This window comes from Pseudomonas sp. A-R-19, from assembly GCF_019956575.1.
GTDB lineage: Bacteria > Pseudomonadota > Gammaproteobacteria > Pseudomonadales > Pseudomonadaceae > Aquipseudomonas.
Window position 1 is genome coordinate 1 of record NZ_JAHBDR010000076.1, and the last position, 47,632, is coordinate 47,632.

33 protein-coding genes and 1 pseudogene are annotated in these 47,632 nt (G+C 62.3%); 19 read left to right on the forward strand and 15 right to left on the reverse strand.

All coding sequences use genetic code 11. The annotated features are described in order from the left end of the window. Positions 1-957 precede the first annotated feature (957 nt). From KGA88_RS21940 to KGA88_RS21950, 3 genes are read right to left on the reverse strand one after another with little or no spacing between them, the layout of a single operon-like run. Positions 958-2,466 carry a tripartite tricarboxylate transporter permease gene (locus tag KGA88_RS21940; RefSeq protein WP_223594234.1) on the reverse strand — a complete coding sequence of 503 codons (1,509 nt, stop codon included), beginning with the start codon at positions 2,464-2,466 and terminating at the stop codon, positions 958-960. 15 nt (positions 2,467-2,481) lie between these two features. After that, positions 2,482-2,967, reverse strand: a complete 486-nt coding sequence (locus KGA88_RS21945) for a tripartite tricarboxylate transporter TctB family protein (RefSeq protein WP_110662468.1) — start codon at positions 2,965-2,967, stop codon at positions 2,482-2,484. 1 nt (position 2,968) lies between these two features. Next, positions 2,969-3,934: a Bug family tripartite tricarboxylate transporter substrate binding protein gene (locus tag KGA88_RS21950; protein ID WP_110662469.1), complete on the reverse strand. Its 966-nt coding sequence runs from the start codon at positions 3,932-3,934 to the stop codon at positions 2,969-2,971. Between the two features lie 357 nt (positions 3,935-4,291). On the opposite strand from KGA88_RS21950, the gene KGA88_RS21955 reads away from it, so the two are divergent. From KGA88_RS21955 to KGA88_RS21970, 4 genes are all read left to right on the forward strand, one after another. Continuing rightward, entirely contained in the window at positions 4,292-4,549 is a 258-nt protein-coding gene (locus KGA88_RS21955; RefSeq protein WP_110663028.1) for a DUF2790 domain-containing protein, read from the forward strand. An 84-nt stretch (positions 4,550-4,633) separates the two neighbouring features. Beyond that, on the forward strand, positions 4,634-5,305 hold the full coding sequence (locus tag KGA88_RS21960; protein ID WP_046040381.1) for a heavy metal response regulator transcription factor: 672 nt from the start codon (positions 4,634-4,636) through the stop codon (positions 5,303-5,305). A gap of 8 nt (positions 5,306-5,313) precedes the next feature. Next, positions 5,314-6,744, forward strand: coding sequence for a heavy metal sensor histidine kinase (locus KGA88_RS21965; protein WP_223594236.1), 1,431 nt, complete (start codon positions 5,314-5,316; stop codon positions 6,742-6,744). Positions 6,745-6,852: 108 nt separating this feature from the next. Beyond that, entirely contained in the window at positions 6,853-9,240 is a 2,388-nt protein-coding gene (locus KGA88_RS21970) for a DUF3772 domain-containing protein (protein ID WP_223594238.1), read from the forward strand. Positions 9,241-10,160: 920 nt separating this feature from the next. Here the strand turns inward: KGA88_RS21970 and KGA88_RS21975 are convergent. Then, positions 10,161-11,651: an aldehyde dehydrogenase family protein gene (locus KGA88_RS21975; protein ID WP_223594240.1), complete on the reverse strand. Its 1,491-nt coding sequence runs from the start codon at positions 11,649-11,651 to the stop codon at positions 10,161-10,163. Between the two features lie 136 nt (positions 11,652-11,787). After that, a complete protein-coding gene (locus KGA88_RS21980) occupies positions 11,788-12,177 on the reverse strand; it encodes a c-type cytochrome (RefSeq protein WP_103395741.1) in 390 nt (129 codons plus the stop codon). A 282-nt stretch (positions 12,178-12,459) separates the two neighbouring features. Here KGA88_RS21980 and KGA88_RS21985 point away from each other — a divergent pair, with 282 nt between their 5' ends. The 6 genes and pseudogenes from KGA88_RS21985 (at position 12,460) to KGA88_RS22005 (ending at position 20,084) form a co-directional block, all read left to right on the forward strand. Then, positions 12,460-13,782, forward strand: coding sequence for an alginate export family protein (locus KGA88_RS21985; protein ID WP_223594242.1), 1,323 nt, complete (start codon positions 12,460-12,462; stop codon positions 13,780-13,782). A gap of 273 nt (positions 13,783-14,055) precedes the next feature. Then, a pseudogene (locus KGA88_RS31820) lies at positions 14,056-14,565 on the forward strand (cache domain-containing protein); the annotation flags it as partial. A 144-nt stretch (positions 14,566-14,709) separates the two neighbouring features. Further along, positions 14,710-15,963 carry a methyl-accepting chemotaxis protein gene (locus KGA88_RS31825; protein ID WP_411740863.1) on the forward strand — a complete coding sequence of 418 codons (1,254 nt, stop codon included), beginning with the start codon at positions 14,710-14,712 and terminating at the stop codon, positions 15,961-15,963. Between the two features lie 492 nt (positions 15,964-16,455). Continuing rightward, positions 16,456-17,769 carry an amino acid permease gene (locus tag KGA88_RS21995; RefSeq protein ID WP_223594249.1) on the forward strand — a complete coding sequence of 438 codons (1,314 nt, stop codon included), beginning with the start codon at positions 16,456-16,458 and terminating at the stop codon, positions 17,767-17,769. Next, entirely contained in the window at positions 17,762-19,042 is a 1,281-nt protein-coding gene (locus KGA88_RS22000) for an aspartate aminotransferase family protein (protein ID WP_223594250.1), read from the forward strand. The genes KGA88_RS21995 and KGA88_RS22000 overlap by 8 nt, the downstream gene beginning before the upstream one ends. Positions 19,043-19,052: 10 nt before the next feature. Beyond that, the gene (locus tag KGA88_RS22005; RefSeq protein WP_223594252.1) at positions 19,053-20,084 is read left to right on the forward strand and encodes a phosphotransferase enzyme family protein; all 1,032 of its coding nucleotides are present in this window, start codon (positions 19,053-19,055) and stop codon (positions 20,082-20,084) included. 192 nt (positions 20,085-20,276) lie between these two features. On the opposite strand, the gene KGA88_RS22010 is transcribed toward KGA88_RS22005, so the two are convergent. Further along, on the reverse strand, positions 20,277-20,573 hold the full coding sequence (locus KGA88_RS22010) for a DUF6124 family protein (RefSeq protein ID WP_110661798.1): 297 nt from the start codon (positions 20,571-20,573) through the stop codon (positions 20,277-20,279). Positions 20,574-20,919: 346 nt separating this feature from the next. Continuing rightward, positions 20,920-22,002: a sigma-54 interaction domain-containing protein gene (locus KGA88_RS22015; RefSeq protein WP_223594255.1), complete on the reverse strand. Its 1,083-nt coding sequence runs from the start codon at positions 22,000-22,002 to the stop codon at positions 20,920-20,922. 428 nt (positions 22,003-22,430) lie between these two features. Between KGA88_RS22015 and KGA88_RS22020 the strand changes: the two genes are divergently transcribed. The 6 genes from KGA88_RS22020 to KGA88_RS22045 all read left to right on the forward strand — a co-directional run bounded on the left by KGA88_RS22020 (position 22,431) and on the right by KGA88_RS22045 (position 31,412). Beyond that, positions 22,431-23,504, forward strand: a complete 1,074-nt coding sequence (locus KGA88_RS22020; protein ID WP_223594257.1) for an ABC transporter substrate-binding protein — start codon at positions 22,431-22,433, stop codon at positions 23,502-23,504. A 14-nt stretch (positions 23,505-23,518) separates the two neighbouring features. Beyond that, the gene (locus tag KGA88_RS22025) at positions 23,519-24,742 is read left to right on the forward strand and encodes a lipase family protein (RefSeq protein WP_110661801.1); all 1,224 of its coding nucleotides are present in this window, start codon (positions 23,519-23,521) and stop codon (positions 24,740-24,742) included. A 15-nt stretch (positions 24,743-24,757) separates the two neighbouring features. Then, positions 24,758-25,966 (forward strand): LLM class flavin-dependent oxidoreductase, encoded by a 1,209-nt coding sequence (locus KGA88_RS22030; protein ID WP_223594260.1) that lies wholly within the window; start codon positions 24,758-24,760, stop codon positions 25,964-25,966. 4 nt (positions 25,967-25,970) lie between these two features. Continuing rightward, entirely contained in the window at positions 25,971-27,557 is a 1,587-nt protein-coding gene (locus KGA88_RS22035; RefSeq protein ID WP_223594262.1) for an ABC transporter substrate-binding protein, read from the forward strand. A gap of 146 nt (positions 27,558-27,703) precedes the next feature. Next, on the forward strand, positions 27,704-30,286 hold the full coding sequence (locus KGA88_RS22040) for a TonB-dependent receptor plug domain-containing protein (protein ID WP_223594263.1): 2,583 nt from the start codon (positions 27,704-27,706) through the stop codon (positions 30,284-30,286). A 40-nt stretch (positions 30,287-30,326) separates the two neighbouring features. Next, positions 30,327-31,412 (forward strand): LLM class flavin-dependent oxidoreductase, encoded by a 1,086-nt coding sequence (locus tag KGA88_RS22045; RefSeq protein ID WP_223594264.1) that lies wholly within the window; start codon positions 30,327-30,329, stop codon positions 31,410-31,412. Between the two features lie 133 nt (positions 31,413-31,545). On the opposite strand, the gene KGA88_RS22050 is transcribed toward KGA88_RS22045, so the two are convergent. The 8 genes from KGA88_RS22050 to KGA88_RS22085 all read right to left on the reverse strand — a co-directional run bounded on the left by KGA88_RS22050 (position 31,546) and on the right by KGA88_RS22085 (position 41,932). Continuing rightward, positions 31,546-32,004 carry an REP-associated tyrosine transposase gene (locus KGA88_RS22050; protein WP_223594265.1) on the reverse strand — a complete coding sequence of 153 codons (459 nt, stop codon included), beginning with the start codon at positions 32,002-32,004 and terminating at the stop codon, positions 31,546-31,548. 229 nt (positions 32,005-32,233) lie between these two features. After that, complete coding sequence (locus KGA88_RS22055; RefSeq protein WP_223594267.1) at positions 32,234-34,048, reverse strand: dipeptide ABC transporter ATP-binding protein; 1,815 nt, start codon at positions 34,046-34,048, stop codon at positions 32,234-32,236. Further along, positions 34,045-34,890 carry an ABC transporter permease gene (locus KGA88_RS22060; protein WP_223594269.1) on the reverse strand — a complete coding sequence of 282 codons (846 nt, stop codon included), beginning with the start codon at positions 34,888-34,890 and terminating at the stop codon, positions 34,045-34,047. The genes KGA88_RS22055 and KGA88_RS22060 overlap by 4 nt, the downstream gene beginning before the upstream one ends. 10 nt (positions 34,891-34,900) lie before the next feature. Continuing rightward, on the reverse strand, positions 34,901-35,962 hold the full coding sequence (locus KGA88_RS22065; protein WP_223594272.1) for an ABC transporter permease: 1,062 nt from the start codon (positions 35,960-35,962) through the stop codon (positions 34,901-34,903). After that, the gene (locus KGA88_RS22070; protein WP_223594280.1) at positions 35,955-37,526 is read right to left on the reverse strand and encodes an ABC transporter substrate-binding protein; all 1,572 of its coding nucleotides are present in this window, start codon (positions 37,524-37,526) and stop codon (positions 35,955-35,957) included. The genes KGA88_RS22065 and KGA88_RS22070 overlap by 8 nt, the downstream gene beginning before the upstream one ends. Positions 37,527-37,536: 10 nt before the next feature. Continuing rightward, positions 37,537-38,736 carry an LLM class flavin-dependent oxidoreductase gene (locus KGA88_RS22075; RefSeq protein ID WP_223594284.1) on the reverse strand — a complete coding sequence of 400 codons (1,200 nt, stop codon included), beginning with the start codon at positions 38,734-38,736 and terminating at the stop codon, positions 37,537-37,539. A gap of 1,378 nt (positions 38,737-40,114) precedes the next feature. Then, entirely contained in the window at positions 40,115-40,861 is a 747-nt protein-coding gene (locus tag KGA88_RS22080; RefSeq protein ID WP_223594286.1) for a class II aldolase/adducin family protein, read from the reverse strand. Between the two features lie 15 nt (positions 40,862-40,876). Next, positions 40,877-41,932 carry an ABC transporter substrate-binding protein gene (locus KGA88_RS22085; RefSeq protein WP_223594288.1) on the reverse strand — a complete coding sequence of 352 codons (1,056 nt, stop codon included), beginning with the start codon at positions 41,930-41,932 and terminating at the stop codon, positions 40,877-40,879. 431 nt (positions 41,933-42,363) lie between these two features. Between KGA88_RS22085 and KGA88_RS22090 the strand changes: the two genes are divergently transcribed. From KGA88_RS22090 to KGA88_RS22100, 3 genes are all read left to right on the forward strand, one after another. Continuing rightward, on the forward strand, positions 42,364-43,629 hold the full coding sequence (locus tag KGA88_RS22090) for an acyl-CoA dehydrogenase family protein (RefSeq protein WP_110662095.1): 1,266 nt from the start codon (positions 42,364-42,366) through the stop codon (positions 43,627-43,629). Between the two features lie 152 nt (positions 43,630-43,781). Continuing rightward, positions 43,782-45,563, forward strand: a complete 1,782-nt coding sequence (locus KGA88_RS22095; protein WP_223594290.1) for an ABC transporter ATP-binding protein — start codon at positions 43,782-43,784, stop codon at positions 45,561-45,563. Continuing rightward, positions 45,556-47,424 carry an ABC transporter ATP-binding protein gene (locus KGA88_RS22100; protein WP_223594292.1) on the forward strand — a complete coding sequence of 623 codons (1,869 nt, stop codon included), beginning with the start codon at positions 45,556-45,558 and terminating at the stop codon, positions 47,422-47,424. The genes KGA88_RS22095 and KGA88_RS22100 overlap by 8 nt, the downstream gene beginning before the upstream one ends. The last annotated feature ends 208 nt before the right edge of the window (positions 47,425-47,632 follow it).

Here is a 47,632-nt window from a genome sequence, read left to right on the forward strand (position 1 = left end):
GCAAGCCCGCTCCCACAGGATTTGTGGGCATACGAAAATTCCGTGAACAACCGCAATTACGGTAGGAGCTGGCTTGCCAGCGATGAGGCCCTCACATTCAAAACCAATGTCGCCTGACACACCGCCTTCGCGAGCAAGCCCGCTCCCACAGGATTTGTGGGCATACGAAAATTCCGTGAACAACCGCAATTACGGTAGGAGCTGGCTTGCCAGCGATGAGGCCCTCACATTCAAAACCAATGTCGCCTGACACACCGCCTTCGCGAGCAAGCCCGCTCCCACAGGATTTGTGGGCATACGAAAATTCCGTGAACAACCGCAATTACGGTAGGAGCTGGCTTGCCAGCGATGAGGCCCTCACATTCAAAACCAATGTCGCCTGACACACCGCCTTCGCGAGCAAGCCCGCTCCCACAGGATTTGTGGGCATACGAAAATTCCGTGAACAACCGCAATTACGGTAGGAGCTGGCTTGCCAGCGATGAGGCCCTCACATTCAAAACCAATGTCGCCTGACACACCGCCTTCGCGAGCAAGCCCGCTCCCACAGGATTTGTGGGCATACGAAAATTCCGTGAACAACCGCAATTACGGTAGGAGCTGGCTTGCCAGCGATGAGGCCCTCACATTCAAAACCAATGTCGCCTGACACACCGCCTTCGCGAGCAAGCCCGCTCCCACAGGATTTGTGGGTATACGAAAATTCCGTGAACAACCGCAATTACTGTGGGAGCTGGCTTGCCAGCGATGAGGCCCTCACATTCAAAACCAATGTCGCCTGACACACCGCCTTCGCGAGCAAGCCCGCTCCCACAGGATTTGTGGGCATACGAAAATTCCGTGAACAACCGCAATTACTGTGGGAGCGGGCTTGCTCGCGAAGAGGCCCTCACATTCAACATCAATGTCGACCGACACACCGCCTTCGCGAGCAAGCCCGCTCCCACAGGGGGGGGCTCAATCATCCTCATGCAACTTGATGCCGCGTTTATGCAGCACGTGGGGCACCACCAGCACCAGCAGCGTGAGGGCGAGGAAGAACGCCGAGATCGGTTGCGTGAGGAACACTGTCCAGTCGCCCTCGCCGATGGACAAGGCGTTACGCAATTGTTTCTCCGCCATCGGTCCCAGCAGCATGCCGACGATCACCGGGGCGACGGGAAAGTCGAACCGCCGCATCAGCACCCCGCCCCAGCCAATGGCCAACATCAGGATCAGGTCGAAGGATGAGTGGCGCATGCCGTAAACGCCGATGGTGGCGAATACCAGGATGCCGGCATTCAGGTACGGCCGGGGGATTTGCAGCAGTTTGACCCACAGGCCCACCAGCGGCAGGTTCAACACCAGCAGAATCACGTTGCCGATGTACAGCGAAGCCACCAGCGTCCAGACCAGGTCGGCAGAGGTTTCGAACAGCATCGGCCCGGGTTGCAGGTTGTAGTTCTGGAACGCCGCCAGCAGGATCGCGGCGGTGGCGGACGTCGGGATGCCCAGGGTCAGCAACGGCACCAGCGAGCCGGTCGCGCTGGCATTGTTGGCCGCTTCCGGGCCGGCAACGCCTTCGATGGCGCCCTCGCCCTTGTTGGCGGAAAACTCCTTGGGGTACTTGCTCAGCTTGCGTTCGGTGGAATAGGACAGAAAGGTCGGAATCTCGGCGCCACCGGCCGGAATCGAACCAAACGGAAAACCGATCAGCGTGCCGCGAAGCCACGCCGGCACCGAGCGTTTCCAGTCGGCGCGGGTCATCCACAACGAGGTCAGGCGATGCCGTCCTTCGTTGGCTTCGGTTTGATAGAGCAAGCTGTACAAGGCCTCGCCCACCGCGAACAGACCGACCGCCACCAGCACCACCTCGATCCCGTCCACCAGTTCAGGCACGCCGAGGGTGTAGCGGGCAATGCCCGAGGTCGAATCCAGGCCGATCAAGCCGATGGTCAAGCCGACGCCCAGCGAGGCAAACCCGCGCAGCATGGAAGCGCCGAGCACCGCCGACACGGTGGTGAACGACAGCACCAGGATCGCGAAGTATTCGGTCGGGCCGAAATTCAGCGCCAGCCTGGCCACGATGGGCGCAAACAGCGTCAGCAAAATCGTGGCGATGGTGCCGGCGACGAATGAGCCGATCGCCGCCGTTGCCAGCGCAGGTCCGGCGCGGCCGTTGCGCGCCATCAGGTTGCCTTCCAGGGCCGTGACCATCGACGACGATTCGCCGGGGGTATTGAGCAGGATCGAGGTAGTGGAGCCACCGAACTGCGCGCCGTAGTAGATACCGGCGAACATGATCAAGGCCCCGGTGGGATCGACCTTGGCGGTGATCGGCAGCAGCAGCGCCACCGTCAGTGCCGGACCGATCCCGGGCAACACGCCGATGGCAGTGCCGAGCAGGCAGCCGATGAACCCCCACATCAGATTGATCGGCGTCAGCGCCGAGGAAAATCCCATCGCCAGGCTTGAAAGAATGTCCACGGCGTCGCTCTCCTTTCAAAGCCAGATGTTGATCAGCGACGGCAGGGAAACCCCGAGCCCGGCGTTGAACAGCCAGTAGATCGGCAGGGTCAAGGCAATGCCGATGGCCAGGTCCCGCACCGGATGACGGCTGCCGAACCCCCGCGCCGAACAGGCAAACAGCAACCCGGCGGCCAGCACGAAACCGATCAGGTTGATCAGCACCGCCACCCCGACAAGCCCCCCGGTCACCCAGGCCGCACCGGCTTTTCCACCGGGCACCGTGCCCGTGTCGTCGTTATCCAGTTCGCGAAAACCACCGCTGAACGCCTGATAACTCAGCAACAGGCCCACGCCGCCGATAAACGCCGCCACCACATAGGGGTAAACGTAGGCCGGGAGGATGACGAAACCCATTTCAGGCGGAAAACGGTAGGCACCCATCGCCAATATGACGCTGATGGCGATCAGGCCGATGCCGACCGCCAATTGCGTCGGCACCACGGCGCGCTGTGTGGCCATCTCAAAGCAGCCCGACCTTGACCAGCATGGCGCGCAACCGCACGTGTTCTTCCTCGACGAATTTGCCGAACTCATCGCCGGTCAGCACGCTGGGCGTCCAGGCGTTGGCCTGGATATTGTCCTGCCAGACCTTGCTGTTGGTGGCGGCCACGACGGCGTCGGTCACCTCTTTACGCTGCTCCGGGGTGAGGCCCGCCGCACCATAAACGCCGCGCCAGTTGCCGATGATCACGTCGTAGCCGCTTTCCTTGAGAGTTGGCGCATCAATGCCGGGAACACGCTCCGGCGCACCGATGGCAAGGACACGGAACTGACCGTTCTTGATGTACTGGCCAAGCTCCGCGTAACCGCCGGTGATCACCTTGAGCTGGCCGCCCAGCGCCTGGGCAACCACCTCACCGCCGCCACCAAAGGCCACGTAGTTGACCTTGTTGACCGGAACATCCAGTTTGCCGGCAAGCTCGGCGATACCGATGTGGTCGACCGAGCCCTTGGAGCCGCCGCCCCAGGTAATGCTGGTCGGTTTGTCCTTGAACGCCTTGATCAGGTCATCGAGGGTCTTGAATTCAGATTCCTTACGCACGGCGATCACGTTGTACTCGGTGAACAGCCGGGCAATGGGCGTCACATCCTTCAGGCTGATCTGCGGCTTGTTCTGCTCGATGCCCGCGACCATGATCGCGCCGACCACCAGCAAGGCGTTCGGATCACCCTTGGTGCTGTTGGCAAATTGCGCCAGCCCCAGGGTCCCGCCCGCTCCGCCCTTGTTCTCGAAGGTTACCGCCTTGGCCGTATTGGCTTCGACCATGGCCTTGCCCAGGACCCGGGCGGTCTGGTCGTAACCACCGCCCACCGAGCCCGGGGCCATGAACTTGACGGTATCGAGCGCGAAGGCGGGTGCGACAAGCACGGCAGCAGTCAAACCTGCGGCCATGCAGCGACTGAAACGACGGATCAAGGCGGACATGGGCATCTCCTGATTGCATTGTTTTTATAGGTGCCGTTTGCCCATCGAGGTGCTCGATGAACATGGGCCTGCGAACAAGCTTAGGCCATGGATCCGGGGGTTGATCAGTTTTCACCCTGTAGGAGCGAGCTTGCTCGCGATGGTCGCTAACGATTACGCGTGCTGCCTGAATGAACGCGGTGCATTTGCGTCCATCGCGAGCAGGCTCGCTCCTACAGGGGGCGGTGTTCCAACCTACGTTTCATTACAACTTTGTAATCGAGTTGTTGGTCGGCTGTCCGGATCGCCTCGTTAACCTGAGCTCACTGCCAGGCCAACCTTCGGCAGCCACCCAGCCCTTGCAGAGAGAGATTCGTCATGAAAATGTTGATTGCTGGTTTTGTCGCCCTGCTCGCCACCGGTTCGGCGTTTGCCGCTACCCAGTCCACCTCGCCGGTCATCCATGACAAAGACGGCTTCTATGTCCCGGTGGATGTGGCCACAGTGCTGTCCATGACCGACCTCAACGGCAAGTGCGGCATCGTTCCGGCGCAGTTCAACTACCTCGACCACCAGGGTCGCGAACACCAGCTGGACTATCAAGTCCAGGGCGTTGGCTGCATTGGCGAGAACTGATCGAATGCCTGTATTGACGACTGGCCGGGCTACACTTGCGCCATTGATACCCCCCCGTAGCCCGACCGAAACAGGCCGCTCCCGATGAACATCCTCGTAGTCGAAGACGAACCCAAGGCCGGCAATTACCTGCTCAACGGCCTGCAGGAACTCGGATACACCGTGAGCCTGGCGCGCGATGGCGTCGATGGCTTGCACCTGGCCCTGGAGCACGATTTCGATGTGATCGTGCTGGACGTGATGATGCCGAAGATGGATGGCTGGGAAGTCCTGCGCCGCCTGCGCAAGGAAGCCGACACGCCAGTGCTGTTCCTCACCGCCCGGGATGACATCGCCGACCGCATCAAAGGCCTCGAACTGGGCGCCGACGATTACCTGATCAAGCCGTTTTCCTTCGCCGAACTGGTGGCACGCCTGCGCACCCTGACCCGCCGTGGCCCTACCCGGGAAGAAGAACACCTGCACGTCGACGACCTGCAGATCGACGTGCTCAAGCGCCGCGTCAGCCGCGCCGGCAACCGCATCACCCTGACCAACAAGGAATTCGCCCTGTTGCACCTGTTCGCCACCCATCAGGGCGAGGTGCTGTCACGCTCGATGATCGCCTCGCGGGTCTGGGACATGAATTTCGACAGCGACACCAATGTCGTCGATGTCGCGGTGCGCCGCCTGCGCCTGAAAATCGATGATCCGTTCCCGCTCAAGCTGATCCACAGCGTACGCGGCATCGGCTACCGCTTCGACACTCAACCCTGAACGCCCCCATGAATGCCATGACACCGCTGCGATCCGCCTCCCGCCTCAGCCATTCCCTGACCCTGCGTCTGGCGCTGGTGTTTGCCCTGTTGGCGTTTGTCTCGCTGGCGCTGCTCGGCGTCGCGCTGTACCGCGACCTGGAGCGCGAGTTGATCCATCGCGACGACATTGCCCTGATCACCCGCATCGACCAGTTGCGCACTTTCCTCAACGACAGCAACACCCTCGACCTGATCAAGGCCAAGCCGGCGCTGTTCCAGAACATGATGGGCAACCGTGAGGCCCTGCTGACCATCGGCACCCCTGGCCAGCCACCGTTGCTGGTGGTCAACCCGGGCGACCTGAACATGCCGGTGCTGACCCCGGTGGCGATGGATCATCGGCTGACCCTGGACGACGTGCAGCATTTGCCCAACGTCAATGGCGTGCCGTTTTCCGCCCTGGCGGCGACCATCGACTCCGGTGACCTGGGCAGCCTGCAAGTGGTGACCGGGCGCCTGATGACCGAGCGCACCGCCGTGCTCGCCGAATACCGCTTCAATGTGTACCTGTTCGCCAGCGTCGCGGCGATTCTGCTGGCGCTGTCCGGTTATCTGCTGGTGCATCGTGGTCTGTTGCCCCTGCGGCGCCTGGCCCGCCACACCCAGAGCATCGACGTCGGCAACCTCAACGAACGCCTCGACAGCCAGGGCGCGCCGCTGGAGCTGCTGCCGATGATCGACGCCTTCAACGCCATGCTCGACCGCCTGGACAAAGGCTTCATCCAACTGGGCCAGGTATCGACCGACATGGCCCACGAACTACGCACGCCGATCAACAACCTGCTCGGCGAAACCCAGGTGGCCCTGCAGCAGAACCGCAGCACCGACGCCTATCAGCAGCTATTGGCTTCGAATGTCGAAGAACTCGAACGCCTGGCGCGCATGCTCGACAACATGCTGTTCCTGGCCCGCACCGACCCGCGCAGTGCCTTGCGCCAACGTCAGGAGCTGGATGCCGCTGACGAAATGCAACGCATGGCCGACTACTTCGAAGGCCCGGCGACCGACGTTGGCATCTGCATCAATGCCCGGGGCAGCGGTCTGATCTGGGCCGAGCCGATGTTGCTGCGTCGTGCATTGGCCAACCTGTGCGCCAACGCCATCAAGTACGGCGCCCCGCAGTCCGAGCTGTACATCCACGCCCAGCCGACCGCCGACGGCATCCAGGTCCACGTGCGCAACCACGGCCCGACCATCCCGGCCCAGCATCTGCCACGGCTGTTCGAACGTTTCTACCGGGTCGATGAGTCCCGCGAACGCTCGGCCCAATCCAACGGCCTGGGCCTGTCGATCGTGGCGACGATCATGCAACTGCACAACGGTGCCTGCCATGTCAGCAGCGTCGACGGCATCACCTGCTTCGAACTGTTTTTCCCGGCGCGGCAACAGCATGAGTAGCCCCCGGGCGAAAACCGCCCGGGGCACTTCCGACAAAACATCGCTCTAGGGTGCGTGTCATGGCCTAACCTCATTGGCTATGTGATTAACAATCCGTCGAGCTCGCCGATGCGCAATGTATGGAAGTCAATGATCTGCCTCGCTTTCGCGCTGCTGGCGGCAAGCCCGGGATGGCTGTTGGCGGCGCCCACGGCCGACACCCTGGCTCCCAATCCCACGACCCCGGTCATCAGCATCGCCGACGACGAACTGCTGGGGTTGCAAAACCAACTCAACAGCCTCAAGCAGCAGGTGTCCCAGGCGAGCAACTACACCCAGCTGGAAAGCTCACAGGACCTGGTGCAGGTACTGATTCAGGACATTGAACGCCTGTCCACATCGCTGCTGCCTGGACAGACGCAGTTGCAGGCACAACTCAACGTGCTGGGACCCGTGCCGCTCGCCGAGAACGCCCAGATAACGTCTGCCATTACCACCCAGCGAGACACCCTCAGCGAGCAAAAAAGCAAGATCGATGGCCAACTCAAAACCCTGGCCGCGCTGAAAATAAGTGCCGCCGAGCTGATCACCCAGATTGGCAGTATTCGGCGAAGCCTGATCGAAGCGGAAGTGACCCAGCAAACCAGCAGTATCTTGAACCCGGGCTTCTGGTCGCCATTGTTCGATCTTCCGTACGATGACCGCCAACGTTTCAATACGCTAATCGGGCAACTCGACGCCACGCACCGGGCCGCCTGGCAACCCGGACAACGCGGGATCACCGCCGCCCTGCTCCTGCTCGCCCTGGTCATCTGGACCGTGGGGCGAAAGCTCGCCGGCCGGTTTCTGGCATGGTTGTGCATCCATCGAATGCCTGAAGGGCGGTTGCGGCGCAGCTCCCTTGCGCTGGCTTCGGTAGTGGCGACGGTGCTGAGCGCCGGCATCGCCCTGCAACTGCTGCACTTTGCCGGGACCCGCCAACTGCCCTACTCGCCGCTGCTGGCCGACCTCGCGCAGTACCTGGAAAAGCTGGCCTATACCTGCGTGCTGATCACCGGATTGAGCCGCGCACTGTTGTCGACCAAACACCCCTCCTGGCGCCTGCCCGACATTGCCGATGAGGTGGCACTGGCGATGGAGCCTTATCCGCGGTTGCTGGCAAGCCTGTTGCTGGTACTGGTGACCCTGGTGCAGATGAGCAATGTCACCGGCATGAGCGCCGAAGTGGTGTTGTTCGGCCGGGGCATCGTCGCGTTGGTCGCGGCGCTGGTGATCGGCGCCCTGCTGTTGCGCGTCAGCAAGACTCGCCGGGAGCTGATAGTCGCCGGCGAAGCCCCCGAAGGCGTGACGACTTCCGCCGGGCTGATTTATGCGCTTACCGGCGCAGCCGTGGTGGTGTCCCTGCTCGCCCTGGTGAGCGGCTACGTGACGATGGCCCGTTTCATCACCTATGAAATGGTCTGGGTCTTCATCATCTTCTCCGGTTTCTATCTGCTCACCCAGGTTTACCAGGACACCTGCGACTACCTTTTCTCGCCCCGACAAGCTGCCGGCAAGGCGATCAAACAGCTGCTGGGCATCGGCAACCCGCGACTGGAGCAGATCTGCACGGTGTTCTCCGGAGCAGGCCGCGCCATCCTCATGCTGATCGGCGTCATCGCCCTGTTTGTCGGCGGTGTGGGGACGACGCTCGGACAACTGGTCACCGGCACCGTAGCCATCCTCGGCGGTGAAGGGCTGCGCAAGCTGAACATTGTCCCGGACAACCTGCTGCGTGCCTTCCTGACGCTGATGATCGGCGTCTACCTGATTCGCACGCTACGCCGTTGGCTGGACAAGGAGTTCCTGCCGAAAACCGAGATGGACCCGGGCATGTGCGCCTCGCTGAGCACGCTGTTCGCCAACATCGGCTACGCCTCGGTGGTGCTCCTCACACTGTCGTCGCTTGGGATCAAGTGGACCAACCTGGCCTGGATCGTCAGCGCCTTGTCGGTGGGTATCGGCTTTGGTCTTCAAGAGATCGTGAAGAACTTCATCTCCGGCCTGATCCTGCTGACCGAGCGCCCGGTGAAGGTCGGCGACCTGATCAGCATCAGTGGCGTGGAAGGCGATATTCGACGGATCAACGTGCGGGCCACGGAAATACAGCTAGCCGACCGCTCGATCATGATCGTACCCAACTCGCACCTGATTTCGCAGAACCTGCGCAACGTCACCCTCGGCGGCAGCGCCCAGGGCGTGGTGATTCTCGAACTGATGTTCCCGCTGGATATCGATCCGGAGCTGGTGCAAAACCTGCTGATGGACAGCTACACCGAGCATGAATCCATTCTGGATAAACCGGCGCCGTTCCTGCGCTTCAGTCAGCTCAAACCGGAAGGCATCACCCTGACAATCACCGGTTATGTCGGCAGCCCACGCACGGTCGGCGCGATCAAGAGCGAGCTGCTCTTCGAGATTCTCAAACGGCTGGGCGCCGCCGGGATTGAACTGGCGAAACCGCCACCGGCAGCGTGATTGAGGGAGCGAGATGCGGCGATCCGACGTAAATCAAACGGTAGGAGCTGGCTTGCCAGCGATGGTCGTTAACGATGACGCATGTGAGCAGGATAAACGCGGCGCTGTAGGAGCTGGCTTGCCAGCGATGATCGTTAACGATAACGCGTGTGACCTGGATAAACGCGGCGCACTTGCGTCCATCGCCAGCAAGCCGGCTCCTACAGTTTGGTGTTCACATCATTTCGACCAGGACGCGGTCCCTTGTAGGAGCTGGCTTGCCGGCGATGGTCGTTAACGATAACGCGTACGAACTGGATAAACGCGGCGCACTCGAGTCCATCGCCAGCAAGCCGGCTCCTACAGTTTGGCGTTCACATCATTTCGACTCGGACGCGGTCTCTTGTAGGGGCTGGCTTGCCGGCGATGGTCGTTAACGATAACGCGTGTGAACCGGATAAACGCGGCGCACTCGAGTCCATCGCCAGCAAGCCGGCTCCTACAGTTTGGCGTTCACATCTCGGACGCGGTCCCTTGTAGGAGCTGGCTTGCCAGCGACGGTCGTTAACGATAACGCGCATGAACCGGATAAACGCGGCGCACATGAGTCCATCGCCAGCAAGCCGGCTCCTACAGTTTGGCGTTCACATCATTTCGACCAGGACACGGTCCCTTGTAGGGGCTGGCTTGCCGGCGATGGTCGTTAACGATAACGCGTGTGAACCGGATAAACGCGGCGCACTTGAGTCCATCGCCAGCAAGCCGGCTCCTACAGTTTGGCGTTCACATCTCGGACGCGGTCCCTTGTAGGAGCTGGCTTGCCAGCGATGGTCGTTAACGATAACGCATGAGAGCGGGATAAACGCGGCGAACTGGAGCCCATCGCCAGCAAGCCGGCTCCTACAAGACCGCATTAACCTGACGTCGCTCCCACAGGTTTATCAATGCGCGATACACACCGATTTAAGCTCGGTGTAAGCCTCGATCACCGCACGCCCAAACTCACGCCCCATGCCCGATTGCTTGACGCCCCCGAACGGCATCGCCGGGTCGAGCAGCACGTGGGCGTTGACCCACACCGTACCGGCTTCGATGCGCGGCACCAGGTTCATCGCCTTGCCCAGGTCATTGGTCCACAGGCTCGCGGCCAGGCCGTAGCGGTTGTCGTTGGCCAGTTCGATCACGGCGTCTTCGTCGTCGAACGGCATCACGCCCAGCACCGGGCCGAACACTTCTTCACGGGCCACGGCCATGCTGTGGTCGATGTCCGCCAGAATGGTCGGCTGCACGAAGAAACCGTCGCCTTCGAGCAGCTCACCACCCGTCACTACGCGCGCACCTTGCTGGCGGGCCAATTCGATGTGCTTGAGCACGCTTTGTTGTTGCTTGCGCGACACCAGCGGGTTGATCGCCGCGTCACAGTTCATGCCGGCGCCGATCGGCATCGCCGAGACGGCGGCGGCCAGGGCTTCGACGAATTGGTCGTGGATCGAGCGGTGTACGTAGAAGCGCGACGCAGCGGCGCAGACCTGGCCGTTGTTCAGCAAGCCACCGAGGATCGCGCCTTGCACGGCTTTTTCGATGTCGGCATCGGCGAGCACGATCATCGGGTTCTTGCCGCCCAGTTCCAGGGAGAAGCGCGTCATGTTTTCCATGCACGCCACACCGACACTCTTGCCCACGGCGGTGGAACCGGTGAACGACACCTTGCTCACCAGAGGGTGCGAAGTCAGCACACCGCCTACCGAGGCCCCACCACCGGTAACCACGTTGAACACGCCGGCCGGGATGCCCGCTTGCAGCGCCAGCTCAGCCAGGCGCATGGCGGTCAGCGGGGTTTCCATCGCTGGCTTGATGATCACCGTGCAACCGGTGGCCAGGGCCGGCATCAGCTTCCAGGTCGCGATCAGCAGCGGGAAGTTCCACGGCACGATGCCGACCACCACACCGACCGGCTCACGCTTGGTGAACGCGGTGAACTTCGCGCCCGGTGGCAGCGGGATCGACACGTCGAAGGTCTGGCCTTCGATCTTGGTCGCCCAGCCGGACATGTAGCGCATGAATTCCACGGTGGCGTTCAAGTCCAGCGCGCGGGCCATGTTGATCGATTTGCCCTGGCTCAGGGTTTCCAGCTGGGCCAGCTCTTCGGCGTGTTCTTCGACCAGGCGAGTAAAGTTCAGCAGGATGCGTTCACGGTCGGCCGGGCGCAGGTTCGACCACACGCCGGACTTGAACGCCTTGTGCGACGACTGCACGGCGCGCTCTACGATCTCCAGCGGCGCATCCAGGGTTTCGCACAGGGTTTGCCCGGTGGCCGGGTTGACCACGGCGATGCTGTCGCCCTCGGCAAACACCCACTGGCCGTCAATGAAGCAGCCGTGACGACGCTCGAGGAATGCAGCAACCTGGGGCAGGATTTCAACGTTGCTCATAAATCACCTTTCATTCAGATGCAGGAGCCGGCTTGCTGGCGATAGCGTCTTGACGGGCAGTGCAGGACTCAAGGCCGTCTCGCTGGCAAGCCAGCTCCTACAGGGGTGGTTGGTTGTCAGGCGGTAATCCGTCTGATCAGTGTTGTTCTTTGAGGAAGCACGCGACCGCCTGGCGGTCGTCGGCGGACGCCAGGCCCATGTACGGCATGTAGGTGCCCGGCACGAAGGCCTGGGGCTGGGTGATCAATTGCGTGATGTTCTCGGCCTGCCAGTCGACGTCTTTGTCGCGCATGGCCTGGGAGTAGCTGAAACCCGCCAGCGAGCCGGACTTGCGCCCGTACACGCCGAACAGGTTCGGCCCCATCATGCCGGTCGTGCCCTTGGTCACCGCATGGCAGACACTGCACTCGGTGGCAAACACTTCGGCACCACGACGGGTATCCGTGGCGCACTCGGCGGCAGACACCGCCTGAACCAGGGTGAACGACAGCAAGCCGATGAGGGGCAAACGCAGCGAAGTGAACATAGGAAAACGACCTTGAAAATCCACGCGTTCGTCAGCAGACGAACACCAACACTAAAAATGCCGAGGCAACGGTGCTTCGGCAGGTTGGTAGGGATTGTCGGTGGTCGCCGGCACGCAGGTTTTGCCCTGCGTGCCAGTTGTGTTGGCCGGGCTGCCAAACCGGCCAATCTGGCATGCACAACCAACTAATTGGCAAACAGGGAAAAGGGCAATCGAAAGCCGCGCCTTAGTATCCGGGCAGACCGCAAACCTGCGCTCAAGAACAAGAACGGATGCCACACCATGCTCAAGTCCCCCTTGCTTCGTCTCACGACGCTCGCGCTGATGATCAGTGCCGGCAATGCCGGTGCCTATGAACTCTACGCCGATGACGACAGCCACCTGAACGCTACCCTCGAAGCCGTGTTCGGCATTTTCCATAGCCAGGAAAACTACGCCCTGTCCGGCCGCCTCAGTGAAGGCAGCTCGTCGTGGCGCGAGGGCTACATCAAATACGGCTTGAGCTTCGATCAAGGCCTGGGCGGTGTGGGCACCGCGTACGGCGCGGGCAACATGCTCAGCTCCGGCACTTGGGGTGACGGCGATGCCGCCGGTTTCAGCGATGGCTCCGAACGCACCACCAAGTTCGAAGATGCCTACCTCGGCTGGCGCTCGGCCGACCTGTTCAGTGCACTGGGCAAGGACGGCGTCGACCTGTCCTTCGGCCGTCAGAACATCGTGGTCGGTGATGGTTTCCTGATCGACGGCGACGCGCTGAACATGGGCAAAGGCCTGGCCGACGGCGAGTTCAACCGTGGCGGCGCCTACTACCTGGCGGCGCGCAAAGCCTTCGACGAAACCGCCGTATTGCGTCTGGGCGGCAAGGAAGGCTGGCGCAGCGACCTGATGTGGCTAAAATCCGACAACCGCGCCCAGGCCAAGACCGAAATGTACGTCGGCACCCTGGAGCACGTGGCCGAGGCCGGCACAGTCGGCCTGACGGTCATCAAGACCACCGATATCGACGAACAGTACGCCTCGCCGATCCAGCTCGAACGCGACGGCATGAAGACCTACAGCCTGCGTGCGGCGGGCAACGCCGGGGTGAAAGACCTGTTCCTGTCCGGTGAGTACGCCAAGCAGGACAAACCCAACACCTCCAGCGAAGACGCCTGGTACCTGGAAGCCGGCTGGACCTTCTCCGACGCGGTCTGGACGCCGAGCGCCAGCTACCGCTACAGCCGTTTTTCGGAAAACTACGACACCCTGTTCTACGGTTTCAGCCGTGGCTATGGCACCTGGTTCCAGGGCGAGGTCGCGGGCAACTACGCCGGGCCGTTCAACAGCAACTCGCGCATCCAGAACGTCACGCTGAAAGTCTCGCCGCTGGGAAACCTCAACGTCGGCGCGATGTACTTCAACTACGACACCATCGACCGCAACCTGGGCAACACCGATGGCCACGAAGTCGACCTGTACGCCGAATGGCACGTCAACGACCACCTGACCGTGATGCCACTGGTGGGCATCTACCAGCCGGACAAGAGCGCCGAAAACGGTGGTACCCAACTGGGTAACAACGACAGGAACGTCTACGCCCAGGTGGTGTTCGCCACCGGTTTCTAATCTCGGCCGCGGGCAGTGGCCACGCCATTGCCCGCGTGGAAAAAGGTATTTCCAATGCGCAGAACATTCCTGACGATCCAGAGCAAGATCGCCCTCCTCGCCGGCCTCTGCCTGCTGCTGGTCGTCGGCTTGTTGATGGGGTTGTCGCTCTACCAGACCCACAAGAGCAGCCAGCAAGTGGCCGAGGCCAGCGGCGACATGCTCGCCAATGCGGCCAGGGAACACATGCAGGCCCTGGGCAAAGTGCAGGCCATGCAAGTGCAACGCACCTTCATGCAGACCCACGAATACGGCCAGGGGTTATCGCGGTACCTGTTGTACCTGCGACAGCTGCAACAACGGGGCAGCCTGACCCGCCCGCAACTGCGCAAGGAACTCAGCACCCAGCTTCATCAAGCCTTGATCGACAAGCCCGACCTGCTCGGGCTTTATGTCATTTTCGAACCCGGTGGACTCGACGGTGCCGACGCCGACTTCGCCGGCCAGGCTGCCTTGGGCAGCAATGAAACCGGTCGATTTTCGCTCTATTGGGTGCAGAGCAAACCGGGCGAACTGCAAGCGGTCATCGGCGACGAAGGCCTGCTCGCCAACACCGAGCCAGGTCCCAGCGGCGCACCGTACAACGCCTTCTACACCTGTGCCCGTGACACCGGCCAGGCCTGCGTGCTGGAACCGTATTTCGATGAGGCCTCCGGCAGCCGCAAGCTGGTGACCAGCGTGGCGTTCCCGTTGATGGAGAACGGCAAGGTCATCGCGGTGGTCGGGCTGGACATCAACCTCGCCGCCCTGCAACAAAGCAGCGAGGCCAGCGCCCGTGAGCTGTTCGATGGCAACGGCCAGATCAGCATCGTCAGCCCGCGCGGGGTGATCTCCGCCAACAGCCAGGACGTCGGTCGCCTCGGTCAACCGATGGACAACGCCGAGGTGATGGACAGCCTGCGTCAGGGCCAGCCCAAAGTGTTTGTCGACGCCCGACAAATCAAGGTGCTTGAACCGCTTTCACCGATTGCCGGTGCCGCGCCTTGGGGCGTGCTGGTCGGTGTGCCGCAGAAGGTGTTGCTGGCGCCGGTCACCACCTTGCAGAAAGAGCTCGATGCCCAAGGCGTGCAAAGCACCGCGCTGGAACTGCTGCTCGGCGGCGGCTCGGCCCTGCTCGGCCTGCTGCTGATCTGGTACACGGCGCTGCGCATCACCCGGCCGCTGCAGGTGCTGACCCGGGTCATGGAGGATATTTCCCTGGGCGAAGGCGACCTGACCCGGCGCCTGCAAGTGCAATCGCGGGATGAAATCGGGCAGCTGGCGACGGCGTTCAACCGCTTTGTCGAGCGCATCCACCATTCGATCCGCGAGGTGTCGTCTGCCGCCCTGGGCGTCAATGAAGGCGCACGGCGCGTACTGGATGCTTCGAACTCCTCGATGAGCAATTTCGACGATCAATCGACCCGCACCAACAGCGTGGCGGCGGCGATCAACCAGCTTGGCGCTGCCGCCCAGGAGATCGCCCATAACGCCTCGGATGCCTCGCAACAGGCTTCGTCTGCCCGCCAGCAAGCCGAGGATGGGCGTCAGGTGGTGCAGCGCACGATCGAGGTGATGAACGAGCTGTCCGGCAAGATCAGTGCCTCGTGCGCCAACATCGAAGTGCTCAACGACAAGACCGTGAACATCGGGCAGATTCTCGAAGTGATCAAGGGCATTTCCCAGCAGACCAATTTGCTCGCGCTCAACGCCGCGATTGAAGCGGCGCGGGCCGGTGAAGCGGGCCGTGGGTTTGCGGTGGTGGCCGACGAAGTGCGCAGCCTGGCCGGACGCACCCAGGCCTCGGCGCTGGAGATCCAGCAGATGATCGAGGAACTGCAAGTGGGCGCGCGGGAATCGGTCACCACCATGACCGAAAGCCAGCGCCACAGCGAAGAAAGCGTCACCATCGCCAACCTGGCCGGCACCCGCCTGGGCAGCGTGACCCAACGCATCGGCGAGATCGACAACGTCAACCAGTCCGTCGCCGCCGCCACCGAGGAACAGACCGCCGTGGTCGAAGCCCTGAACGTCGACATCACCCGGATCAACACCCTGAACCAGCAAGGGGTGGAGAATCTGCAATCGACATTGCGCGCCTGTACCGAGCTGGAGCAACAGGCCGGGCGATTGAATCAGTTGGTGGGGAGTTTTCGGATCTGAGATTTGGGTTGCCTGACACACCGCCTTCGCGAGCAAGCCCGCTCCCACAATTGGATCTCTGCCGTGCACAAATCCCGTGTACACCGCAGCCCCCCTGTGGGAGCGGGCTTGCTCGCGAAGAGGCCGGCACATCCAACATCTCCACTGCCTGACACACCGCCTTCGCGAGCAAGCCCGCTCACAATTGGATCTCTGCCGTGCACAAAATCCGTATACACCGCAGACCCCCTGTGGGAGCGGGCTTGCTCGCGAAGAGGCCGGCACATCCACCATCACCTGTCACCCCCCCATCGTGAGCAACCCGGATCCCACATTTGGCACCCACAACCAATGACATGGCATGCGCGCACACATACCCCGCCGCGCCCCCGGCGTAGTATCGAAACCGACCTTCAGGGCACAACCCGCTCCAGGGTGTCCTGCAATGCAACGCTCAACCCCTCCATTTCTCACTAAAACAATAAATCGGCCTTCGGGTCGCGGGAGATTTCTGTGCTCAAGAAAAGTGCGCTGGGCTGGCCCAAGATTGCCGGCCTCGGAATTGCGTTGGTGGTGGCCGGGCAGTTTTCCGGTTGGAACTTCGGGCTGGCGGCCGGTGGCTGGTTGAACATGCTGATCGCCACGTTGCTGATGGCCCTGCTCTGCGGTGGCCTGGCCTTGTGCGTGGCGGAACTGTCGACGGCGCTGCCCAGCGCCGGCGGTGTATTCGTCTATGCGCAAAGCGCCTTCGGGCCGTTCGTGGGCTATCTGGTCGGCGTGGCCTGCGCACTGGCGCTGACCATTGGCACCGGCGCGGCAGCGACGTTCATCTGCGCCTACACCGAGTCGATTTTCGGCCTCGGCGGCTGGCCGGTGAAGATCGCCCTGTTCACGGTGATCATCGGCATCCACATGCGCGGCGTCGGTGAGGCCATGGGCCTGACCTTCATCGCAGGCATCATCGCCGTGGTCGCCCTGCTCACGTTCGGTGTCGCCATGGCACCCCATGTCGAACTGGCCAATCTGCTGGCATTGCCGGCCAACGTGGCAACGCCGGTGAGCCTCGGCGGTATCTTCGCCTGCGTGCCGTTCGCCATCTGGCTGTTCATCACCGTCGAGCAAACCGGCTCGGCCGCCGAGGAGGCGCACAACCCCGGCCGCACCATGCCCCGCGGCATTCTCGCAGCCATCGGCACCTTGCTGGTGACCGCGCTGGCGGTGCTGGTGTGCGCACCGGGTGCCGGTGGCGTCGAACTGGTCGGGTCCGCGGGTGATCCGCTGTACGCGGCGATGTCCAGCAACAGCGCCTTCGGTGACGGTTCGTGGCTGGCCAAGGTGATTGGCTGCGGCGCGGTGTTCGGCTTGATCGCGACCTTATTTTCCCTGGTCTACGCCGCTTCCCGGCAACTGTTCGCCATGGCCCGCGACGGCCTGTTCCCGCAATGGCTGGGCAAGACCGGCAAACGCGGCACGCCCTGGCCGGCGCTGTTGCTGATCGGTGCCATCGGCCTGCCGCTGTCGGAAGTGGACCCGGCCACGGTGATGCTCGCGGTCGTGTTGCTGCTCAACGTTTGCTACCTGTTCATTTTCGGCGCGTACCTGCGCATCAAGACCAGTCAACCGGACCTGCCACGCCCGTTCACCCTGATCGGCGGCAAACAGGTTGCGTGGCTCGGCCTGACCCTGACGCTGGTGGTGATCGCCGCCTGCTTCCAGCTCGACATGCTGATGCTGATCGCCCTCGCCGTGACCTTCACCCTGTGCATTTTCAATTACCTGCTGCGCAACCGTCGCACCACCGCCATCGAGGTTCCTGACCATGCCTGAAGACACTCTCCTGCAACGCCGTCATCGCGTGCTCGGCAGCGCCTCGCCGCTGTTCTATGACAAACCCTTGCACCTGGTGCGCGGCGAAGGCGTCTGGCTGTTCGATGTCGACGGTCGTCGCTACCTCGACGTCTACAACAACGTGCCCTGCGTCGGCCACTGCAACCCCCACGTGACCGAGGCCATGCACCGCCAGGCGACCACGCTGAACATCCACACGCGCTACCTGGATGAGCAAGTGGTGCGCTACGCCGAGCGCCTGACCGCGACGTTTGGCGAGTCGCTGGACACCGCCATGTTCACCTGCACCGGCAGCGAGGCCAATGAGCTGGCACTGCGTCTGGCACGCTTTGCCAGTGGCGGCACCGGCATCATCGTCAGCGACTACAACTACCACGGCAACTCGGCATCGCTGGCCGAAGTCACCACCGCCCTGCCCTCGCCGGAACCCTTCGCCGCCCATGCCCGGGCGGTGCCGATTCCGTGCCTGTACCACGCACCGGCCGGTACCACGGAGGCGCAACTGGCCGAGCAGTACGCGGCCAATATCGCGGCGGCGATTGCCTCGATGCAGGCCCAGGGCATTCGCCCGGCCGCGCTGCTGATCGACACCCTGTTCGCCAACGAAGGCCTGCCGCGGGTGCCGGCCAGATTCGTCAACAAGGCGGCAAAGCTGATCCGCGATGCCGGCGGGCTGTTCATCGCCGACGAAGTGCAGTCCGGTTTCGGCCGCACCGGCGATCACCTGTGGGGGCATCAGGCCCACGGCGTGGTGCCAGACATCGTCACCCTCGGCAAGCCGATGGGTAACGGCTATCCACTGGCCGGGCTGATCACCCATAAGGCCTTGGTCGAGTCCTTCGGGCGCCACGCCATGTACTTCAACACCTTCGGCGGCTCGCCGGTCGCGGCAGCGGTCGGCATGGCAGTGCTGGATGTGATCGAGGAACAGCAGTTGCTGAACAACGCACAAAGCGTCGGTGCTTATGTGCAGCAACGCCTGCAAGTGCTGGCCGGCAAGCACTCGATCATCGGCGACGTGCGCGGCAAGGGATTGTTCTTCGCCATGGAACTGGTGCGTGACCACGCCAGCAAGGAGCCCGCCGGACTGGAGGCGCGCAAGGTGGTCAACGACATGCGCGAGAACGGCGTGCTGATCAGCAAGATCGGCGCCGGCGACAACATTCTCAAGCTACGCCCGCCGCTGGTGTTCGGCCGTGATCACGCGGACTTGTTCGTCGACACACTGGACAGCGCCCTGAGCGCGATTTGAGGCTTTTGCCATGACTGAATTCCACAGCCCTGCATTCTCTACCTTGAGCCATGACCAGCAAGTCGCCCGCCTGCACGAACTGGCGCGCCATGCCCTGCAACAGTGGGAAGGCGAGTTCGCTGACATCGAACTGGTGAAATTCCGCGAGAACGCGGTGTTCTCCGCCCGCCGCCACGACGGTCAGCGGGTGGCCCTGCGCATCCATCGCAATGGCTATCACTGCGAAGCCGCGCTGCGTTCCGAGCTGCAATGGATGGAGGCGCTGGCCGGCGCCGGCATTACCGTGCCGCAAATCATCCGCGCGCAGAACCAAAGCCATCTGATCGAAGTCACCCATCAAGACATCGGCGAGCCACGCCACATCGACATGCTCGCCTGGCTGCCCGGTACAACTGCGGGCACCTCGGAAAACGGGGTGCAAGCCGATACCGAAATCGATTTCCTGTTCAAGGAAGCCGGGGCAATTGCCGCGCGAATTCACCTGCATTCGGCGCAGTGGCAACAGCCGGACGAGTTTGTCCGGCATGCCTGGGACGAGGAAGGCTTGATCGGTGCCAACCCGTTCTGGGGGCGTTTCTGGGAACTGGAACAGCTCAGCGCTGAGCAGCGTGATCTTCTGCAACAGGCACGGCGTACGGCACGCAAGGACTTGCGCCAATACGGTCGCCACCTGGGCAACTTCGGCATGATCCACGCCGACCTGGTGCCGGAAAACCTGCTGATCGAAGGCCCGCGCCTGCGCCTGATCGACTTCGACGATGCCGGGTTTGGCTGGCACATGTTCGAGTTGGCCACGGCGCTGTACTTCTGCCTGGATGACCCGCGTTACGAGCAGATCAAGGCGGCATTGCTCGACGGCTACAACGCGATCAAGCCGCTGACCGAGGCGGATCGCAAGACCCTGGCGTTGTTCCTGATGCTGCGTGGCACCACGTATCTTGGCTGGATTCACACCCGCCAGGGCACGCCGACGGCGATCGAGATGGCGCCGATGCTGATCGAGCGGGCTTGCTTGTTGGCTCGGGAGTATTTGCATTCATAACTGAAGACACCGCCACACCTGTGGCGAGGGGGCTCGCCCCCGTTGGGTTGCGAAGCAGCCCCAAAATCAGCAATCCCGGTTCTTCAGATGTACCGCATTGACTGGATTTACGACTGCTGCGCAGCCGAACGGGGCGGTGCGGCGTTCCGACAAGCCCCCTCGCCACAGGATTAGTTTCTGCTTCAAAAGTGGCTATCCCGCCGGGTCAAGCCTGTCCAGCGCCCGATTCACCGCCAACTCCCCCAGCATGATCACTTGCGCGATGCCCAGCAGGGTGTTGCGGTGCGTACCTTGCAGAAAACCCGCCAGGTCACTGGCCATGACACTCGCCGAGGCCAGCGACTCACAGGCGTGGGCCAGCAGGGTTTCGATATCGATGTCGGGGTTGATGGTGAACAGGGTGGAGGGTTTGTGCGGGGTGGCCATGATGTGCAAGGCCGGGTTGGGGCAAGCGTCGTTGTCCGGTGGATCGGGGGTAACTTTCAACATGATTCGAACTCCAGAAACTTGGAGCCGTCACCGAATCGCTGCTAAACGAAGGGGTGGCGGCTGTACGCAGGTTAGCAGACCGGGGAGTTACGAAACCGGCGCGCCCGAAGGCGCCCTGCGCACAGCTGCCATCAAGTGCAGGGATGGGGAATACCTGACTGTCTGGACTGCAAATACGCTTCATAACACCCCGGGCTGCTAAACCCGATCACTGGGAATCAGTGACGCGGACCAAGTTACCGATGGCGTCCAACGCGCACAAGCCGGCGGATTCTGGCGTAGCTGTAGGCAATGCCGCAAGGTGTTGTAGCTTGCAGGACGTTACGCCTACAGCCGTTAAACATGCTCACGACTCCCCGACCGACAATGGCTTGTTCAGCTCACCAATCTTTTCCAGCCGCGCCCGAACGATATTGCGGCTGATGTTCAGCAACCGTCCGGTCTGCAACTGGTTGCCATGGCAGAATCGGTAAGCTGCGCGAAAGATGGTCTCCTCGATGTGTTCATACAGGTCTGGAATGTTCTGCTCGAACAAGGCGTTGAGCGCCGCTTCCAGATCTACCGGTCCGGCAACGGCATGGCCCGTTTGCACCGCCTGCTCCTGCTCATGGCGGATGCCCGAGGAGCGCATGTCCACCAGGTGCAGATCCGCCGGAGCGACCCGCTGATTGCGGCAGACCAGCAAGGCATGGTGAATCGAGTTTTCCAGCTCACGGATGTTGCCCGGCCAACTGTGCTCCAGCAGTTTACGTTCCGCCTCGATGCTCAAAGTGGCGCGGTTGTAGCCCAGTCGCTGGCAATGTTCTTCGAGGAAAAACTCAGCCAGCGGCAGGATGTCTCCCGGCCGTTCGCGCAAGGGCGGAAGGCGAATCGTGGCGACGTGCAAACGGTAAAAAAGATCCTCGCGAAAGTGCCCGGCAACCACCGCATCCGCCAGGTTGACGTTGGTCGCGGCCACCAGGCGTACGTTGATTGGAATCGGGGTGCGCGACCCCAGGCGCACCACTTCTCGCTCCTGCAAGACCCGCAGTAACTTGACCTGCATGTTCAACGGCAGATCACCGATTTCATCGAGGAACAGCGTTCCGCCGTTCGCGGCCTCGAACCACCCGGCCTTGGTCGTGGTAGCGCCTGTGAACGCGCCTTTTTCATGGCCGAACAGTTCACTTTCCACCAGGGTTTCGGCAAACGCACCGCAGTTGACGGCAACAAAGGGTTCACGCCCCCTGCGGCTCAGGTGGTGGATATGCCTTGCGACCAGTTCCTTGCCGGTTCCGGTTTCACCAATGATCAGCGTATTGGCTTCACTCGGGGCCAGGCGCTCGATGCGGCTGAGCAGTTCCTGGGAGCGCGGGTCCTTGAACACCAGGACGGTGGCCCGCACCGATTTGGTCAGTTCGCGAGCGTTTGGATGAGTGATCAGCGACATGGTGCATTCCTGGCAGTAAAAGCGCGTGCTCAATAGTGCATGAAGATTGTTAGACTAAATAATTATTAATTAGTATTTGTATATTCCCAATATGAATATGCCAGTCAGTTGTTCCTGCCCTGCTGCCAGAGCAGCAATTGGCAAGCATCACCCTGCTTGCAGATCAGCACCCTGCACTCCTCAGCTCCATCACCCATTCTTCTAGAAGCCCCGATGTACAAGGCCTACAGCCGTGTTTTCGAGCTATGGCATGCAATCTGCTCTGTCCCTCCCACCACTCATAAACTACACGCCCCCCTGTAGGAGCTGGCTTGCTAGCGATGGCGTCCGCAAAAGCGCTGCAAGGCTCGAAGGCCTCATCGCCAGCAAGCCGGCTCCTACAAGGGCAATCGCGTGGTTTTTCGTACAGTCGACTCAGGGAGATTTCAATGAAACGTTTCTGGCGCAACAGTCTGGTCGCATTGACCGGTTTACTGCTCAGTGCCACCGCACTGGCCGAACAGGCACCGGCTTCGGTGAAGATCGCCATCGTTGCCTACACGCAGGGTGGCAAGCCGGTGTTTGGCGGTATCGCCGGCCGAGTGATCGAGGACGGCTGGCTTGAACAGCAGTTGAGCCAGCGCGGCGTGAAGCTGGAGTGGATCGCCCTGCCCCACGCCGGCGCCGGTCCGCAGATCAACGAAGGCTTCAGCAACAACAGCATCGACTTCGCCGTACGCGGCGACCTGCCCTCGGTGATCGCCGGCGCAGGTGGCGTGCCGGGCAAGCTGATTGTCCCGGGTGGCAGCGGCAACAATATCTATCTGGTAGTGCCGGCCGGCTCCGAGGCCAAAAGCATTGAAGACCTCAAGGGCAAGCGCCTGGCCCTGCATCGCGGTCGTCCATGGGAGTTCGCCTTCAGCAACTTCCTCGCCAGCAAGGGCCTGAAGCTCGACGACTTCAAGATCGCCAACCTCAATCCGCAAGTCGGCGCGGCGGCGGTATCCGCCGGCAAAGTGGATGCGGCGGTGCTGCTCAGCGAGGCTTATGCCCTGGAAGACAAAGGCGTGGGCAAGATTATCTGGTCAACCAAGCAAGGTGCCAATGACTGGCGCCTGGTGTCCGATCTCTGGGGTACCGACAGTTTCGTCACACAACATCCGGACATCACTCAGCTACTGGCGACGGCCTGGGTCAAAGCGGCGTGGTGGATTTCCCAGGAACAGAATCAAGACGCCTATTACCAACTTTCCTCCCGTGCCGGCACCGCTGAAAGTGTGCTGCGTCGTGATGACTTGAACGATCCCGTGGCCTGGAAAGAACGCTGGGCACCAAAAAGCGACCAGCAACTCAAGGCGCATTACCAGGCCCTGACCGCCTACGCCCTGGCCAATCACCTGATTCGCGACAACTACGACATCACCCCATCGCTGACCACCGGTTTCACCAACCAGGCGCTGATCGATCTGAAGCTCACCGACTACTGGCCGGCCCTGCGTGGCCAGGTCAGCAACAATCCATGAATAGGGAATTCCTGATGAAACTGCCGCATAAATTCGTCTTCGGCCTGAGTGTCCTGGCGCTGTCCATGAGTGCCATGGCCGCGGGTGCACACGCGCCGAAACCCGATCCGCTGCAAGGTGATGGCCGAGTCTCGGCGTTCTACACCTGGCAAGAGGTGATTCCTGCCACACCGGGCAAGCTTCTGCGCAGCGAGCCATTGGAAAAGACATTGAGCCTGCCCAACGCGGCAAGCGCCCAGCGGATTCTCTATAGCTCCACCGACGGCATTGATAACAAGACCCCGATCGTGGTCTCCGGCACGTTGTTCCTGCCCAAGGGCAAGGCGCCCGCCGGTGGTTGGCCGGTCGCCAGTTGGGGGCACGGCACGGTCGGTGTCGCGGACGTTTGTGCGCCGTCCTGGCAAGGCCGGTCCTATCGCGACGTGCAGTACCTCAGCCGCTGGCTGGACGAAGGTTATGCCATTGTCGCCACCGATTATCAGGGCCTCGGCGTTCCCGGTGGCCACCCGCTGCTGAACAATCGCATGGCCGCCTACGGCATTCTCGATGCGGCCAAGGCCGTGGTCGCCGGTGTTCCGGGGCTGGCCAACAAGGTGCTGATCGTCGGTCAGTCCCAGGGCGGCGCGGGGGCATTCGCCTCGGCGGCCTATGCCCCGACTTATGCGCCCGGCCTCGGCGTCAAAGGCAGCATCGGCACCGGCGTGATTTACACCGTGGGGGCGAAAAACGTCGGTGAACAGGACCCGGACAAAGTCGATGCCTCCCTCGCCTACGGCTTCTACACCTTGCTGGCTGCCCAGCAGTACGACCCAAGCATCAACCCCAGGGATTTCTACACCGACAAGGCCCTGCCACTGTTCGAGCAGGCCCGCACCAGTTGCCTGGCGGCGTTGGTCAGCGACGTGATCGGCGTCGGCCTGACCCCGGCCAATGCGAAAAAAGACTACAAGGGCGACCAGCTTGCCCTGTGGCAGAAACAAGTGTCCTACCCGACGCTGAAACTGGCCCAGCCGATTTTCATCGGCACCGGTGCCGAAGACAAAACCCCGGCGGCCTCGACTCAAGTCGCGCTGATGCAGGACGCCTGCAAAACCGGTTCGGTGGTCGAAGGCCATCTCTACAAAGGGCTGGGCCACAGCGAAACGGTCAACGCCTCGCTCAAGGACTCGGTGCCCTTCGCCCACAAGGTCATCAACGATCAGCCCATCAGCCCGATCTGCAGCCCCACTGTGCAGTGAGACGGAGCCCTCGACATGAGCATTGAATTCTTCACCCGCCTGCCCCTGCATGGCGAAACCCAGTTCCTCCCCGGCGACCCGCGCAACCGTGGCGACTGGCATCGCGGCGGCCCGAGTACCGGCGCGGTCTCGGCGTTCAGCGTCGGTGATCATTTCACCTATATCGATTATCTCGGGCAGATCGCCAAGGCCGCGGAGATCAACGGCTTCGGCGGCGCCCTGATGGTCAACGCCCCTTCGGGCGAAGAACCCTGGACCGTCTGCTCGTTGCTTGCCCGGGAAACCCGCACGCTGAAATTCGTCACGGCGTTCCAGCCCTATCACTACACGCCGTGGGTGGCGGTGCAACAAGCCGCGACCTATCAGCGCGCCACTGGCAATCGCCTGGTCTGGAACATCATCAACGGCGGCTCGGATGCGATTCAGCGCCAGGTCGGCGACTTCAGCGACCACGATGAGCGCTATGAACGGGCCATCGAGTTCATGGACGTGGTCAAGGGCTATTGGCACAACGAGAACTTCCACTACGAGGGCAAGTTCTACAAGGCCGAAGGCGGTGGTTTGCGCGGGCCATTGAAGAAGGCCGAGCTGCCGCTGATCTGCACCGCCGGTTCATCGATCCCGGCCCGGGAGTTCGCGGCCAAACACGCCGACTTCTACCTGATGCGCGCCGAGCATCCGGATGAAATTGCCGCGCTGATTGCCGATATTCGCGAGCGTGCCCTGAAGTACGGGCGCACCGACATTCGCTTCGGTTTGTCGATCGACGTCATCACCCGGGAGACCGAGGAACTGGCCCGCACCGAAGCCAAGCGTTTCTTCGACGAAGGCATCGCCAGGGGCGCGGTCAAGGCTGTGGCGGCCCATGCCGGTCTGCGCACCGCGCGCAAGCTCAGCTACGAAAACGAATTCGCGCAAAAGGCCGAGACCCAGGGCTTCGACGACTTCTTCATCCACCCCAACGTCTGGACCGGTTTCGGCTACATAGGCATTCCGCCCGGTTGCGCGCTGGTGGGCAGCTACGAAAATGTCGTGGCGCGAATTCGCGAGTACAACGCCATCGGCATCGACCTGTTCTTCCTCGCCGGCTACCCGCACCTGGAAGAAGCCTATCGCCTGGGCGAACACATCCTCCCGCACTTTCGCACTGAGCGCGTCCAACTGAGTCGCCCGTCAGAAGCGCCGCTGGAGCTGCGTTCCGCCAACGGCCCGGCCGGAGCCTGATGCCATGAGCGACGATCACTCATTATTCAGCCGCCGGGATTTTCTCGGCCACAGCGCGCTGCTGGGCGGTGGGTTGCTGCTCGGTGGCGGACTGCTCACCGGCTGCGGTCCGAGCGACGACAAACCGGCCGTGGCCGTCGCCACCGACGACAAGCCGCGTTACGGCGGACGTCTGCGCCTGGGCATTCTCGACGGTAACCAGAGCGGTAACCTCGACGCGCACAAGCCCATCGGCAGCGGCATCGTTCGCGGCTTTGCGCTGTACAGCAAGCTGTGGGAGTGGGACGAACAGATGCAGCCGCGCCTGGCCCTGGCCGAGTTCGCCGAACCCAACGCCGATGCCAGCAGTTGGACCCTGCGCCTGCGCCCGGACCTGGAGTTCCACCATGGCAAGACCATCGATGCCGATGACCTGATTTTCTCCATCCGCCGCCTCACCGACCCGCAGCTGGCCTCGCCCTATGCCGCGCTGTTGCACTGGGTAGACCGCGACAACCTGGTCAAGCTCGATTCACGCACCGTGCGCCTGAACTTTCGTGAAGGCCGCAGCTACATGCCGCTGGCGGAGACCTGGGTCAACTTTGGCGGGATCGTACCGGTGGACTATCACCCGGTGTCCAACCCGGTGGGCGCCGGCCCCTACAAACTGAAAAGCTTCACTCCCGGCCAGCGTTCGCTGTTCACGCGGTTCGAGAACTACTACAAGGACGGCAAGCCCTACGCCGATGAGCTGGAAATCATCGACTTCAAGGATCAGGTTTCGCGCCTGGCGGCCCTGCGTTCCGGACAGATCGACATGGCCAACGTGATGCCCACCGAACAGCTGGAGGTACTGCAGCGCGATCCACGACTCAAAGTAGTCAAATCGGTGACCGGCAACTGGCTGTCGTTCGACATGAACCTCGACAAACCGCCATTCAACGACCCACGGGTACGCGAGGCATTTCGCCTGTTGGCTGACCGGGAGGAACTGGTGCGCCGGGCGCTCAACGGTCAGGGACGCGTGGCCAATGACCTGTACGCACCCAGCGACCCCACCTTCAACCACACCCTGGGACCGCGCCCTCACGACCCGCAGCGTGCGGCGCAACTGCTCAAGGAAGCCGGGCATGAAAACCTCGAACTGGAACTGGTGACGACCCCGGGGCCGGGGCTGACTTCGGCGCTGGTGCTGGCTGAACAGGCCAAGCGCATTGGCGTGACCCTCAAGGTCAAGCAGGTCGATCTGGCCACTTTTCAGGGACCGCAACGCAACGACTGGACGCTGAGCACCGGCGGCAGCATCGGCGCGCCATTCCTGGCCAGCGCGATTCACACCGACGCGCCGTTTGCCGTATCGAACAAGACCCATTTCAACGATCCGCAGTTCAGCGAATTGTTCCTGGCGGCCATGGCCCAGCCCGACCTGGAAAAGCGCAAGGCCCTGGTCCACCAGGTCCAGCAGATCCAGTACGAACGCGGCGGCATGTTGATCTGGGGTTACGCCGATTTGCTCGACAGCGTGGCCAACCGCGTCGGTGGCGCGGCGGCCGAAGAGTCGCTGTTCAGCACCTGGCGCTTTGAAAAGCTCTGGTTGAGAGACACGGCATAACCAGACACCACTGACCCGTAGGAGCCGGCTTGCTGGCGATGGCAATGGTGGCCGTTATGACGCCATCGCCAGCAAGCCGGCTCCTACAGGGGCGATGTTGGCGTGTTTACGCAATTCAATGAATTTATCTTTCGAGGCACATTTTCATGCCCTCTATCGGCTTCGTTCGTCCTGCTTCTGGCCACGCTCTGGCATTGGTCTTCGTTTCTACCCTGTCGACAGCAACATTTGCCGCCGACACTCAACTGCAAACCGTCACGGTTCAGGCCAGCGCCAGTGATTCCGACGATGACGCCCTGCCCACCCGGCCGGAGTCTTCGATCTATGGAGGCATCGAAACCAAGGTGCTCGACACCCCGCGTTCGATCTCTCAGATCAATGCCGAACAGCTGGCCGACGACCCGATCCGCAGTGCCGACGACCTAGTCAAGTACGCACCCGGCATCACTCGCGGCGGCGGCCAGAACGCCGGGATCGCGCCGCAATTTCGCGCCCAGGGCTCTGAAGTATTCCAGGACGGTCAGCGGGCTTATGGTGTGCGGCACCCGGCCAACTTCAACGCCTATGAAGGCGCCGACATTGTCGCCGGTCCGTCCTCGGTGACCTACGGCTCGGTGTCGGGCAGTGGCGGTTACGTCAATTACCTGAGCAAAAAGCCGAACTTCAATGAATTCAAGACCAGGCTCAGCGGCGAGGTGGGCAGTTGGGTGCCTGACGGTGAATCCCGCGACGCGACAAAATTCAGCGTCGACAACACCGGGCCACTGAGTGACAACCTGGCTTACCGGATCAGCATCACCAAACAACGTCAGGAAGACTTCTACGACAACGTCGACAACAACTTCGACGCGTTCTACGGCGCCTTGGCCTGGCGCAATGACAGCGTGCGCGTCGACTGGAATGCCAGTTACGACGACTACTACGACTACAACATCACCCACGGCTGGAACCGCGCCAACCAGGAACTGGTGGACAGCGGCAAGTATTACGCCGGACGGGCCACGCCGATCATCCAGAACGGCAACACGCTGTGGTCGCCGGTGCTGGCCTCCGGCGCGGCCGATGCGCCGACCCTGGGCTGGGTCAAACGCCAACGTAATGCCCAAGGGAAATACAGCGTGGTCGACGGCAGTTTCCAGACCACCTCCCCCAACACCCGCAGCAACCCTGGCAGCCTGCGTGGCTGGGTCTACGACCCGTCGCTCGCCGGCAACGGCCTGACCTCCCTGTCGTCACAAACCGGCCAGCGCGATGAGGATGAAAACACTTCGCGACGCTTCACCACGCAACTGCGAGTGGAGGCTGATCTGACGCCGACCATCACCCTGGCCAACAACACGTTTTACCAGCGCTCGCGGGACATGACCGACGCCGTTGGGTCTTTCCAGGTGCAGTCCAAGGACAATATTTTCGATAACCGCTTCGAGTTTCGCTCGCGCAACGAAACGCAGCTGGGCGGCCTGACCCTGCGTGATGACAGCAACACAGGGCTGATCTACCGCCGCGAGCTCAACCAGTCGATCGCCGCCAATAACAGTTTCGGCTCAACCATCAATGCCTATGACCTGACCCAGGACCCTTCGGGCAAGAACCCGGGGAGCCTTCTGGGGCTGACCGGCTCCAACCCGGCCGGCGGCAACGGTGCCTGGATCGGCCAGGCTGGCGTACCACAGTTTTCCAACCTCTACGGCTGGCTGAACCTGCCGCCGATGTACCCGGCCGGCCATGGCTTGTACGCAGAGTCCGTCGCGCCCTACACCGCTGAAAGTACCTGGACCACCCAGACATTGTTCACCCAGCACAACCTGCGATGGGGTGAGCGTGTCGGCCTGAACATCGGCGCGAGCCGCAGCTGGATCGATGCCGAAATCGATAACCCGTTCGTGCTCGCCGGTGGCAATCCGCGCAAGGACAGTGACAACTACCGACTGTTTGCCTTTCAGGTCAGCCCCTACATCAAGCCGACCGAAAACAGCACGCTGTACTACACCTTCGATCGCTCCCTGGCCGTCAACACCGGGTTCTTCTCCAATGGCCTTGGCTGGGGCAGCGGCGCGGGCGCGAATTTGCTCAATCCGTTGGCGTTCGAAAGCCTGAGTGTCTTGCACGAAGTCGGGTTGAAAGTCGAAGCCGTGCCCAACGAGTTGTTCATGAGCCTGGCAGCGTTCAAGCAGGAGCGGGATCAATCACCCGACAGCAACAACAACATCGCGCGACTGGTGATCAAGGGCGTGGAGTCGACCATTCGCTACCAGCCTGACGATCACCTGCGCACGGCGTTGAACCTTACGAAACTCACCGCCTACAACGAGTTCGCCTCCCAGGCCGGTTTTGCCTCGGCCGGCTTCATCCCCGACAACGGCACGGTGTTTGGTGACAACAACAGCCTCAACCAGCGGCCTTCGGGGCGTTTTGATGCGGTGCAGATTCCCGAATACACCGCCAGCGGCTACGTCGACTATCGCTTCGATTCAGGCTTTGGTGCCGAGCTGTCCGGGTGGTGGACCAGTAGCTGGTACCTGAACCTGAGCAAGACCGTGAAGGTCCCGGACGAGTACAACCTCGACCTCGCGGTTTACTACCGCCAGCCGCAGTGGAGCACCACCTTGCGCGTGCTCAACCTGACCAACGAACTGAATTTCGTCAGTGGCCTGGCCGGCTCCACCAACACCTTCCTGCAACCCATGCCCGGCCGCACGTTGCTGGCCCAGGTGGATTACCAGTTCTAAGCCAGCGGCCTGCCCGCTTACCGCAATCAGGAGTGTTCCCATGTCCATTGAATTCGTCGGCATGATTTTCCCCCGCCAGTGGTCCGAGACCCGAGGTGTTCGCAGCCCGGATTTCGATCTGGAGTTTATCCGTCACCACGCCCGTGCCCACGAGCACGCCGGCTTCGACCGGGTGCTGATCGCCAGCGGCCCGGGCAGCGCGGATAGTTTGCAGATCGCCGCCTACGCCGCCGCACATACCGAACGCCTGGGGTTCATGATCGCCCACCGCCCGGCCCTCACCGCCCCGACCGTCGCCGCCAGGGCCTTTGCGACACTGGATCACACCACGGGCGGCGGACGGATTCGCCTGCATGCCATTACCGGCATCACCGCCGAACCCCAGGAAGGCGACTTCCTGCTGGACAAGACAGAGCGCTACAAACGTACCGATGAGTACCTGGAAATCGTCCGGCGCACCTGGACCGCGGAAGAACCATTCGACTTCGAAGGGCAGTACTTCAACATCAAGGGTGCCTTCTCGCCGGTCAAGCCGTTGCAGCAGCCGCACATTCCGATCTCCTTCGGCGGGTCTTCGGATATCGCCTATCAGATCGCGGTCAAGCACGCGGACCTGTATGCCTTGTGGGGTGAGCCTTTGAGCGGTGTCGCCGAGCAGATCGGCAAACTGCGCGCAGCCGCCAGCGCGGCGGGCGTGGAGGCGCCGAGGGTCAGCCTGTCCGTGCGCTTGATCCTGGGCGCGACCGAGGAACTGGCATGGCAACGGGCGCAACAGATCCTCGATCAGATCAAGGCCAACCCACAGTTTGCCGCCGGCAGCCCCTGGCAAAAACGCATCAAGGGCACCGGCTCCGAACGCTTGCTTGCCGCCGCCGCGGCGGGTGATCGTCATGACCGTGCGCTATGGATGCCCACCGCCACCGCCGTCGGTGCCTACGGCGACACCACCGCCCTGGTCGGCACCCCGGAAACCGTGGCTCAGGCCTTGCTCGACTACGTCGACCTGGGAGTGAGCACATTTCTCAACCGTGGCTACGATCCGCTGTACGACACGGTTGATTACGGACGCTGGATCATCCCGGCGGTGCGCGAAGAGGCACGCCGTCGAAAGGCGCGTGTGGCATAAGTACGACGCAATATTAACCAACGCCATCGCCAGCAAGCCGGCTCCTACGGGTTCGGGTGTGCCAACATAATATCGGCACACCCACGATCTGTAGGAGCCGGCTTGCTGGCGATGGCGTCACAACGGCCACCACCTACAGCCATTTGGCATCCCACAAAGAATAATCGTGCACGCGCCTCACCAAGCCCGCACGTAACGGATTGGCAACGATGTATCGGGCCACAGCCTGTAAATCCTCTTCCCGTCGAATTGCACGGTCGTGAAAACCTCTCTGCCATACCGGTCCCCTACGGTTCAAAGACGCATTTATCACCTGGGCGCTGCGGGATTTGGTGGCGAGCATCAGCGCCGGTAACGTGCTGTTCTTCAGTTCGACCAGCCAATGGAAATGGTCGGGCATTACCACCCAAGCGAGTGAGTCGGCCCATTCTTCTGTCTGGGCCTGGCGAAATTGATCCACCACCAGGCGCCCCACACGCCAATCGGCAAATAGCGGATCACGGTGATGAGTGACGGCAGTGAGCAAATAGATTTGTCCGGATTGGGAATAACGTCCGGTGCGAAGCCGATTGGCGTGAGGAAGATCAGGCAATCCATTGCCCTCCTGTGTTCGAGACCGAAACACAAGGCTAGTGCGCCAGAATCAGGAACGTCGTCAAAGTCTGGTTCTGGATGTGACAGTACGACCGCCATCGCCAGCAAGCCGGCTCCTACGGGTTCGGGTGTGCCAACATAATATCGGCACACCCACGATCTGTAGGAGCCGGCTTGCTGGCGATGGCGGCATGACGTTCACCGCCGAATCGCTGACAAACCAGCACCTACAAAACGCCGCCCGCCAACGTCGGCGAGTTCTCCAGCAATGTGCGTGTATACGCCGCCTGCGGTTGATCCAGCACCTGATCCACCCGCCCCTGTTCCACCACACGACCGGACTTCAATACCAACACCCGGTCGGCGATGGCGCGGACCACGCCCAGGTCATGGGTGACGAACAGCAGCGTCAGTCCTTCCCCTTGCAATTGCCGCAACAGCGCCAGGATCGACGCCTGTACCGATACATCCAGGGCCGAGGTGATTTCGTCGCAGATCAACAGCCGTGGCTCGCAGACCAACGCCCGGGCAATCGCTACGCGCTGGCGCTCACCACCAGACAAGCTGTGGGGATACAGATCCGCCACCGAGGCCGGCAACGAAACCCGCTTGAGCACAGCGTGCACGCGCTCCCGTGCGGCAGCGCCCTTGATCCCGAAGAAATGCTCCAGAGGCGCACTCAGTGTCTGCAAAACACTTTGTCGGGGGTTCAACGCCCGGTATGGATTCTGGAAGATGTACTGGATCTGATGCCGTTGCGCCCCGTCACGCTGGCGCGCCGACAGGCTCAACAAACCGCCCGCGTAAAGCAGTTCGCCCTCGGCGTTTTCCCCCAACCCGGCAACGGCGCGCGCCAGGCTGGTCTTGCCCGAACCCGACTCGCCCACCAGCGCGAGGCACTCCCCGGCAGCCACGTGCAGGGAAACATCGAACAGTACCTGGCGGTCGTAGGCCACGTTCAGGTCCTTGATCTGCAACAGTGGCGTGCGCTCCACCGAGTCGGTGACTGGTGCAACGGACGCTTGGGCAACCCGTTGCAAGGGTTGCAGATGCGGGGCCAGGCAGGCCACCCGCTGCTGTGATGACAGGGCCTGCAATTGCGGCTCGAGCACCGAGCACGCCGCGACGCGACGGGGGCACCGAGGCGCGAAGGCACACCCTTGTGGTCGTTGCCCCGGTGCCGGCGCATGCCCCGCAATCGCCGGCAAATCCCGGCGTTGCGCCACATCGGGAATCGCCGCCAGCAACCCTCGGGTATAGGGATGAGCCGGCTGATGGAACAGCATTTCGCGCTGTGCAACCTCGACGATACGCCCGGCATACATCACCATCACCCGGTCCACCAGGTCCTTGATCACCGCCAGGTCATGGGACACATACACCGCAGCGATACCCAGGCTTTTGCACAACCGGCGCAGGGTGGCGAGGATGTGGGCCTGGGTGGTGACGTCCAGTGCTGTCGTCGGCTCATCGAGGACGATCAATGCCGGACGCAAGACAAAGGCCAGTGCCAACATCACCCGTTGCTGCTGTCCGCCGGACAGTTGATGGGGAAAGCGTCGCAGGAACTGCGCATCGTCGGGCAGACCGACATCACGCAAGGTCTCGAGGATGCGCTGCTGTTGAGCGGCACGGTCCAGTTCAATCTGATGGGCACCCAGGGTTTCGCGCAGCAAACTGCCGATTCGCAGTGCCGGATTCAGGGCGGTCGCCGGGTCCTGGGCGACGTAACCGATCAGGCTGCCCCGGGCCCGGCGCAGGTCTTCGCCCTGCAGCGTCAGCAGCGATTGACCGGACACTTCGACTTCCCCGCCGACGATCCGCGCGCCCCTTCGGGCATGGGCCAGCAAGGCAGTGGCCAGGGTGGTCTTGCCCGACCCGGATTCCCCGACCAGCCCGAGAATTTCTCCGGCCTCAAGGCTGAAGGTCACGCCGGACAGCACATCGATCTGTTCCGACAACTCGACCCGCAAGTCCCGAACCTGCAACACGTGCGTCTTCACCACAGGGGAGCGTGACTCGATTCCGGCAATGGCGTTCATGGCTGTTTTTCTCCGATCCGTGAGCTGCTGCGCCCAATGCCTTCGGCCAGAATGTTGGTGCCATAGGCGAAGATGCCAATCAGGATGGCCGGCGCCAACACCGCCCAGGGCTGAACCAGCAACCCCGCTTGATTCTCGTTGATCATCAGCCCCCAATCAGCAGTCGGCGGCGCCACGCCGTAACCGAGAAAACTCAGCCCCGAGAGCATGCCCACGCCCCAGGTCAGCATGTTGCCGAAGTGCACCAGCAGCGGCGTGAGGATATTGGGCAGGATCTCCTTGAACAGAATCCGCCGCCTGGAATACCCCATCATCTGCGCGGCCTCGACGAACTCCTGCCCCGCCACCACCACCGCGCTGCCACGGGCCAGGCGAATGACGCCGGGGGTGAATGCAATGGCCACGGTCAGCACGATCAGCCAGGGCGCGCGACCCAGCATGGAGACGATCAACAACACCAGGATCAGGTCGGGAAACGCCAGTGACACATCTGCCAGCCAGGTAATCAGTTGATCCAGCCGACGCCGGGAGAACCCCGCCAACAGGCCCAGGGTGCTACCCGCCAACAGCGCAATCGAGGCGGCCGCCAATGACATCCACAGCACCGACACGCCGCCGCTGAGCAAGCGCGACAACACGTCGTGTCCGAGAAAGTCATAACCCAGCAACGCCGCCGCCACGGGGGCGCCATACACCGGGCCGACCATCTCCGTCGGGCTGTGGGGCGCCAGCCATGGGCCCAGTAACGCAAGCAGGACCACCAGCGAAGTGATCAGCGCGCCCTTGCGGGTTTGCGGTTCATCCAGCCACCTGTGCCAACGAAGGCCTCGCGAATCAGTCATGCATAACCTCTCAAGGAGCCTTGGATGGGGAGCGTCGCCACCAGGGCTGGATGCCCCGGCGGTTGCGTCGAATCATGGTGACCCGGCGGGCGGTACGCAGTTTCGGTGTCAGCATCACGGTCAGCAGATCGGCGAACAGGTTGATCAGCACCACGCCCAGCGTGATCAACAGCACGATGGCCTGGACCATCGGCAAATCACGCATCTGGATCGCCGAGTTCAGCGAGGTGCCGATGCCCGGGTAACTGAAGATCACCTCCGCGAGCAGCGCCCCGCCGATCAGGGTGCGCAGGGTCAGGGCCACGCCCTGGATGGCCGGAATGAGCGCATTGGGCAACGTGTGGCGCCAGACGATTCGCCATTCGGGAATGCCCCGCAACCTGGCGGCGATGACGTAATCGGACTCCAGCGCTTCGATCATCGACGCCCGCACCATGCGGGTCAGGTACGGCAGCGCCGACAGACTCAGGGCCAGCACCGGCAACACCAGAAACTGCAACTGGCGCAGCAGGGACTTGTCCGGATCAAGGATCGACACCGCTGGCAGCACGTCCATGTGGGGCATGGAAAACAGCAAGACCAGGCCAATGGCCAACAGAAACCCCGGGGTGGCCTTGAGAAAAATCAACAACGACAGGCTCCAGCGATCCAGGCGACTGTCACGCCGCAAGGCCAGTGACACGCCGAGCAGCAACGCCACGGGCACCACCAGCGCAATCACTCCGGCGAGCAGCGCCAACGTGTAGCCAAAGCGCCCGAACAGGATGTTGCCCACCGGCACATTGGAGTCCAGCGACACTCCCAGTTCGCCACTCAGGGCATGTCCCAGCCAACGCAGGTACTGCTCGATGATCGGCCGGTCCAGGCCCAACTGGCGTTGCAGGGTGAGGATGCTTTCCAGCGGTGCATCGGGCCCCAGGATCACCCTCGCCGGGTCCGAGGGCAGCGCCTGGGTGGCAATGAACACCACCAGGCTGATGACCCACGCCGTCAGCAGGCCATAGCCCAACCGCCCGATGAACCACGACAGCCAGGCCGGTGTGCGTGGGGGTTTGCAGGACGGATCAGACATGGTTCACCCACATTTCATCGAAACGCCAGGAGGCGAACGTCGTCTGTTCGGGTGCCAGTCCACCGACCCGCACGGAAGCAGCGTCCAGCACATCATTGAAGCCCCAGATCAACAGACCGCCACGCTCGTGTTGAATGCTTTGCGCTTCATGCACCAGCACTTTGCGCCGTTCCAGATCAGGCTGCGCCAACGCCTGTTGGTACAACGAAGTGAAACGCTCATCGTGGAAGTTACTGCGGTTGTAGATGGCCTGGGGTGCGTCGTTGTGCAGCGCCGAAGCCAGGAACCCCCGAGCCGGGGTGGAGCCTGGCGATAACAGCCAGTTTTCCCGTTGCGGACCATTGAACACCGAGCCATCGACCTGGGTGACCTTGATCTCGACCCCGGCCTTCTTCGCCTGTTGGGCGAACACCAGCGCCGCATTGACGCCAGGTCCCGGTGTGGTGGTCAGCTCCACCCGCAAATCGTTCTGCCCGGCCTGGCGCAACAGCGACCGCGCCTGCTCCAGGTCGTACGGACGCTGGGCAATGCTGTGGTTGTACGTCGGGTCATGGGGCGAATACAGGTCATTGGCGATCCGCCCGAAACCATTGAGCCCACGCTCGACCAGCTCTTGACGATCGGCCAGCAGACGAAATGCCTGGCGCACTCGCTGATCCTGGAACGGTGCCTTGGCCAGGTTCAGGTTGAATCCGGTAAACGAAGTGCTCGGCGATGCGTACAACTTCAGTCGTGCGTCAGCCTTGAGCAGCGCGCTATGTTCAGCCTGCACGCCGCTGGCGACATCGATTTGCCCGGCGCGCAGGGCCGCAGCGCGGGACACCTGATCCTTGAACTCGATGATTTCCAGCTCATCGGCATAGGGTTGACCGGGTTTGTAGTAGTTTTCGAAACGCTGGTAGAGCGAGCGCTGACCGGGGATGAAACTTTTCAGTTTGTACGGCCCGGCGCCGACCGGATTGGTGACGGGGTCGTAATCGGTCGGCACGATGCCGCCGAAACTGATCAGGGTTTCATCCAGGGGATAGAAGCTTTGGCCTTCCTTGAAGCGAATCTCGATGGTGCGTTCGTCCAGTTTGCGCAAGGCGTTGCGGTCGATCGCCCCCACCAGGCCGGCAAATGGCGACGCCAGTTTCGGGTCCGTCAGGCGCAGGATCGAGAACAGCATGTCGTCGGCGCCGATGCTCTTGCCGTGGTGAAACTCCAGCCCCGGCTTGATGCGAATGGTCCAGGCGCTGGCATCGGCATTGGGCTCGGCAAACTCCGCCAGGGCCAGGCGCGTGCTGACGTCGGTGTTCCATTCCCAGAACTTGCTGTACAGCGCCCAGCCGCGAATGATCCCGCCGCCCACCGGTTTGTGCGCATCGAGGTTGCCCGATTGATCGCCGTCGATAATGCCGACCCGCAAGCGCCCGCCCCGGACAGGTGTGCTGGACAACGTCGCGGTGCCACCGGTGGCCGCTCCACTGTCGCAGCCGGTGAGCAGGCTGCTGCCCAGTATCAGGCCACCGCCGACCGCCAGGCCGTTGCCGAGAAACCTGCGACGGGAAAATCCTTCACTCATGCCAGACTCCTCAGGCCCGTTCGACCACGTTGGTGCGTTGCGGCGCTGGCGTGTCGGCGCGCAGGCGCGGCACGTCGAAACCGTGATCGAGGTCGAGCAACGGGAACAGCAGGTCCGCGACCCGGTGTGCTTCATCGATCAGCGGAAAACCCGAGAGAATGAACGCTGACGTGCCCTGTGCTTCGTACTCGCGAATCCGCTCGGCAACCTGCTCGGCGCTGCCCACCAGATAAGTGCCAGCGGCTGGACCGAGGATGTTGAAGCCGAACAGGCTCGGACCGAGCCAGACGTTGGGGTAGATCTCCAGGTCGCGAGCCTTGGGCAGGCGACCTGCACGGACGGCGTCGACGTTGCGCTGGATTTGCGGGTCGTCGCTGTGGAAGCTGTCCAGGGTTTCGCCGGGGGGCAGTTGCCGTTCGATGGCCGTGCGTGCGGTTTGCAGCGAGGTGCGCTGCAAGAGTTTTTCGGCGTGGGCCCAGGCTTCCTCTTCGGTCTCACGGACGATGATTTGCAGACGCGTGCCGAAGGTCAGCTCGCGGCCGATCTTCGCAGCCTCTGCCGCCACTTTGCGGAATTTCTCGCCGAGTTTCGGTGGGGTATTGGCGAAACTCAGGTAAACATCGAGCAACTGCACCGAATGGGCAACGCCGGGCCCCGAGGTGCCGGCGCCCCACAATGGAATGCCGGGTTTCTGTTTGGGCGGATGCCAGCCGCCCAGGGGATGACTGGAAGCAGCCGGTGAGCGCGGGGCGAGCTTGACGTATCGACCGTCATGCCCCGACGTGTCGCCGGCATAGAAGTTCTGGAAGGCGCGCCAGTATTCGAGACTGAAGTCATAGCGCTCATCGTGGGGGTAATGCACGCCAAGCGTGGCCAGGCCGGCGTCGTTGCCGTTGACGACATTGAACAACAGGCGCCCGTTGGAGAATTGATCGAAGGTCAGCGCCCACTTGGCCAGCACCGCCGGCGACAATTCGCCGGGATGTTGCGCCACCAGAAAACGCAAACGCTGGGTGGCATCGATCAACGCGGCCGAGACAGCCAGGCTTTCGTTGGGGCTGGAGCCCAGCAACGAACCGTAATACCCCAGGCGATCACTGGCCACGGCCAGTTGCTTCAAATGCTCGAAATCGGTTTTCCAGCGCCCTTCGGGCTCCCACGGATAGGGTCCGTCGGGGGTGGTGAGGTACCAGAGGATTTTTACAGCCATGGTGGTATTCCTTGAGTTGTGTATCGACCTTGCGACCGCCATCGCTGGCAAGCCAGCTCCTACAGTTCAATGTTGCGAACACGCCCCTGTAGGAGCCGGCTTGCTGGCGATGGCGCCTTCGAACCTTGCGCCAACCTCACGACCACCATCGCTGGCAAGCCAGCTCCTACAGTTCAATCTTGCGAATACGCCCCTGTAGGAGCCGGCTTGCTGGCGAAGGGGCCCTCGGGCCTTGCGCCAACCTCACGACCGCCATCGCTGGCAAGCCAGCTCCTACAGTTCAATCTTGCGAACACGCCCCTGTAGGAGCCGGCTTGCTGGCGATGGCGCCTGCGGGGCTTGCGCCAACCTCACGACCGCCATCGCTGGCAAGCCAGCTCCTACAGTTCAATCTTGCGAACACGCCCCTGTAGGAGCCGGCTTGCTGGCGATGGCGCCTGCGGGGCTTGCGCCAACCTCACGACCGCCATCGCTGGCAAGCCAGCTCCTACAGTTCAATCTTGCGAACACGCCCCTGTAGGAGCCGGCTTGCTGGCGATTGGGCCCTCGGACCTTGCGCCAACCTCACGACCGCCATCGCTGGCAAGCCAGCTCCTACAGTTCAATCTTGCGAACACGCCCCTGTAGGAGCCGGCTTGCTGGCGATGAGGCCCTCGGACCTTGCGCCAACCTCACGGCCGCCATCGCTGGCAAGCCAGCTCCTACAGTTCAATGTTGCGAATACGCCCTCGTAGGAGCCGGCTTGCTGGCGATTGGGCCCTCGGACCTTGCGCCAACCTCACGACCGCCATCGCTGGCAAGCCAGCTCCTACAGTTCAATCTTGCGAACACGCCCCTGTAGGAGCCGGCTTGCTGGCGATGAGGCCCTCGGACCTTGCGCCAACCTCACGGCCGCCATCGCTGGCAAGCCAGCTCCTACAGTTCAATGTTGCGAATACGCCCTCGTAGGAGCCGGCTTGCTGGCGATTGGGCCCTCGGACCTTGCGCCAACCTCACGACCGCCATCGCTGGCAAGCCAGCTCCTACAGTTCAATCTTGCGAACACGCCCCTGTAGGAGCCGGCTTGCTGGCGATGAGGCCCTCGGACCTTGCGCCAACCTCACGGCCGCCATCGCTGGCAAGCCAGCTCCTACAGTTCAATGTTGCGAATACGCCCTCGTAGGAGCCGGCTTGCTGGCGATTGGGCCCTCGGACCTTGCGCCAACCTCACGACCGCCATCGCTGGCAAGCCAGCTCCTACAGTTCAATCTTGCGAACACGCCCCTGTAGGAGCCGGCTTGCTGGCGATGGGGCCCTTGAACCTTGCGCCAACTTCACGACAGCCATCGCTGGCAAGCCAGCTCCAACAAGGATTTGGGGTGACCAGCAATTTGACCTGTCAGCTGCGGCGGTCGATGGCTGGTACCAGGCCCAATTCGGTGGCTTTGTCGTACAGGCCGCTCATTTTCCATTGCTGGGTCAGAACGCCCGGACCATAGGGGCGGGAGCCGCCCAGGGAATCGGCGAGCAATTGCAGTTGCGCGCCCTCTTCCAGCAACAGGATGAATTCAGCAGTGGCGCGCAAACCTTGCTTGCCCCACACGGTGGAACCGCCATTGGCTTCCAGGATCGCCAGGTTGAAGGGGCTTTCGGCAATCTTGTCGAGAATGAAATCGACTTCCGGCTGACGTCGGTCGATGTACACCGGCAGTTCCCGCGCCAGTTGATATCGCTGTACCGGCACGTAGTGGAACGGCAGCGTGCGATGGGTCTGCGCCCAGGCGCCCAGGTACGGCGAGTGCACATGGGACACGGTGGTGATGTCGGCGTGCTGCTGGAACAGTTTGGTGTAGCGACCCAAACCGCCCTTGCCTTTGCCGTAGATCACTTTGCCTGCAAAGTCGGTGACTGTGGCCTGCAGTGGTTTGCGGTAGTTCCACGGCCCGCCATAGTTGACCGACACCAGCAGCTCCTGGCCCGGCACACGTTCGATGAAACCGACGGTGCCATTAGCCGTGATGGTGTTGGTTTCACGGAACACGGTGAAGGCTTCTTCAGCCTCGATCAGCACCTTGTCGATGAAGTTCTTCAATTCTTCGCTGATCAGTTGTTCGTTGATTGGTTTTTCGTAGACGAGAGTGGTCATGGCAGATCTCCGGATTCAGGCGCGGCGCTTGGCCAACAGTTCATGGGCGGCTTGCAATGGGCGCGGATCGACCCAGTCGGCGATGGAAAAATCGCGTTCCAGGAAGCCGTGCAGATAGAGAAAGTCTTTCTGGGTATCGAGAAATTCCAGTCGCTCTGAGGACAGGTCCGGCGCCAGCGTGGTGTGGAATTCGCCGCGATAGGCCTCGGCGACCCCGGCGCTGCCGGCGCGGGTTTCTTCCTCGAGAATGGCGTTCAGCGCCTCCCGATTGTTGGCGGCCCAATCAGCGGCGCTGAGGGTTTGGGCGAGAAAACGCACCACCAGGTCGAAATGGTTGTCGAGCAGGCTCTGGTGGACGGTAATCGGACGCGGCGTGCCGTTGTTGATGCGATACCGGGGCTCGGCGATCAGGTCCAGGTCGATGCCCACCACCAGCCCGAGACGCCGCGCGGCATCAGCGGCGGAAGCGCCTTTGACGTAGACCGCGTCCACCTCACCGCGCACCAGGTAATCGAGGCCCGACCACAATCGTTGCAAGCCCTCTTGCGGGCTCGCCGCGCGTTCCTGATCCTGCAACGCGACTTCCACCAGCTCGACATCGTCGAACCCCAGTCCGGCCAGGCTCAGCGCGCCTTTGTAACCGTGCAGGCTCATGGCCCGGGCAATGCTCCCCGGACGGGTTTCACCCCAGGCTGGCAGCGCCAGGCGCTTGCCCTTGAGGTCTTGCGGATGACGAATGCCGGAGTCGGGGCGAACCAGGATGGTCTGCCATTCTTCGATCCAGGTCAGGCCGATCAGGCGACTCGGCGCACCGGCCGCCCGCGCGGCCAATGCCGGGACGTTTCCGCCTTCGCGAAACAGCCCTGGCAGTTCGTGATCGTAGTGGTGATGACCCAGTTGACGGGCCTCCTGCAAGGTCGAAACCGGCAGGCCGTCGGCAGCGAACTCTTCACTGAGCCAGCCGAGTTTGTAGGCGATTCCGGAAGCCGTCGGCACGGGGCAACGGGTGAACCAGATCTGCTCGAGTTCAGCTGTGGTGTCGGGTCGGGTGTGTTTGGCAGCAAGCGTCATGGGCAGCTCCATCTGGGTTGGCAAGTGACTGTTGCCGGAGCTATTGCAGCGCCCGTGCCAAGAAACGAAAGCCCCGGTTTATGGGGCTTTGCGCCTGTTCCCTGATGCCCGACTGCCTTCAGTTGCTGGCCTGCCAGCAGCATTGCGCGGCGACTGCTGCTGATCGAGCAGGGGGCTGCTTCTACAGCAGCACCCGTGCCTCTCGCAGACTGATAAACCCTGCGTCAACAGACTCCAAAGCCCTTGGCGCAGAACTTGCTCAGCCCCTCACAACGCCCGGAAAACTCCCCCCCTGTAGGAGCCGGCTTGCTGGCGATGGCGTCGACGGGATCAGCGCAAGGCTCGAAGGCCAATCGCCAGCAAGCCGGCTCCTACAGGGGACAGGTGTGATTTTCGTGGCCATCAGCCGATCAATTATCAGAGGTACATCAATGAGCAAGGTCGAACACAACCCCGCCGGGCAACTGATCCAGGAGCAGGCTCCAATCCGCTTGCTTCAGAGCGAAGCCCAAGCCATCGCCGTGGCGAAGGAGATCGCCGTGGAGATCGCCGAAATCGCCGCCGATGCCAGTCAGAACGGCCAACTGCCCCGGCGGCAGGCGCAACTGTTGTCCGAAAGCGGCCTGACCGCCATTGGCGTTCCCAAGGCATTTGGCGGACTGGGTGCCTCGGTGGAAACCATCGTCGAAACCGTGCGCCTCATTTCAATCGCCGACGGCGGTGTCGGTCAGTTGCTGCAAATCCACAACGTCATGCTGCGCGGGATTTTCACCGGCTACTCCGACGACATCCGCGACCGGTTGATCCGCGATGTGCTGGCCGGCAAACGTTTCGGCAACGCCTTGGCTGAAGTGGGCGGCAAGAACAAGTTTGCGCTCAAGACCCGGGTCGAACGGCGTGCCGACGGCAAGTTGATCCTCAATGGCAGCAAGTTCTACTCCACCGGTTCCTACCTGGCCGAGTGGATTTCCCTGACCGCCGCCAGCGATGACGGCGGCGCCGGCGTATTGCTCAATCGCAATGCGTCAGGCTTGACCCTGGTGGATGACTGGGAAGCCTTCGGCCAGAAAAACTCGGTCAGCGGCACAGTGATCTTCGACAACATCGAACTCGACGAAGGCTTCGTCTCCCAGCGCAAGGGACCGATGAAGCGCACCGGCCTGACCTTCCCGCAGATTCTTCATGCCGCCATCGACACCGGCATTGCCGAAGGCGCGTTGTCGGCAGCGGTGGACTACCTCAATCACAACGCCCGCCCCTGGGTGGAAAGCGGTGTCGACCACGCCAATCAGGAGCCGCACATCATCAAGCAGATCGGTGAATACGCCGTGGCCTTGCGTGGGGCGCAATCACTGCTGCGTGACGCAGCGCGAGTGTTCGACCAGCACGAACTGGACCCGGACAACAAAGCGTTGCAGGACGAGCTGATTCTTTCGGTGGCCACCGCCCGCGCCCACTCCGACGCGGCCTCGCTGAAAATCTCCAGTGACATCTTCTCCCTGCTCGGTGCCAGTTCATCGCTGACCAAGTGGAACCTCGACCGCTTCTGGCGCAACGCCCGGGTCCACACCACTCACGATCCGATCCGCTGGCGCCTGCATCACGTCGGCAACTACTACCTCAATGGTGTCGATCCGGGTGAATACACCGCGATCCTCAATGCCAAGGAAAAACAGGGCGCCACCAGCCCGGCATAGATCTGACGGCCCCCATCGCCGGCAAGCCGGCTCCTACGAGATCGAACGTCACACCGACCTGTAGGAGCTGGCTTGCCAGCGATGGCGTCGTCAATACCGGTACAAATCCAAAGGCCCCATCGCCGGCAAGCCGGCTCCTGCAGAGCTATTACATGATCGAAAAACATCCCCTATTACGCTGCCTGGCGATTTATCGGGAAATGCCCTGGCGCTTCGCCCTGGTGGCGGTGCTGTTCATTGCAGCGAACCTCGGGCTGGTCTGGCAACAATGGCTGATCGGACACGCGGTGAACGATGTCAGCGCCGGTCGCGCGGTGATCCGGCAAGCCGATGGCAGCCTCGACGCAAGTCTTGGCTGGTACTGGCTGTGGCTGATGCTCGCCGTCGCCCTGGGCCGTGGCGTGTTGCAGTACGCCGCGAGCGTGTTGTCGCTGGTGCTCAGCCAGGAACTGCTGACGCGCCTGCGTGAACGTATCCTGCAACAGGTACAGACACTGCACCTGGGCTACCACTGGCAACACGGCATGGGGGAAATGATCACCCGCACCACCCGTGATGCCGACAAGGTTCGCGATGCCCTGATCAGCTTCTGGCGGCAGGTGGTGGAAACGCCGCTGGTGGTACTGGCAACCGTCGGCCTGCTGGGTTGGTACAACCCGTTGCTGGGACTGGTTCCACTCTTGCTGACGGTGTTCGGCCTGTGGATCTTTGTGCGCCAGACCGAACGTCTGGTCAGTCTCGACCGGGCCGTTGGCCAAGCCTACGACCGGGTCAACCAGGACCTCAGCGAAGGTATTGGCGGCGTGCGGGTGATCAAGTCGTTTGGCCTGGAACACCACCGCATCCAGCGTTTCGCCACGCAAGTAGCGGTGTTCGCCGACCACGCCCGCGACGCCCTCGCCTATTCCAGTTCGCGGATACCGCTGCCCCAGGCTGTCGTCGCGCTGGGGCATGTGTGGATTCTGGTTTACGGCGCCCACCTGGTGGCAAGCGAACGGCTGGGCATCGGTGAGCTGGTCACATCGCTGCTGATTGCCACCACCCTGGTGTTTCGCATCGAGGGCATCGGCCGCGTCATGCAGACGTTCGCCGACGCGCGCTCCAGCGCCGAGCGGATCTGGCAACTGCTGGACGAGCCGGCCGCCATCCGCAGCGGCAATGCCAGCCTGCCCGACACGCCGCTGGGCTTGAAGCTCGAGCATGTCTGCGTCAGCGCTCCCGGCGGCGGCCTGGATATCCTGCAGGACTGTTCGCTGACCCTGCGCCCGGGCGAAATCGTCGCGCTGGTCGGCGCGACCGGCACCGGCAAAAGCCTGTTGGTCAGCCTGCTGCCACGCCTGAGCGACATCAGCTCCGGGCGCCTGTCGTTGGGCTCGGACAGCGCCGGCTGGCAGGACATTCGTCAGTTGAAGCTGGACGAACTCAGGCGGCGGGTTCACGTGGTCCCCCAGGAAAGCTTTCTGTTTTCCGACACCCTCGCAGCCAACCTGCGCCTGACGGCACCGCACGCCAGCGATCAACAATTGCTTCACGGGCTGTGCCTGGCCGCCGCGGAAGATGTACTCGAACGCCTGCCCCAGGGATTGGCCACGCCGCTGGGTGATCGTGGCGTGACGCTCTCTGGCGGTCAGCGCCAGCGCCTGAGCCTGGCCCGTGCGTTGCTCGGCGAGCCGGACATCCTGTGCCTGGACGATGCCACCAGCGCGCTGGATGCGATCAGCGAACGCCAGGTGCTGAACAACATTCGCCAACTGCGTCGTGAACAGGGGCGTGCCACCACCTTGCTGGTGATCTCCAGCAAGCTCTCGACCATCCTCCTGGCGGACCGCGTGCTGATGCTTCAGGACGGCCGGATCGCTGCCAGCGGCACCCATGCCGAACTGTTGAATACCTCTCCTGATTATCGCGACCTGCTAGGGATCGACCATGGCTAATCCAATCGCCGGCAAAGTCTTGAGCGATATCGAAATTGAAGAAATGCTGGCCAAGAAGGCCCTCGACCGCAGCATGTTCAGTCGGCTATTACCGCTGCTGAAGCCGATTCGCCGGCACATTTTCGCGGTCATCGGCATTGAGCTGTTGCTGGTATTCACGGTGTTCCTGCGCCCTTGGTTCGTCCGTGAACTGCTCGACCGCGGGTTGATTCAACAGAGCGGTCACTGGTTGCTCGATGAGCGCCTGGTACTCTGGCTCGGCCTGGGGTTAGCGGCCAGTTGGCTGGGGCGTTTCCTGCTCGCCGGGGTCTCGCAGTTCGTCGCCGGCAGTGCGGCAATCCGGGTGCTGAATGACCTGCGGGTGCGGGTGTTTGCCCATGTCCAGAGCTTGAGCGTCAGTTATTTCGACCGGACCAAGGCCGGTCGGATCATTTCCCGAGTCGACCGTGATGTCGATGCCCTTGAGCCGCTGTTGATCCAGGGGCCACCGGAGTTGCTGGGCGCACTGCTGCGCTGCGGGCTGGCCTCGGTGATGCTGTGGCGAATCGATCCGCGATTTTTTCTCAGCCTCGCTGCGACGGTGCCGCTGCTGGTGCTGGCGACCTGGGGTTTCAAACGCATCTCCCAGCGCAACTGGGCCAGGGTCGCCGAGAACCGCAGCCGCTTCACCGCGCATCTGGTGGAGAGCGTCAGCGGCGCGCGCATGTTGCAGCAGTGTGCGCAACAAGCGCCGAACCTGCGGCGCTATCGCGGCCTGCTGGATGACTTCAATCAGGCGCTGATCCGTGGCAGCCTGCGGTCTGGCTGGTTCGCGCCCTTTACTGCGCTGCTCAGCTCGGCCGGCATGGCCGTGCTGTTGCTGGTGGGCGCCTACGGTCTGGCGCAGGCGGACGTGACCGTGGGCCAGATCGCCGAGAGTCTGTTTTATGTATTCCTGTTCCTCGGGCCATTGCAGGAGCTGTCGGACCTGTTCGAGCGCTACGCCACCGGATCGGCTTCGGCGCAACGCATCTTCCTGTTGCTCGACACGCGCGCGCAAATCAACGACAGCGCCACACCGCAACGCGTGGGCAGGGCCCGCGGCGAAGTGAGCTTTGAACAGGCGCACTTCAGCTACGATGCCAACAGTTCGACGCCGGTGATCAACGACCTTGACCTGCACATTCCTGCCGGTGAAGTACTGGCGATTGTCGGCCCCTCGGGCCATGGCAAGAGCACGCTGGTGCAGTTGCTGACGCGTTTCTACGAGGTGCAATCGGGCGCCGTCAGGCTGGACGGCATTGATGTTCGCAACCTGACCCAGCATGAACTGCGGCGTAATGTCGGCGTGGTCCTGCAGGACAATGTGTTGTTCAGCGGCAGCATTCTCGACAACCTGCGCCTGGCCTCTCCCCACGCCGACGACGCGAGCCTGATTGCGGCCGCCAGGGAGCTGGGCGCGGACGAAGTGCTGGAGCGGTTGCCGCACCAATACCAGACCGAAGTCGGACCACTGGGCGGGCACCTGAGCCATGGCCAGCGACAATTGGTCTGCCTGGTGCGCGCCTACCTCGCGGACCCTGCGGTATTGGTGCTGGACGAGGCGACCTCGGCCGTCGACATCCATACCGAGCGCCGCATCCAGCGGGCGTTTCGCCGGCTTTGCGAAGGTCGCACGGCCATCATCATCGCCCATCGCCTGGCAACCATTCGCGATGCCGATCGCATTGCGGTCATCCGCCACGGTCGCCTCGTCGAGCAAGGCCCTCACAGCCAATTGATCGATCAGGGTGGCGCTTATTCGGCGCTGTACCAGACCTACCTGCGCAGTGCCGAAGCGGGCGCCTCGATTGACGACATCGTCGCCACGGCACCGGCGTAATCAAGACCGCCATCGCCCGTAGGAGCCGGCTTGCTGGCGATGGCAATCTCCAGAACACCATCAAAACCCGCCTGCCGCACCCCGAACAACCATTGGCTGCATCGGCGTAATCAAAATCGCCATCGCCAGCAAGCCGGCTCCTACGCAATCGCGGGCAACACACATCCCCTGTAGGAGCTGGCTTGCCAGCGATGGCAATCTCCAGAAC

What these genes read in the sequence shown, in the direction of transcription:
- KGA88_RS22060 (WP_223594269.1), bottom strand. Translation starts at nt 34,890, where the DNA reads ATGACTGATTCGCGAGGCCTTCGTTGGCACAGGTGGCTGGATGAACCG.
- KGA88_RS21965 (WP_223594236.1), top strand. Translation starts at nt 5,314, where the DNA reads ATGAATGCCATGACACCGCTGCGATCCGCCTCCCGCCTCAGCCATTCC.
- KGA88_RS21950 (WP_110662469.1), bottom strand. Translation starts at nt 3,934, where the DNA reads ATGTCCGCCTTGATCCGTCGTTTCAGTCGCTGCATGGCCGCAGGTTTG.
- KGA88_RS22000 (WP_223594250.1), top strand. Translation starts at nt 17,762, where the DNA reads ATGCCTGAAGACACTCTCCTGCAACGCCGTCATCGCGTGCTCGGCAGC.
- KGA88_RS21945 (WP_110662468.1), bottom strand. Translation starts at nt 2,967, where the DNA reads ATGGCCACACAGCGCGCCGTGGTGCCGACGCAATTGGCGGTCGGCATC.
- KGA88_RS22040 (WP_223594263.1), top strand. Translation starts at nt 27,704, where the DNA reads ATGCCCTCTATCGGCTTCGTTCGTCCTGCTTCTGGCCACGCTCTGGCA.
- KGA88_RS22065 (WP_223594272.1), bottom strand. Translation starts at nt 35,962, where the DNA reads ATGTCTGATCCGTCCTGCAAACCCCCACGCACACCGGCCTGGCTGTCG.
- KGA88_RS22030 (WP_223594260.1), top strand. Translation starts at nt 24,758, where the DNA reads ATGAGCATTGAATTCTTCACCCGCCTGCCCCTGCATGGCGAAACCCAG.
- KGA88_RS22075 (WP_223594284.1), bottom strand. Translation starts at nt 38,736, where the DNA reads ATGGCTGTAAAAATCCTCTGGTACCTCACCACCCCCGACGGACCCTAT.
- KGA88_RS21975 (WP_223594240.1), bottom strand. Translation starts at nt 11,651, where the DNA reads ATGAGCAACGTTGAAATCCTGCCCCAGGTTGCTGCATTCCTCGAGCGT.
- KGA88_RS22025 (WP_110661801.1), top strand. Translation starts at nt 23,519, where the DNA reads ATGAAACTGCCGCATAAATTCGTCTTCGGCCTGAGTGTCCTGGCGCTG.
- KGA88_RS22100 (WP_223594292.1), top strand. Translation starts at nt 45,556, where the DNA reads ATGGCTAATCCAATCGCCGGCAAAGTCTTGAGCGATATCGAAATTGAA.
- KGA88_RS21970 (WP_223594238.1), top strand. Translation starts at nt 6,853, where the DNA reads ATGCGCAATGTATGGAAGTCAATGATCTGCCTCGCTTTCGCGCTGCTG.
- KGA88_RS22020 (WP_223594257.1), top strand. Translation starts at nt 22,431, where the DNA reads ATGAAACGTTTCTGGCGCAACAGTCTGGTCGCATTGACCGGTTTACTG.
- KGA88_RS22005 (WP_223594252.1), top strand. Translation starts at nt 19,053, where the DNA reads ATGACTGAATTCCACAGCCCTGCATTCTCTACCTTGAGCCATGACCAG.
- KGA88_RS22010 (WP_110661798.1), bottom strand. Translation starts at nt 20,573, where the DNA reads ATGTTGAAAGTTACCCCCGATCCACCGGACAACGACGCTTGCCCCAAC.
- KGA88_RS22095 (WP_223594290.1), top strand. Translation starts at nt 43,782, where the DNA reads ATGATCGAAAAACATCCCCTATTACGCTGCCTGGCGATTTATCGGGAA.
- KGA88_RS21955 (WP_110663028.1), top strand. Translation starts at nt 4,292, where the DNA reads ATGAAAATGTTGATTGCTGGTTTTGTCGCCCTGCTCGCCACCGGTTCG.
- KGA88_RS31825 (WP_411740863.1), top strand. Translation starts at nt 14,710, where the DNA reads ATGGACAGCCTGCGTCAGGGCCAGCCCAAAGTGTTTGTCGACGCCCGA.
- KGA88_RS22035 (WP_223594262.1), top strand. Translation starts at nt 25,971, where the DNA reads ATGAGCGACGATCACTCATTATTCAGCCGCCGGGATTTTCTCGGCCAC.
- KGA88_RS22080 (WP_223594286.1), bottom strand. Translation starts at nt 40,861, where the DNA reads ATGACCACTCTCGTCTACGAAAAACCAATCAACGAACAACTGATCAGC.
- KGA88_RS22085 (WP_223594288.1), bottom strand. Translation starts at nt 41,932, where the DNA reads ATGACGCTTGCTGCCAAACACACCCGACCCGACACCACAGCTGAACTC.
- KGA88_RS22090 (WP_110662095.1), top strand. Translation starts at nt 42,364, where the DNA reads ATGAGCAAGGTCGAACACAACCCCGCCGGGCAACTGATCCAGGAGCAG.
- KGA88_RS22070 (WP_223594280.1), bottom strand. Translation starts at nt 37,526, where the DNA reads ATGAGTGAAGGATTTTCCCGTCGCAGGTTTCTCGGCAACGGCCTGGCG.
- KGA88_RS21980 (WP_103395741.1), bottom strand. Translation starts at nt 12,177, where the DNA reads ATGTTCACTTCGCTGCGTTTGCCCCTCATCGGCTTGCTGTCGTTCACC.
- KGA88_RS22055 (WP_223594267.1), bottom strand. Translation starts at nt 34,048, where the DNA reads ATGAACGCCATTGCCGGAATCGAGTCACGCTCCCCTGTGGTGAAGACG.
- KGA88_RS21960 (WP_046040381.1), top strand. Translation starts at nt 4,634, where the DNA reads ATGAACATCCTCGTAGTCGAAGACGAACCCAAGGCCGGCAATTACCTG.
- KGA88_RS21985 (WP_223594242.1), top strand. Translation starts at nt 12,460, where the DNA reads ATGCTCAAGTCCCCCTTGCTTCGTCTCACGACGCTCGCGCTGATGATC.
- KGA88_RS22045 (WP_223594264.1), top strand. Translation starts at nt 30,327, where the DNA reads ATGTCCATTGAATTCGTCGGCATGATTTTCCCCCGCCAGTGGTCCGAG.
- KGA88_RS22015 (WP_223594255.1), bottom strand. Translation starts at nt 22,002, where the DNA reads ATGTCGCTGATCACTCATCCAAACGCTCGCGAACTGACCAAATCGGTG.